Origin of the sequence: Streptomyces sp. NBC_01268 (assembly GCF_036240795.1) — a bacterium.
Taxonomy (GTDB): Bacteria; Actinomycetota; Actinomycetes; order Streptomycetales; family Streptomycetaceae; genus Streptomyces.
Genome location: NZ_CP108454.1, coordinates 7,324,922 through 7,380,031 on the forward strand (window position 1 = coordinate 7,324,922; position 55,110 = coordinate 7,380,031).

Sequence of the window (55,110 nt, forward strand, 5' to 3'; positions counted from 1 at the left end):
GGTGTGCCCGGACGGGAAGGACGCCGAGGTCGGCATCGGCACATGGCGGTCGACCGTCACCCTGGCCGCCTCCCGGTCGGGGCGCGGGCGGCGCACCAGCCGCTTGCCGAGCAGGTTCGCCGAGGCCGACGCCACCGCGATCGCGCCGACGCCGACGATCGCGGCCGAGCGGGCCCGGCCCCCGGCGAGGGCGAGCGCGGCGGCCACGGCGAAGGAGATCTTGGAGTTGTCGGCCGCGTGGGAGAGACGCCTGAGCCCCCGGTCCAGGGCCGGGGTGGGGGTCGCGGCCACCGCCGCGTACAGGGCGCCGTCCACCGCCCGCAGATCGGCGAGCACGGCCCGGGGGCCGGGGCCCGCGGCGGCGGCAAGGGTCTCGGCCAAGGGCTCGGCGGGCTCCTCCGCGGGCCCGGCGGGCGGCTCCGCCCGGGGCTCGGGGGACCGCTCGGCCGCGGCCTCCGTCCGGGCCTCGGCCTGGGCACCGACTGCGGCTTCGGCCGACGGCTCCGCCGCCGGTCCGGTCGGCTGCGCGTGCGGCGGCTCGTGGGGCTGCTCGTGGGACTGTCCGTCAGTGGGCTCGGGCATGGTGCTCTCCTCGGGGGCCGAAGGCCAGGACGACGATCCGGCTCCAGTTCAGCGGGGGGACGGGCGGTGCGGTCCCGGGGCGGTCGCGCGGGACGAGGACGCGCAGGGCGCGCGGCCGCAGGGTGCACAGGACGGGGGTCGGCAGGGTCAGCGCCTCGCCGTCGACGGCCACCGGGAGGGTGTCGTCCTCGGCGGTGACCTCGACCCGATGGGCGGTCAGGACGTTCAGCCCGGCGGCCTGCGTGCCGCGGACGGCGAGCTCGGCGGCCTGTGCCGCGCCCTCCACCCGGATGGCGATGACCCCCAGCTCGCCACGGTCCAGGCGGGGCCGCCGCCCGCCGCCGAGCGGGTCGGGCGAGACGTACGGGTTGTTGCTGATCAGCAGCGCCTGCTGGCCGCGGAGCGAGGTGTCGTCGGCCTCGGCGTCGAGCCGGCCGCCCTCGCCGCCGGCCAGCAGCTCGGGCATCGCGTTCAGCGCCGTGCCCGCCTTCGCGTCCCGGTACTCGGGGCGCTGCACGACATCCGCGTACACCCCGAAGGAGACCGTGTTCACGAAGGGGCGCCCCGCGACCTCGCCCAGGTCGACCCGCAGTTCCTCGCCGTCCGTCAGGGCGTCCAGGCAGCGGGTCGGGTCGGTGCGGTCCAGGCCGAGGTCCATGGCGAAGTGGTTGCGGGTGCCGGCGCTGATCACCAGGAAGGGCAGGTCGTGCTCGGCGGCGACCGCCGCCACCAGCGCCTGCGTGCCGTCGCCGCCCGCCACGCCGAGCAGGTCGGCGCCGTTGGCCACGGCCCGGCGGGCGAGCGCCTCCACGTCGGCCTGCTCGCCCGAATCCGAGGTCTCCAGGAGCACCACCCGTGCGCCGAGCCGCTCGGCCAGCTCGATCAGGCCGAAGCGCTCGACCTTGCCACCGCCCGACTTCGGGTTCATCAGCAGCACGGGCCGCCGCGGGCGCGCCGCGGGTGCCGCCGGACGGTGCGGGCGGGGCCGCGGCAGCGCCGCACGGGCGCAGAACAGCGCCACGCCCCACAGGCCGAGCGAGAGCAGGGCGGTGGGCCACAGGCCGCCCTGGATGTAGAGGACGAGCAGCCCGACGGGAGCCCCGGCCGCGAGGAGCGCGCCCAGGAACCGCACGGGCCCGCGGTGGGCCAGGAACCACCAGGTGCCGGCCGCGCACAGGACGAGACCCACCAGACCGCTGAAGACGATCAGCAGACCGCCGGCCCCGAACGGGACGAACAGCGCGACGACCGCGGCCACCGCCACCAGCAGCGCACAGCGTGCGAACAGGCGCTCCCGGGACCGGGCCCGCGCCCCCGTACCGGATTCACTCACCACTGCCTCCCCATGTCTCGACCCCAGCCTCGTACCCCGCAGGAGCCCGCACAGTACCCACAGGCCCGTTCGGGTGATGCCTCGGCAGGCCACCTCGGCGGGTCCGGCCGGATACCGATTGTGGTGGCGGCGGAGAGGCGAAAGGATCGCTGGGGTGCGTGAACAGATGCCTGCAGAGATGCCCGAGGCCGCCAAGCTGTCCGACGGAGTCGTCACCCTGCTGCCCTCGACCGACGCCGGGGCGCGGGCCGGGGACCGCGACCCGTTCCGTTCCTTCGGGATCCGGGCCGGGCGGTGCGTGGGAAGCGTCGGGCTGCGGTTCGCCGCCGTCGGACTCGCCCACGGCGACGTCGACGTGACCTACCGTCTGCACCCCGAGGCCCGTGGCCGCGGCTTCGCCACCCGCGCCGTCCTGCTGGCGTGCGCCCACGCCCGCTGCGAGGGCGCCCGCCGCGCGGTGATCCAGACCCCTGCCGACGATCCGGCCGCGGCGGCGGTCGCACGGCGCGCGGGGTTCCTGCGGCGCGGGCAGATCAGCCACCGGGACGGCACCGTCCTCGACTGGTACGTGCGGGAACTCGACCGAGGCTGAGGACCGCACGTGCGGCGGGCGGTCCCGTCACGCCAGGATGCCGCTGCCGTGCGGCGCGTACAGGTCGAGCAGCCTGACCCGCGTCACATGGAGGCGGTAGGCCAGGATCTCGCCGACCCAGTACACCACCGAGGCCCCGAACTCCGCGTCCGTGCGGCACATCGACCGCACGGCCAGGGCGTCGAACTCGTGGGCCCGCACCGGGGTCATCGCCTCCGCGCCCGACTGGCACAGGTGGGGCGGGAACAGCCAGGACAGGCCGACCAGCTCGCCGTGGCGCAGCGTGTCGATCACGGGCGAGCCGCGTCCGGGGACCTTGGCGTCGAGGGTGACCGCGCCCGTCTTGACGATCCAGAACCGGTCGGCGTGCTGCTGCTCCTCGAAGAGCCGGTGGCCGGACTCGAAGTACACGTCCTCGGCGAAGGCCATGAGCCGTTCCCGGTGCTCGGGCGGCAGGCTGCTGATCTTGGGTGCGGCACTTCTCATGGCGGACCTCCTCGGACCCGGCGACGGCGGTGCGTCCCGCCTCCAGTGTCCGTCGCCCGCGCGCGGTGCGCAGACGCCGCACGCGGCCCGTCACACGGACGCCGTACGGACGGGGTACGCAGGCCGTCCGGGGGTCGCGCGGAGGCGCGGTCCGGGCCCTCCGCGGCGGCGCCGCGGACGGCGCGCGGCACGGCGCGGGCGGCGCCGCGCGTACGGTCGGTGGCGACCCGGTCACCGTCCGCTTAGCGTGGGACTCCCGGGGGGACCCCCACCGAGAACGGTGCCGCTCATGGCAGACAAGCCCTCGATCGTCCTGGTCCACGGATTCTGGGGCGGAGCCGCCCACTGGTCGCGCGTCATCACCGAACTGCACCGGCGCGGCTTCGGCGACCTGCACGCCGTCGAGAACCCGCTGACCTCGCTCGCCGACGACGCCGAGCGCACCCGCAAGATGATCCGTCAGGCGGCCGGGCCGGTCGTGCTCGTCGGGCACTCCTACGGCGGCGCCGTCATCTCCGAGGCCGGGGACCTGCCGAACGTCTCCGCCCTGGTCTACATCGCCGCCTTCGCCCCGGACGCCGGCGAGAGCCCCGGACAGATCAGCCAGGAGTACCCGCCGGCCGCGTTCGACAACATCGTGCCGGACTCCGACGGCTACCTCTGGATCAAGCAGGACAGGTTCCACGAGAGCTTCTGCCAGGACCTGAGCGCCGACGAGGCCCTGGTCATGGCCGTCACGCAGAAGGCCCCGCTCGGCTCGACCTTCGGCGACAACGTGACGGCCCCGGCCTGGCGCGCCAAGCCCTGCTGGTACCAGGTCTCGACCGAGGACCGGATGATCCACCCGGACAACGAGCGGCGCATGGCCGCGCGGATGGACCCGGTCAAGACCGTCGAGCTCGACGCGAGCCACGCCTCGCTCGCCTCCCAGCCCGGCGCGATCGCCGAGCTCATCGAGGTCGCGGCCCGCGAGACCACCGGCTGACCCGCCCCCCGCCGGGCGCGGGGGCCCGGGCCGCCAGGCGGCCCCGGCCCCCGCGCGGGCTACTCCCCGCCCGTCCCGGCGTACTCGACGCGGACGGTCCGCTCCAGGCGCGCGTGGAACTCCGCGGCCTCGGCCGGGCTGTCGTGGCGCGACAGCACGAACGCCGGATAGCCGGTGAAGTCCGGGTACGGGCGCACCACGTCGCCCGGGAAGAGCATCTGCACCACGTGGTCGACCCGCGGATCGGCCCGCACCTCGTCCAGGCCGTGGACCGCGGTGATCCGGCCGTGCCCTCCGCACGGCACGATGTAGTTGGCCGCCGCGCCCACCGGGGCCGCGAGCCCGCCCGCCGCGGATGACGACGGTGCGCCGCCGACCGCGATCCGCAGCGCCTCGGCCGCCAGGTCGGTGCCGCTGACGTGCGAGGCCACGTAGTGCGAGGCGCCCGAGCCGCCGATCCGGGCGCCCATCTCCAGCAGGTACGGCGTGTGCCCGCCGCGCAGCCGCAGTTCGGTGTGGGTCGGCCCCTCGCCGATGCCGAGCGCCGCGTGGGCCGCCGTCACCTCGCGGACGACGGCCTCGCGGACGGCCGCCGGAAGGGTGTCGGGCGCCCGGTAGACGCTCTCCTCGAAGTACGGGCCGACCGGCTCGCCCTTGTAGCCCACCGACAGGACCCGCACCTCACCCCCGTACGCCAGGGACTCGACGGCGAACTCGGGCCCGTCCAGGTACTCCTCGACCACGAGCGCCGCCGCCGGGTCGTCCAGCTTCTCCGCGCACACCCGGCGCACCTCGGCGACCACGTCGCGCAGCGCGGCGGGGGAGTCGGCGCGGGTCACGCCGAGGCTGGAGTAGCCGTGGGCGGGCTTCACCACGACGGGGAAGCCGAGCCGCCCGGCCGCGGCCAGACCGGGCTCCGGGTCCGGGCCCTCGATCCGGACGAAGCCGGGGACGTTGAGGCCCGCCGCGGCCAGCCGCTCGCGCATCAGGCGCTTGTCCTGCGCGCCGAGCGCGGTGTCGTGCCCGATGCCCGGCAGGCCGAGGAGCTCGGCCGCCTCGGCGACGAACGGCACCATCGGGTCGTACAGCGTGGTGATCCCCTGGAAGGGGCGCGCCGCGTGCCGGGCCCGCAGCAGCTCCAGCGCCCCGGCCCGGTCGCCGTCCGGGTCGAGCGGCAGCAACTCCACCACCCCGGGCGGCAGTCGGTCGGCCCGGACCTCCTCGTCGGGGCGCGGCACGAGCACCAGGTCGATCCCGGCCCGCTCGGCGGCCTCGAAGACCCAGGGCAGACCGGCCCGCTGGAAGACGAGGACGAGGGTGGGGCGGGCGCCCGCCGGGCGGGCTTCCGAGTCGAGGGCCTCCGCGGTGAGGGCCTCCGCCGGGCGGGTGCCGGTCACGAGGCGGCCCCCTGCCGGGCGGGTTCGGTGAAGAGCGCGGGGCGGGCGCCGCGGGCGAAGCCCTCGCTGGCGACGACCGGGACGAGGAGGGGGAACGCGGCGGGGGCGCGCAGGGCGAAGAGGCAGTCGAGCCGGTCGCCCGACTCCGGGGTGCCGCCGGCGTCCCGGGCCGGTGCCAGCAGGAACACCGTCTCGCCCGCGGCGGGCCGGGCGACGGCGTCCGCGGAACGCCCGAAGACGGGCCGGGTGTCGAGTCCGGCCGCCAGCCAGCCGTCGACATCGGCCTCCAGGGCCTCCGCCTGGCCGTCCAGCGCGTGCCGCCGGCACCAGGCGGCGCCCTCCTCCCGGATCCGCAGCAGCAGCGCGCGGTCGGCGCCGTCGGGCCGGGGCACCGTACCGTCCTCGGCCTGCCGGGCCCGGAAGCGGTCCACCAGCGGGATCAGCGAGTCCGTGAGCACGGCGCCCTCGGCGCGCAGGTGCTCCGGGACGGGCGGGATGTCGTCCGGTCTCGTGTACGTCACCGTGGGTGAGCCTCTCCGTGGGCCTGCGGGGGCACCGGCCGGAGCCGTGTGTCCGCCCGGAACGGTCAAGATCCAAGCAATCCGGGCGGCCCGGGGCAAGGCCTTTCGCAGCCTGTCCCGCATGACGGGACACGCGGCGGGCCACCGGGGCGCGACCGTACGGGGTGCCGCGCGGCGCGACCGCGCGGCGCGCCGCAGGGCGCGACATCGCTCCGCGTGCGCCCGTCCGGCGGAGGGCGGAGCATGAACGTGAGGAGGGACGGCCGGCGGGGGAGGTGACGAGGAGGGTGCCATGCCCGTCCCGGACGGCGGTGACGCACTCGTCGTACTCAAAGACGTGGACAAGCACTTCGGGACCCTCCATGTGCTCCGCTCCATCGACCTCACCATCCGTCGCGGCGAGGTCGTGGTCGTGATCGGCCCCTCCGGGTCCGGCAAGTCCACGCTCTGCCGCGCGATCAACCGCCTGGAGACCATCGACTCGGGCGAGATCGCCGTCGACGGCAGACCGCTGCCGGCCGAGGGGCGGGAGCTGGCCGCGCTCCGCGCCGACGTCGGCATGGTCTTCCAGTCCTTCAACCTCTTCGCGCACAAGACGGTGCTCGACAACGTCACGCTCGGCCAGATCAAGGTCCGGAAGAAGGACCGCAAGAGCGCCGAGAAGCGGGCCCGCACCCTCCTTGAACGGGTCGGGGTCGCTACCCAGGCGGACAAGTACCCGGCGCAGCTCTCCGGTGGCCAGCAGCAGCGGGTCGCCATCGCCCGGGCGCTCGCGATGGACCCGAAGGTCATGCTCTTCGACGAGCCGACCTCGGCGCTCGACCCGGAGATGATCAACGAGGTCCTGGAGGTGATGCAGCAGCTGGCCCGGGACGGCATGACGATGGTGGTCGTCACCCACGAGATGGGGTTCGCCCGGTCGGCGGCCAACCGCGTGGTGTTCATGGCCGACGGCCGGATCGTCGAACAGGCCACGCCCGAGGAGTTCTTCGGCAACCCGCGCAGCGAGCGCGCCAAGGACTTCCTGTCGAAGATCCTCCACCACTGACCCGTACGCCATCCGCACCACCGTGGGGTGATGACCATGAATCCGCTCAGGACCCGAAGGCTCACCGTCGCCGCCGCCGCGGCGGTCGTCCTCTCCTTCACCGGGACCGCCTACGCCTCCGGTGGGGCGGCCGCGCACCGCGACGACGGGAAGATCACCGTCGGCATCAAGTTCGACCAGCCCGGCATCGGCCTGAAGACCCCGGACGGCACCTACACCGGCTTCGACGTCGACGTCGCCACCTACGTCGCCAAGCAGCTCGGCCACGACCCGAAGGACATCGTCTGGAAGGAGGCCAAGAGCGCCGACCGCGAGAGCCTGCTCCAGCGCGGCGACGTGGACTTCATCGCGGCCTCCTACTCGATCACCCCCAAGCGCGCCGAGAAGGTCGACTTCGCCGGGCCCTACCTGCTCGCCCACCAGGACGTGCTGATCCGCGCCGACGACGACTCGATCACCAAGCCCTCGGACCTGAACAACAAGAAGCTCTGCTCCGTGACCGGCTCCACCTCCGCGCAGAACGTCAAGACGAAGATCGCCCCGGACGCCCAGCTCCAGGAGTACGGCGGCTACTCCGAGTGCCTCACCGGTCTGGAGAACGGCGTCATCGACGCGATCACCACCGACGACTCGATCCTCGCCGGCTACGCCTCCCAGCCCGAGTTCAAGGGCAAGTTCAAGCTGGGCGGCTTCAAGCTGAGCAACGAGAACTACGGCATCGGCGTCCAGAAGGGCAGCGAGCTCAAGGCGGAGATCAACACGGCGCTGGAGAAGATGGTGGCCGACGGGTCCTGGGCCGCGGCCGTGCAGAAGAACTTCGGGCCCGCCGGATACCAGGCCGAGCCCGCACCGAAGATCGGCGTGGTCGTCCAGTGAGCGGGCCGCCGTGTTCGACTTCCTGGAAGGCTACGACCTGCTGGGAGCCTTCTGGACGACGGTCCGGCTGACCGTCTTCTCCGCGATCGGCTCCCTGGTCTGGGGGACGCTGCTGGCCGCCATGCGGGTCAGCCCCGTCCCCCTGATGCGGGGCTTCGGCACCGTCTACGTCAACATCGTCCGCAACATCCCCCTCACCGTCATCATCGTCTTCACCTCCCTGGGCCTCTTCCAGACCCTCGGGGTCAGCCTGGGCGCCGAGGACTTCACCGCCGTCAACTTCCGGCTCGCCGTCCTCGGCCTCACCGCCTACACCTCCGCCTTCGTCTGCGAGGCGCTGCGCTCCGGCATCAACACCGTGCCCCTCGGCCAGGTCGAGGCCGCCCGGGCCATCGGGCTGAACTTCTCGCAGACCCTGCGGTTGATCGTGCTGCCGCAGGCCTTCCGCTCGGTCGTTGGCCCCCTCGCCAACGTCCTGATCGCCCTCACCAAGAACACCACCGTCGCCGCCGCCATCGGCGTCGCCGAAGCAGCCCTGCTGATGCGCGAGATGATCGAGAACGAGGCCCAGCTGCTCCTCGTCTCCGCCGTCTTCGCCGTCGGCTTCCTCTGCCTCACCCTGCCCACCGGGCTGCTCCTCGGCTGGATCGCCAAGAAGGTCGCGGTGAAGCGATGAAGGGGACGAAGGGCGGGACGGGGGCCGGGACGGGGGCCGGGACGGGGGACGAGAAGGCGCCGAAGGGCCCCGAGGCGAAGGCGCCCAAGGGGCTGAAGGCGCCGAAGGAGCCGGGCGCCGTCCTCTACGACGTCCCCGGCCCCCGCGCCCGGCGGCGCAACCTCCTCCTCACCCTGCTCTTCGTCCTCGCCGTCGGCGGCGTCGTCTGGTGGGTGGTGGCGAGCCTCGCCGGCAAGGACCAGCTCGCCTGGGCCAAGTGGGCACCCTTCTTCACGGACCCCCGGGTCTGGCAGACCTACCTGCTGCCCGCCCTGAAGAACACCGTGACCGCCGCCGCCCTCGCCATGGGCATCGCCCTGCCGCTCGGCGCGTTCCTCGGCGTCGCCCGGCTCTCCGACCACCGCTGGGTGCGCGGCACGGCGGGCCCCCTGGTCGAGTTCTTCCGCGCCATCCCCGTGCTCATCCTGATGCTCTTCGCCAACGCCGCCTACGCCGAGTTCACCGACATCAGCCCGGAGAGCAGGCCGCTGTACGCCGTCGTCACCGGGCTCGTCCTCTACAACGCCTCCGTCCTCGCCGAGGTCGTCCGCGCCGGGATCCTCGCGCTGCCCGCCGGGCAGACCGACGCGGCCAAGGCCATCGGCATGCGCAAGGGCCAGACCATGGCGTACGTGCTGCTGCCGCAGTCGGTCACCGCGATGCTGCCCGCCCTGGTCAGCCAGCTCGTCGTCATCGTCAAGGACACGGCGCTCGGCGGCGCCATGCTCGGCTTCTCCGAACTCCTCGCCTCCGTGCGTCCGATGAGCGCCAACTACGGGGCGAACACGATCGCCTCGTTCACCGTGGTCGCCGTCATCTTCGTCGTCCTCAACTTCGCCCTCACGACCTTCGCCTCCTGGCTGGAACGGCGCCTGCGCCGCGGCAAGCGGTCCACGGGCGCGGTGGTCGGCGCCGACGCGGTGCAGGACCTGGCGGCGCCGGGGGAGCCGGGGCGCACGGGGCCGACCTGACCGGGGCGCCGCGGGCGGTGCTCAGCCCCCGGCGGCGGTCTGCCGAAACCCAGGGCATGACCTTCACGCCCGCACCGGCGCCGACCCGAGCGCCGGACCGCACCGACCGCCTCCTCGCCGCCCTCGGAGGGATCCTCGCCGGATGCGGCGGGCTCGCCGTCGCGGCGCTCCTCACGGTCGCCGTCCGACCCGAGGCGGCCCCCGTCGCGTCCGTCGGCGGCTTCGTCGTCGACCACACCCCGGCGGGCGTCAAGGAATGGGCCATCCGCACCTTCGGCGAGAGCGACAAGGACGTCCTCCAGACCGGCGTCCTGATCATCCTCGCGCTCCTCGCGGCCGGCCTCGGCGTGCTCGCCCTGCGCCACCGTGCCCTCGCCCTCGCCGGAGTGGGCGCGCTCGGTCTGGTGGGCGCCCTGGCGGCCGTGACCCGGCCCGACTCGGAGTCCTGGACCGACGCCCTGCCCTCGCTCGCCGGGGCCGCGACCGCCGCGGCGGTCCTGTTCCTGCTGGCCCGGAGGCTCGTCGGCCCGCCCGCGACCACGCCCGCGCGGGCCCGGCGGCGCTTCCTCGTGGCCGGGGCGGGCACCCTCGTCGGCGCCGTCGGGGCCGGCTTCCTCGCCCGGTCGGCCGGCGCGGACCGCTCCGCGAACGCCACCGCCTCCCGCAACGCCCTCCGGCTGCCCCGCCCCGCCTCGCCCGCCCCCGCGGTGCCGCCCGGCGCCCAGCTCCCGGTCGACGGGATCAGCCCCTTCGTCACGCCCAACCGCGACTTCTACCGGGTCGACACCGCCCTCGTGGTGCCCCGGATCGACGCCGACACCTGGACCCTGCGCATCCACGGCCAGGGCGTGGCCCGCGAGCTCACCGTCACCCTGCGGGACCTGTTCCGCCGGGAGGTCGTCGAGCGGGACCTCACCCTCAACTGCGTCTCCAACGAGGTCGGCGGCCCGTACGTCGGCAACGCCCGCTGGCTGGGTGTCCGCCTCGCCGACCTGCTGCGGGAGGCCGGGGTGCGCCCGCCGTCGGCCGGAGGCCCCGCCGACCAGCTCGTCGCGCGTTCCGTCGACGGCATGACCATCGGCAGCCCCGTGGAGACCGTCATGGACGGCCGGGACGCGCTGCTCGCCTTCGGGATGAACGGCGAGCCGCTGCCCTTCGCCCACGGCTTCCCCGTGCGCATGCTCGTCCCCGGCCTGTACGGCTACGTCTCCGCCTGCAAGTGGATCTCCTCGCTGGAACTGACCACCTTCGCCGCGTACGACGCCTACTGGGTGCCGCGCGGCTGGGCGGCCCAGGCGCCCGTGAAGACCCAGTCCCGGATCGACACCCCGAAGGCCTTCAGCGAGCCGCGGGCCGGCACGGTCGCCGTCGCCGGGGTCGCCTGGGCCCAGCACCGGGGCGTCTCCCGCGTCCAGGTACGGGTCGACGACGGCCCCTGGCAGGACGCCGAGCTGGGTGCCCAGGACAGCCGCGACACCTGGCGCGAGTGGGTGTACCGCTGGCCCGCGGAGCCCGGACACCACACCCTCACCGCCCGGGCGACCGACGGCACCGGGGCGGTGCAGACCGAGCAGCGGGCCGGGACCATGCCCGACGGGGCGACCGGACTGCACTCCGTCACGGTCACCGTCGGAGCAGCTCGGGGGGGAGCGCCGGGACGTGGTGCCCGGCCCGGCCCGTCGTCGACCGGGCGGCGGTGAGCGCCACCCCGGCCCGGCCGCGCGGCGGGACGGCCGTCACCCCGTGCGGACGTCCTCGCCCTCGATCAGGGTCACGTGGCCGACCTGGCCGACCTGGCCGACCTGGACGCCCGGCACCTCGGTGACCGCGTTCCAGGGACCCGGATCGCCGGTCAGTGGAACACCCAACTCCCCTACCCTCGGGCTCACTTCCGTCATGGGCGGCACCGCACGCCCGCCGTCGGGGTGCCGGTGGCGGACCGGCGGAGCACCATGAAGACATGAACGGCACCGACGGCGCGGCGCGCGGGCCCGGGATGGGCGAGGTCAGCGCCCCGGGCCGCGTCGCGGGCCCCGACGAGGGCATCGGCGCGGCCGAGCTGGCCCTCGCCGCCCGCAACCACGGACTGCCCCTCGAAGCGCTGCGCTACGACACCAGCCCGCCCGGCCTGCACTACGTCCTGGTCCACTACGACATCCCCGCCGCCGACCCGGAGGACTGGCGGTTCACCGTCGGCGGCCTGGTGCGCCGCCCGCTGGACCTCGACGTCGCGGGGCTGCGCGAGCGGCCGGCCGTCACCCACCGGGTCACCCTGGAGTGCGCGGGCAACGGCCGGGCCCGGCTCAGCCCCCGCCCGGTCAGCCAGCCCTGGATCGTCGAGGCCGTCGGCACCGCCGACTGGACCGGCGTCCCGCTGGCCGCCCTGCTCGCCGAGGCGGGCCCCCTCGACGGCGCCGTCGAGGCCGTCTTCACCGGCGCCGACCACGGGGTGGAGCGCGGCACCGAACAGGACTACCGGCGCAGCCTCCCGCTCCCGCTCGCCGCCGATCCGGAACGCGGCGTGCTCGTCGCGTACGCCATGAACGGCGCCCCGCTGCCGCCCCAGCACGGGCACCCGCTGCGCCTGGTCGTGCCCGGCTGGTACGGCATGGCCTCCGTGAAGTGGCTGACCGGCGTCACCGTCACCGACACCCCGTTCGCCGGCTTCCAGCAGGCCGTCGCCTACCGCTACCGGCAGGGCCCCGACGAGGCCGGCGCCCCCGTGGACGTCATCGCGCCCCGCGCCCTGATGATCCCGCCCGGCTTCCCCGACTTCATGTCCCGCACCCGTGTCGTCCGCCCCGGTCCCGTCCCGCTCGCCGGGCGCGCCTGGTCCGGACACGGGCCCGTGACCCGCGTGGAGCTCAGCGCCGACGGGGAGCGCACCTGGACCGACGCCGAGGTGACCGCCGACCCCGGGCGCCCCTGGGCCTGGGCCGCGTGGCGCACGGCCTGGACGGCGGCCCCGGGCCCGTACCTGCTCACCGTCCGCGCCACCGATGCCACCGGCCGCACCCAGCCGCTCACGGCCCCGTGGAACCGGGGCGGCTTCGGCAACAACCTGGTGCAGCGGGTGGAGGTGCTCTGCGTCACGTAGCCGGAGGGGCGGCCGCCGCCGGGCGCCGGGGCGGGCGACAGGCGCCGTGCGGGCCGCATAGAGTCGGAGCGGACGCCACCGCACACCACGCACCACCGAGGAGCATTCCGTGACCGACCCGGAGACCACCGCCCTGCAGCAGCGGATCGCCCGTGAGCTCGAGGTCGGCGAGACCTTCGACCCGCGCGCGGAGATCGAGCGCCGGGTGGCCTTCCTCGCCGAGCGCCTCACCTCCACCGGCCTGGGCTGCCTGGTCCTCGGCATCAGCGGCGGCGTCGACTCCACCACCGCCGGGCGGCTCTGCCAGCTCGCCGTCGAGCGCGCCCGCGCCGCCGGCCACCAGGCCACCTTCTACGCCATGCGGCTGCCCTACGGCGTCCAGGCCGACGAGCACGACGCCCGGCTCGCCCTCGACTTCATCCGCGCCGACGAGGTCCTCACCGTCGACATCAAGGCGGCCGGCGACGCCGCCCTGGACGCGACGCTCGCCGCCGGGACCGCCTTCCGCGACCCGCACCACCAGGACTTCGTGCACGGCAACATCAAGGCCCGGCAGCGCATGATCGCCCAGTACGCGGTCGCCGGCGCCCACAACGGCCTGGTGGTCGGCACCGACCACGCCGCCGAGGCCGTCTCCGGCTTCTTCACCAAGTACGGCGACGGCGCCGCCGACCTCGTCCCGCTCACCGGCCTCACCAAGCGCCGGGTGCGCGCCGTCGCCGCCGAGCTGGGCGCCCCGGCCGAGCTGGTCTGGAAGACCCCCACCGCCGACCTGGAGACCCTCGACCCGGGCAAGCCCGACGAGGACGCCCTCGGCGTGACCTACGACGAGATCGACGACTTCCTGGAGGGCAAGCCGGTCGGCGAGGCCGCCTTCGCCTCGATCGTCCGCCGCTACGAGCTGACCGAGCACAAGCGCCGGCTGCCGATCGCCCCCTGACCGCCCCACCCCCTCGCGCACCACCGCACGGCACGCACAGCACGAACAGGAACCACCTGGTGTCCACCTTCCGGCAGCCCGGACTCGTCCTCACCGACCACCGCTTCAGCGTCCCCCTCGACCACGACGCCCCCGACGGCGAACGGATCGAGATCCACGGACGGGAGGTCGTCGCGAGCGACCGGGCCGACCGGACCGGCCTGCCCTGGCTGCTCTACCTGGAGGGCGGGCCCGGCTTCGGGGCCCGCCGCTTCATCGGGCCGCAGGCCTGGCTCGGCCGGGCGGTGCGCGAGTTCCGGGTGCTCCTCCTCGACCAGCGCGGCACCGGCGCCTCCACCCCCGCCAACCGGCAGACCCTGCCGCTGCGCGGCACCCCGCGCGAACAGGCCGACTACCTCGCCCACTTCCGCGCCGACTCCATCGTCAAGGACTGCGAGCTGATCCGCCGGCAGCTGACCGGCGGCGCACCCTGGACCGTCCTCGGCCAGAGCTTCGGCGGCTTCTGCGCCACCCACTACCTCGGCGCCGCTCCCGAGGGCCTGGAGACCGTGCTCATCACGGGCGGGCTGCCCTCCCTCACGGCCACCGCCGACGAGGTCTACCGGGCCGCCTTCCCGCGCGTGCGGCGCAAGAACGAGGCCCACTACGCCCGCTACCCCGGCGATGTCGAGCGGGCCCGCCGGATCGCCGCCCACCTCGCCGCGCACGAGGTCGCGCTGCCCGGCGGCGGCGCGCTGACCCCCGAGGCCTTCCAGTCCCTCGGCATCCTGCTCGGCGGCGGCGACGGCACCCACCAGCTCCATCTGCTCCTGGAGGACGCCTTCGTCCCCACCCCGGCGGGCCCCGCCCTGTCCGACGCCTTCCTCGAAGGCGTCCAGGCCCACCTCTCCTTCGCCGGCCACCCGCTCTACGCCCTCCTGCACGAGGCCATCTACGCGCAGGGGCAGGGCCCGACCGACTGGGCGGCCGAACGCGTACGGGCCGGGCTCCCCGAGTTCGACGCGGCCGGGACCCTCGCGGGCGACGCCCCGCTGCTCTTCACCGGCGAGACGATCCACCCCTGGCACTTCGCCACCGACCCGGCCCTGCGCCCGCTGCGCGAGACCGCCGAACTCCTCGCCGCCCGCACCGACTGGGCCCCGCTCTACGACCCCGCGCGGCTCGCCGTCAACGAGGTCCCGGTGGCCGCCGCCGTCTACCACGACGACATGTACGTGGACACCGCCCACTCGCTGGGCACCGCGCGGGCCGTCCGGGGGCTGCGCACCTGGGTCACCGACGAGTTCGAGCACGACGGCGTACGGGCCGGCGGACCCCGCGTCCTCGACCGGCTGCTCGCCCTGGCCCGCGGCGAACTCTGAGCCCCGGCCCGCCCGGTGCGCGGGGATAGGATGCGCCGCGCGACCGGGCCGCACCCGGTCGCCCGCCGGCCGGCCCGCGGCCGGCGACCCGAGCACCAGGGGGCCCGGTGGCACACGGCGAGATCCCGGCGTCCGGACGCGAGCTGAAGTTCCGGGCCCTGACGGCCCAGTTGCGCCGGGGCCTGCTCGACGGCACCTGGCCGCCCGGCAGCAAGCTGCCCACCGAGCGGGCCCTCGCCGCCGAGACGGGGCTCTCGGTGACCACCGTCCGCCGGGCGTACGAGGACCTCGTCGCCCTCGGCCTGGTCCAACGGCGCCAGGGCGCGGGCACGTTCGCCGCCCACCGCGCCGAGCAGGAGCGGGCCGACCGCCGGGTCGTCGGCGTCCTCGTCCCCGACACCGCCTTCTACTACCCGCGGGTGCTCCAGGGCATCGAGCAGGAGCTCGCCGCGGCCGGGGCCCGGCTGGTCCTCGCCTGCTCCCACTACGACCAGGCCGAGGAGGACGCCGCCGTCGCCCGGCTGCTCGGCGCGGGAGTCCACGGGCTGCTGCTCGTCCCCTCGCTGCACACCGCCGCCGACCCCGGGCGGCGCGCCGAGGAGCTCCTCGCCCTGCCCGTGCCGGCCGTCCTGGTCGAACGCCGGCTCGCCGCGCACGGCCCCGGCGACCCCACCGAGCACGTGTGCACCGACCACGAGGGCGGCGCCTACGACGCCGTACGGCACCTGCGGGCCCTCGGACACCGGCGGTTCGGACTCGTCGTGCGTTCCGACGCGCCGACCACGGCGCCCATCGAGTCCGGCTTCGCCCGCGCCGTGGCCGACCTCGGGCTGCCCGAGGCACGCCGGGAGAGCGAGGCCATGGGGGAGTGGGACGCGGGCCGCGCCGACCGGGCCGTGGCCGCGCTGCGCGCCGCCGGGGTCACCGCCGCGCTCTGCTTCGGCGACCGCGAGGCCGCGCTGGTCCTCGGCGCCGCCCGCCGGGCCGGTCTGCGGGTCCCCGAGGACCTGGCCCTGATCAGCTACGACAACGAGTTCGCGGACGTGGCCGAGACCCCGCTGACGGCCGTCTCCCCGCCGAAGTTCCAGCTCGGCAGGCTCGCCGCGCAGATCCTGCTGCGCCGGCTCGCCGAGGGCGACGCGGCCCCGCTCCACCAGGTGCAGCTGCGCCCGCGCCTGGTCGTCCGGGCCTCGTGCGGGGCACCTCGTGGTGCGCGAGGGTGAGCGGCAGACCGGGTTTCCGCTCATGAAAGTCCAAGTCGTAGTCACCGTTTGCTCATTGTTCGCTATCGTCTCCCGGGGTAGAACACCGTTCGAGCCCCGGCGTCCGCCCCGGGACCTGGTCCCGAGAGGACGCACATGACCACCCACGTGGACATCGAGATCGCGAGCCAGCCGGACTGCTGGCGGCGCGCCGCCGAGATCGCCGCGGCACGGGCCGACCTGCTGCCCCGCTCCGGCGAGCGGGTGGCCGTCGTCGGCTGCGGCACCTCGTACTTCATCGCCCGCGCCTACGCCGCCCTCCGGGAGTCGCTCGGCGGCGGCGAGACCGACGCCTTCCCCGCCTCCGACCCGACCCCGCTCGGCCGGGGCTACGACCGGATCGTGGCGCTCACCCGCTCGGGCACCACCACCGAGGTCGCCGAGCTGCTCGCCCGGGCCGCCGGGCGCACCCCGACCCTCGTCCTCACCGGCGTGCCGGGCAGCCCGGCCGCGCGGCTCGCCGACGCCGTCCTCGACCTCCCCTTCGCCGACGAGCGCTCCGTGGTGCAGACCCGGTTCCCCACCACCGCGCTCCAGTTGCTCAGGGCAGGTCTCGGCGTCGACCTCGGCCCCTCGGTCGCCGACGCCGAACTCGCCCTGTACGAGCCGCTGCCCGCGAGCTGGACGCGGTACGGGCAGTTCACCTTCCTCGGCACCGGCTGGACCGTCGGCCTCGCCGACGAGGCGGCGCTCAAGCTGCGCGGGGCCGCCCGCGCCTGGACCGAGTCGTACCCGGCGATGGAGTACCGGCACGGCCCGATCGGCATCAGCGACCCGGGCAGCCTGGTGTGGTGCCTCGGCCCGGTCCCGCCCGGCCTGGCCGACGAAGTGGCCTCCACCGGGGCCCGGTTCGTCGCCGACGCCGTCGACCCCGTCGCCGCCCTGGTGCGCGCCCAGCGGCTGGCCGTCGCCCTCGCGGACCGCCGCGGCCTCAACCCCGACCGCCCCCGGCACCTCACGCGCTCGGTGATCCTCGCCGGGGCCCGCTGAACCGGTCCCGGAACGCCCCTGAAGCGCCCCGGCGCGCCGCCGGGCGGCCCCGGCACCGCACCGGAGCCGCCCGTGGGCCGGGCCCGCGACGTATCCTGCGCCCATGATCGACACCACCGGGCAGGCCCCGCCGCAACTGGAAGAGATGCCCTCCGACTGGCAGCGCGCCCTCGCCGTCGTCGCCCACCCCGACGACCTGGAGTACGGCTGCGCCGCGGCCGTCGCGGGCTGGACCGACGCGGGCAAGGAGGTCGTCTACGTCCTCGCCACCCGGGGCGAGGCGGGCATCGACGGCCTCGAACCGGCTGTGTGCGGCCCGCTGCGCGAGCGGGAGCAGCGGGACAGCGCGGCGGTCGTCGGAGTGCGGACCGTGGAGTTCCTGGACCACCGGGACGGCGTGATCGAGTACGGGCTCGGGCTGCGCCGCGACATCGCCGCCGCCATCCGCCACCACCGCCCCGAACTCGTCCTCACCCTCAACCACCGCGACACCTGGGGCCCGGAGCCCGGGGGTGCCTGGAACACCCCGGACCACCTGGCCGTGGGCCGCGCCGTCCTGGACGCGGCGGCCGACGCGGGCAACCGCTGGATCTTCCCCGAGCTGACCGAGCAGGGCCTCGCCCCCTGGAACGGGGTGCGCTGGGTCGCCGTCGCCGGTTCGAACCTCCCCACCCACGCGGTCGACGCCGGACCGGGCCTGGAGCGCGCCACCCGCTCGCTGCTCGCCCACCGCACCTACATCGAGGCGCTGACCGACCAGGACGCGGACGCGTACTGCCGTGAGTTCGTCGCCCTGTCGACGGGCCGCTCCTCGGAGCGCTTCGGAGGCCGCCCCGCGGTGGCGTTCGAGGTGTTCCCCCGGTAGGGGACGAGCGCTAGGCTCCACGCCCGGATGTGCCTGACGATCCGTCAGGCAGACCGGGGGCAGGGGGCGGTGCGGTGATCGACACGCTCGACCACACGGTCCCGGAGGGCGAGGAGCGGCTCACCCTCCGGGTCGAGGACGGCATCGGGGTGGTCACCCTGTGCCGCCCGGAGAAGCTCAACGGCTGGAGCTGGGAGGCCAGTCGGCAGCTCGGCCTCGTCGCGGACCGGATCCGCTTCGACGAACGGGTGCGGGCCGTGCTGCTGCGGGCCGAGGGGCGGGCCTTCTGTGCGGGGATCGACGTCACCGCACCCGGCGGGGCCATCACCGGACGCTCGGCGGCCGAGCGCACCGAGAACTACGCCGAGGGCATCCGCTGGGTCCACGAGCGCTTCGCCGCCTTCGCCCGGCTGCCCCAGCCGGTCGTGGCCGCCGTCCAGGGCTACTGCCTCGGCTTCGGCTTCGAGCTGGCCCTCATGGCCGACATCCGCCTCGCCGCCGACGACGCCGTCTTCGCCCTCCCCGAGACCGGCATCGGCGTCGCCGTGGACGCGGGCGGCGACCTGCGGATCGCCCGAGACGCGGGCGCCGGCTGGGCCAAGTACCTGGCGCTCACCGGCCGGCGGATCGACGCCGCCACCGCCGAACGCCTCGGCCTGGTCCAGCGCGTCACCGCTCCCGAGGAGCTCGCGGCGGCGGCGTACGAGACGGCCGGGGCCGTCGCGGCGGCCGCCCCGCTCGCGGTCCGGGCGGTGAAGCGCGCCGTCGACTCCTTCGCCGACCAGGGCCTCGCCGCCGCCCTCGACCGCACCGCGCTCGCCGCCGCGCTCACCCTCACCTCCGAGGACGCCCGCGAGGGTTACGCGGCGAAGGCGGCCCGCAGGCCGCCCCGCTTCGAGGGCCGCTGAACGCCGACCGGGCGCCGACCGGGCGCCGGCCGAACACCGGCCGGACGCCGTCCCGCGTGGTCCCGGGCCCGCCGCGTCACATGGTGGGGGAGGGCTTCAGCACGGCGAAGGGGGCGCCGAACGGGTCCGCCAGCCAGGCGATCCGGCCCACGTCAGGGACGTCGGCGGGCGGCATCAGGACCGAGCCGCCACTCTCCTGGACCGAGGCGGAGACCACGTCGGCGTCGGCCGTGGCGAAGTACGGGATCCAGCGCGCCTTGTCCGCGCCGGGCTGCAGCGGGGCCGCTCCGCCGAAGGAGGCGTCCTGCTGGTCCCCGGCGGCCGTGGAGATCACCCGGTACGTCATGCCGGGCGCCTCCATCTCCGCCCAGCGCCAGCCGAACAGGCCGCGGTAGAAGCCGAGCACCGCCTCCGGGTCGTCGACGTGCAGCTCCGCCCAGAGCAGGGTGTGGTTCTCCGAGGTGCGCTCCAGGCCCTTCACGGCGTTCGGCTGCCAGACGGCGAACTCGGCGCCGCCCGGGTCGGTGAGGGCCGCCGTCCGCCCGGCCTCCATCACGTCCGTGGGAGCCATCCGGACCGTGCCGCCGTTCTGCTCGGCCGCCCGGGCGGTGGCATCGGCGTCCGGGGTCTCGAAGTAGACCGTCCAGGCGCTGCTCGCGCCCTCCTGCGTGAGCGGGCCGAGCGCGGCGACCGTCTTGCCGTCCTGCTGGAAGAAGCCGTAGCCGCCGGTGTCGGGGCCGGCCGAGACGAAGTCCCAGCCGAAGACCCGGCCGTAGAAGGTGGCGGCGGCGGTGGTGTCGGGGCTGCCGAGGTCGAGCCAGTCGGGCGAGCCCGTGGTGAAGTCCGTACCGAGCATGGGATGTGTCCCGTCCTTCCGGGTGGGGAAGCCGTGCCGTGGCGGAGCGGGTGGCGGGGTTCCGGCCACCCTGGCCGATCCTCACCCCCTCCCGGGTCCCCCGTAGCGCTGCCACCCCGGATTCATCCGCACGGCCCAGCGCGGTTCAGCCCCCGTGTGCCCGCTCCGGGCCCTCCCATGTGAACGGGCCGCGCCCCAGCTGGGCCCGTACCGGCACCACCGGCTCGTTCACCAGCGAGCGCCGCTGCCAGTTGGCGCCGTCGACCACCAGGGTGTGCCCGCTGACGAACCGGGCGTACGGGGAGGCCAGGAAGGTCGCGGCCCAGCCCAGCTCGCGCGGACGCCCCACCGGCAGCGCGGGCTGCCGCAGCTCCGGGTGCCCGGCCCGGTCCAGGTTCGCCCGGACCGCCGGCACCATCTCCTCGTGCGGCATCAGCCCCGGCACCAGGCCGTTGACCTGGATCCCGTACGGCCCCCACTCCACCGCGAGGGTCTCCGTCAGGTTCTTCACCCCGGCCTTCGCCGCCGCCGAGTGGGCGTACCCGGGCCCGCCGGTCCAGGCGTACGAGGCGCCGACGTTGACGACCGAGCCGGGGGTCCCGGCGGCCAGGTGCCGCCGGGCGAACTCCCGGGTGGTGAACCAGGTCCCGGAGAGCGTGATGTCCACCACCGCCCGCCAGCCGTTGGGCGACAGCTCCTCCGCCGGTACGGGGAAGTTGGCCGCCGCGCAGTTCACCAGGACGTCCGGCCGGGCGCCCAGCGCCGCCTCGCAGGAGTCCAGGACCCCGGCGATCCGCTCCGGGTCCCGGATGTCGCACACCCCGGTCACCACCCGCGTCCCGGCGACCGCCGCCAGCTCCTCACGGGCCGCCGCGAGCCGTCCGGCCGTACGCCCGAGGATGGCCAGATCGGCGCCGAGCCGGGCGAACTCGGCGGCGATCGCCTTGCCGAGGCCGGAGCCCCCGCCGGTCACCAGGACCACCCGGCCCTCGAACGTGCCCGCCGGCAGGGCGCTCGCGCCGAGCGGCGGAGGGGCGGGCAGCCCGGGAGTGTCGTACGCCCCTTCACGCGGTGTCCCTCTCGTCTCCTCCATGGGGTATCGATAGCGCGCCCGCGCCGAGAACTGAAGCCCCGTCAGGCCGCGGGGCCCGCCGCCCCGCGGTCCAGGTCGGACAGGAGCAGGTCCCCGTTGACCGCGGCGGCGGCCCGGTAGCCGCCGCTCGCCGCGTTGACCACCTGCTCGTGCGCGCCGATCGCGTTCCCCGCCGCCCACACGCCCGGCACGCTGGTCCGCCCCGTCTCGTCCACGGCCACGAAGGCGCCGAACGGCGTCTCGCCGGTCTCCGCGCCGAGCGCCGTGAGCAGCCCGTCGCGGGGGACCGGCCGGGGGCCCACGAAGAGCACCTCGCGCGGCACGGTCCGCCCGTCGGCCATCCGTACGCCGGTCAGGCGGTCGTCCTCGACGACGAGGCCCGCCACCTCGCCCGTCACGACCGTCACACCGGCCGCCGCCAGGCGGGCGGCGTCCTGCGCGCCGGGGGCCGCGGCCGTGTGCAGGAAGAGGGTCACGTCGGCGGACCACTGGGAGACCATCAGCGCCTGGTGGGCGGGGAGTTCCGGGTGGGCCAGCACGCCGAAGGCCCGGTCGCGGACCTCCCAGCCGTGGCAGTACGGGCAGTGGAGCACGTCCCGGCCCCAGCGCCCGGTGAGCCCGTCGAGCTCCGGCAGCTCGTCCACGAGCCCGGTCGTGACGATCAGCCGGCGGGCCCGGACCCGGCGCCCGTCCGCCAGGGCGAGCGCGAAGCCCCCGGCCCCGTCCGGCGTCGCCGCGGTCACGACGCCCTCGGTGCGCTCCACCCCGTACCCGGCGATCTCCCGCCGTCCCGCCTCCAGGAACGCGGCCGGGCTCATGCCGTCCCGGGTGAGGTAGCCCTGCATGTGGGCGGCGGGCGCGTTGCGCGGCTCACCGGCGTCGACCACCAGGGTGCTGCGCCGGGCCCGGCCGAGGACCAGGGCCGCGCTCAGCCCCGCCGCGCCACCGCCGACGACCACGACGTCGTACGTGTCAGGGGTCTGCTCGTTGTCGTTCATGCCACGAGGGTCACGCGGAGCGTGCTCGCTTGACAAACGGAGTTGCCGTTTCTGCAATGGACGCATGACCACCGACGACGATCGCATCGACTCCGTGCTGAACGAGGTCGGCCCCCGGCTGCGCCGCATCCGGCGCGAGCGCGGGGCCACCCTCGCGGAGCTCTCCGCCACCACCGGCATCTCCGTGAGCACCCTCTCCCGGCTGGAGTCCGGGCAGCGCAAGCCCAGCCTGGAGCTGCTGCTGCCGATCGCCCGCGCCCACCAGGTGCCGCTCGACGAGCTGGTCGGCGCTCCTCCGGTCGGCGACCCCCGGGTCCGGGCGAAGCCGATCGTCCGGCACGGGCGCACCATGTACCCGCTCACCCGCCAGCCCGGCGGGCTCCAGGCGTACAAGGTCGTCCAGGAGCCCGGCGCGGAGGCGGGCGAGCCGCGCGTCCACGAGGGGTACGAGTGGCTGTACGTGCTCTCCGGAAGTCTGCGGCTCGTGCTGGGCGACCACGACGTGGTGCTCGGCTCCGGAGAGGCCGCCGAGTTCGACACCCGGGTGCCCCACTGGTTCGGGCCCGCCGGGGACCGGCCGGTGGAGTTCCTGAGCCTGTTCGGGCCGCAGGGGGAGCGGATGCACGTGAGGGCGCGACCCAAGAAGTCCTGAACCGGGGCCGGCCCGGAAAGTCCCGCCCGGCCCCGCCCCGCGGGCAGACGGCGCCACTTTCCGGGCGCGGCCTGGTTCCGCAAGCCCAAGCGACCGCTTAGTATGCCGTCGAACCGCGCAGGACCGACGACGGCTGCTGGAGGCCCCCGATGCAGGCATGGCGAGTGCACGAGAACGGCGAACCGGGCGAGGTGATGCAGCGCGACGACGTCGAGCCCCCGGTGCCCGGCGACGGCCAGGTCCTGCTCAAGGTCCGCGCCACCGGCATCAACTTCCCCGACGCGCTGCTCTGCCGGGGGCAGTACCAGGTGCGGCCGCCGCTGCCCTTCACGCCGGGCGTGGAGATCTGCGCCGAGACCGAGGACGGGCGCCGGGTGATCGCCACCCCCGTCCTGCCGCACGGTGGCCTCGCCGCCTACGCGGTGGCCGACGCCGCCGCCCTGCTGCCCGCCCCCGAGGCCCTGGACGACGCCGAGGCCGCCGCCCTCCACATCGGCTACCAGACCGGCTGGTTCGGCCTGCACCGCAGGGCCGCCCTCCAGGAGGGCGAGACGCTGCTGGTGCACGCCGCCGCGGGCGGCGTCGGCAGCGCCGCCGTCCAGCTCGGCAAGGCCGCGGGCGCCACCGTCATCGGCGTCGTCGGCGGCGCCGACAAGGCGGCCGCCGCCCGCGCGCTCGGCTGCGACACCGTCGTCGACCGGCACGCCGAGGACGTCGTCGCCGCCGTCAAGGAGGCCACCGGCGGCCGGGGCGCCGACGTGATCTACGACCCCGTCGGCGGCGGCGCCTACCAGCAGTCCGCCAAGCTGGTGGCCTTCGAGGGCCGGATCGTGGTCGTCGGCTTCGCCAGCGGCACCGTGCCCGCCCCCGCCCTCAACCACGCCCTGATCAAGAACTACTCGATCCTGGGCCTGCACTGGGGCCTCTACAACCTCAAGGACCCGGCCGCCGTCCTGCGCTGCCACGAGACCCTCACCGCCCTCGCCGCCAAGGGCCTGATCAAGCCGTACGTCAGCGAGCGGGTCCCCTTCGACGCCGCGGCCGACGCGGTGCAGCGGGTCTCGGAGGGCGTCACCACCGGCCGGCTCGTCGTCCTCCCGGAAGGAGTCCGCGCATGACCGGCACACCCCCCGGCGCCGACGCGCTCATCGAGCGCACCCGGCGGCTGCTCTCCGAGCACCCGCCCGCCACCACCGGCCGCGCCGCGTTCCTGGAGGCCCGCTTCGACGCCGGACTCGCCTGGGTGCACTACCCGGTCCGCCTCGGCGGACTCGACGCGCCGCGCTCCCTCCAGGCCGTCGTGGACGCCGAACTGGCCGCCGCCGGAGCCCCCGACAACGATCCGCGCCGGATCGGCATCGGCCTCGGCATGGCCGCCCCCACCCTCCTCGCGTACGGCTCGCAGGAGGTCAAGGAGCGCTTCCTGAAGCCGCTCTGGGTCGGCGAGGAGGTCTGGTGCCAGCTCTTCAGCGAGCCCGGCGCCGGCTCCGACCTCGCCGCGCTGGGCACCCGCGCCGTGCGGGACGGGGACGAGTGGGTGGTCAACGGGCAGAAGGTGTGGACCTCCAGCGCCCATGTGGCCCGCTGGGCCATCCTCATCGCCCGCACCGACCCGGAGCTGCCCAAGCACCGCGGCATCACCTACTTCGTCTGCGACATGACCGACCCGGGCGTCGAGGTGCGGCCGCTGCGGCAGATCACCGGCGAGGCCGAGTTCAACGAGGTCTTCCTCACCGACGTCCGGATCCCCGACGCCCACCGCCTGGGCGAGGTCGGGGACGGCTGGCGGGTCGCCCAGACCACCCTCATGAACGAGCGGGTCTCCATCGGCGGCGCCCGCATCCCCCGCGAGGGCGGCATGATCGGCAAGGCCGCCGGGACCTGGCGCGCCCGGCCCGAGCTGCGCACCCACGACCTGCACCGGCGGCTGCTCGACCTGTGGGTGGACGCCGAGGTCGCCCGGCTCACCGGCGAGCGCCTGCGCCAGCAGCTCGTCGCCGGCCAGCCGGGGCCCGAGGGCAGCGCGATGAAGCTGTTCTTCGCCGGTCTCAACCAGGCCATCAGCGGCCTGGAGGTGGAACTCCTCGGCGACGAGGGCCTGTCGTACGGGGACTGGACGATGGTCCGGCCCGAGCTCGTCGACTTCACCGGGCGCGACGCGGGCTACCGCTATCTCCGCTCGAAGGGCAACTCGATCGAGGGCGGTACGAGCGAGGTGCTGCTCAACATCGTCGCCGAGCGGGTCCTCGGCCTGCCCGCCGAGCCCCGCAACGACAAGGACGTCGCCTGGAAGGACCTCGCGCGATGAGCGACCTGCTGTACTCCGAGACCGAGGACGACCTGCGCGCGGCGGTCCGCGCCCTGCTCGCCGACCGGGCCGGCTCGCAGACCGTGCTCGACCGGATCGAATCACCGGACCCGTACCCGCCCGGCCTCTGGGACGCCCTCGCGGGCGGCATCGGCGCCGCCGGGCTCCTCGTGCCCGAGAAGCTGGGCGGCCAGGGCGCGAGCCACCGCGAGGCGGCCGTCGTCCTGGAGGAGCTGGGGCGGGCGGTGACCCCGGCCCCGTACCTGACGAGCGCCGTGGTGGCGACCACGACCCTGCTCGCCCTCGGCGCGGAGCAGGGCCCCGCCGCGGACCTGCTCCGCGCCCTGGCGAACGCCGAACGCGTCGCCGTCCTGGCCGTGCCCTTCTCCACGGCCCCGGACGGACGCCCGGCGGGCACGGGCTCCCACGGCTCCGCGGGACCGGCCGTCCCCGCCACACCCGTCCCCGCCGTGCCCGACGCCGTCGCGGCCGACGTCTTCCTCGTCCCGCGCGCCGACGGCCTGTACGCCGTCGACGCCTCGGACGCCGTCGTCACCCCGCTCTCCTCGCTCGACCTGACCCGGCCGCTCGCCACCGTCGACCCGGACGGCGCGGCGGGCACCCGCCTCGCCGACGCCGGCGCCGCGCGCGAGGCGGTGCGGCGCGGGCTGCTCGCGGGCGCCGGGCTGCTCGCCTCCGAGCAGCTCGGGCTCGCCGAGTGGTGCCTGGAGGAGACCGTGCGGCACACCCGGGAGCGGCACCAGTTCAACCGGCCGGTCGGCTCCTTCCAGGCGCTGAAGCACCGGATGGCCCAGCTCTGGCTGGAGCTGGTGGGCGCCAGGGCGGTGGCCCGGGCCGCCGCGGACGCGCTCGCGACCGGCGCCGGGGACGCCGCCCTGACGGTGGCCGTCGCCCAGGCGTACTGCTCGAAGGTGGCGGTGCGCGCGGCGGAGGAGTGCGTGCAGTTGCACGGCGGCATCGGGATGACCTGGGAGCACCCGGCCCACCTGGCGCTGAAGCGGGCCAAGTCCGATGCCATCGGCCTGGGTTCGGCGGGCCGCCACCAGGACGCGGTCGCGTCCCTGGCGGACCTGCCGGCTCCCGCCTAGGGGCCGGTAAGGGGCCCTCGTTGTCCGCACCCCTTTACCTACTGTTTAATTGCAAGCTGTTCGCAATAACAGTTGATCTTCAAGAGGGGTGTGGACACCATGACCGCCCGATCCCTACGCGGCGCGGCCGCCGCGACGCTGGCCGGAACACTGGCCCTCACCGCGGCGGCCTGCTCGACCCCCGGCGGGGCCGCCGCGGGCTCCGGCGGCCCGAAGGACGCGGCGGTCGTCGGCATCGCCTACGAACCCGAGTCGCTCAGCCCGCTCCTCGGCTACGGCAAGGACGGCAACTCGAAGATCTTCGACGGACTGCTCGCCCTCGACGCCGACATGCGGCTGCGGCCCGCCCTCGCCGCCGCGCTGCCCGCGGTCAGCGCCGACGGCCTCACGTACACGTACCGCCTGCGCAAGGGCGTGAAGTTCAGCGACGGGCAGCCGTTCACCGCGAAGGACGTCGTCTTCACGTACCGCACGGTGCTCGACCCGAAGACCAACAACGCCTCCCGGACCGAGCTCGACGCCCTCAAGGACGTCCGCGCCGTCGGCGACGACAGCGTCGTGTTCACCCTCAAGTACCCCTACGCGCCCTTCGCCCAGCGCACCGTCCTCGCCATCGCCCCCGAGCACGTCGCGGGCCGCCAGGACGTCAACACCGGCCCGTTCACCACGCGGCCGGTCGGCACCGGGCCGTACGTCCTCACCGGCTGGTCCAAGGGCGAGAAGCTCACCTTCAAGGCCAACCCCGGCTACTGGGGCGGCGAGCCCGCCGTGAAGAAGTTCACCATGGCGGTCATCAAGGACGACGACGTCCGCGCCACCCGGCTGCGCGCCGGCGACCTCGACGCCGCCATCCTGCCGCCCGCCCTCGCCGCCGGATTCGCGCAGGACAAGGGCAGGAAGACCTACGCGGCCAAGACCTACGACTACCGCACGGTCACCCTGCCCACCCACCACCAGGTCACCGGCGACACCGCCGTCCGCCGCGCCCTCGACATCGCCGTCGACCGCCGGGCCATGGTCGACAAGATCCTCGAAGGCGCCGGGAAGCCCGCCTACGGACCCGTCCCCACCGACAGCCCCTGGTTCGCCAAGGGCACCGAGCGCCGCCACGACCTCGCCGCCGCCGGGAAGATCCTCGACGAGGCCGGGTGGAAGCCCGGCCCCGACGGCGTCCGCGTCCGCGACGGCGTCCGCGCCTCCTTCCCGCTCTGGTACCTCTCCGGCGACAAGCTGCGCCAGGACCACGCCCTCGCCTACGCCTCCGACGCCAAGAAGGCCGGCATCGAGATCAAGGCCCAGGCCGGCACCTGGGAGGTCATCGAACCCCGCATGAAGACCGACGCCGTCCTCGCCGGCGGCGGCTCGCCCGGCGACCCCGACTTCGACCAGTACCTGCTGCTCACGTCCTCCCTCGCCGGCGACGGCTTCAACAACATGGCCTGGTACGACAACAAGACCGTCGACCGGGCCCTGCAGGACGGCCGCCGGAGCAACGACCCGGCCGCGCGCCGCGCCGCCTACGACACCGTCCAGCGCGAACTCGTGAAGAACCCCGGCTACACCTTCCTCACCCACATCGACCACCTGTACGTGGTGAACGACCGCTGGGACACCGCCACCGGCGGCCTCACCACCCAGGTCGAGCCGCACGACCACGGCCTCGCCTCCGGCCCCTGGTGGAACGTCGAGAGCTGGAAGCCGAAGCAGTGAGCCGCCGCCTCCCCTGGGGGGCCATGGCCCGCATGACGGGACGGCGCGCCCTGGCCGCCGTCCCGGTCCTGCTCGGCGTCACCCTCGCGGTCTTCGCCGTCGCCGAGGCCTCCCCGTTCGACCCCGTCAAGGCCTACGCCGGCACCGCCGGACTCACCGCCTCCCAGGAGAACCTGGACCAGCTGCGCGCCAACCTCGGCGTCGACCGGCCCCTGATCACCCGCTGGTGGGAGTGGCTCGGCGACGCCGTCACCGGCGACCTCGGCCGGTCCGGCGTGATGCGCCAGCCCGTCGCCGACGTCATCGCCGAACGCGTCGGCTGGTCCGTGCTGCTGGCCGCCACCGCCTTCCTCGTCGCCGTCACCCTCGGCACGGCCCTCGGCGTCCTCGCCGGCCGCCGCCGCGGCGGCCTCCTCGACCGGGCGGTGAGCTCCGCCGCGTACACCCTGGAAGCCGCCCCCGCCTTCTGGCTCGGCCTGCTCGCCATCTGGTTCTTCGCCCTCCGCCTCGGCGTGCTCCCCGCCGGCGGACTCACCGACACCGGCAGCGACACCGTCACCGCGGGGCAGGTCGCCACCCACCTCGTGCTGCCCGCCCTCGTCCTCGGCGTCTCCCAACTGCCCTGGTTCTTCCTGTACGTGCGCCAGGGCGTCGGCGACGCGCTGGAGGAGGACCCGGTGCGCGGCGCCCGCGCCCGGGGCCTCTCCGAGCGGACCGTCCTCACCGGCCACGCCCTGCGCTCCGGCATGCTGCCCATGCTCACCCTGATCGGCTCCCGGGTCCCCGAACTCATCACCGGCGCCCTCCTCGTGGAGACCGTCTTCAGCTGGCCCGGCATCGCCGCCGCCACCGTGCAGGCCGCGGTCTCCGTCGACTTCCCGCTGCTCGCCGCGCTCACCGTGCTCGCCACCGCGGCCGTACTGCTCGGCAACCTGCTCTCCGACCTGCTGTACGGGCTCGCCGACCCCCGGGTGGGATTCGATGGCTGACACCGACCTCGCGCCCCGCACGCCGTCCGGGCCCGCCACGGCGCGCCCCCGCAGGAGCGCACCCGCCGACCGCACCCGGCGGGTGCGGCTGTGGAGCTCCGCGCTCGTCACCGGCGCCGTCGTCCTCGCCGTCCTCCTCGTCCCGCCCCTCGTCCAGCTCGACGAACAGGCCGTCGACCTCGGCAGCAAGCTCCTGCCGCCGTCCTGGGAGCACCCCTTCGGCACCGACGACCTCGGCCGGGACCTGCTCCTGCGCTGCGTCTACGGCCTGCGGATCTCGCTCCTCGTCGGCCTGGTCGCCGCCCTCGTCGCCACCGTCATCGGGACGGCCGTCGGCGCCGCCGCGGGCGCGCTCGGCGGCCGTTTCGACCGGCTCGTGATGCGGATCGTCGACGCCTTCTCGTCCGTGCCGCACCTGCTCCTCGGCATCTTCGTCGTGGCCATGTTCCGGCCCGGGGTCTGGCCCGTGATCGTCTCCGTGGCGCTCACCCACTGGCTCTCCACCGCCCGGATCGTGCGCTCCGAGGTCCTGTCGCTGCGCGGGCGGCCCTTCGTGGACGCCGCGATCTCCGGCGGCGCCTCCCGGTGGCGCGTCGGCGTCCGGCACCTGCTGCCCGCCGTCCTGCCGCAGGCCGGTCTCGCCGCCGTCCTCATGGTGCCGCACGCCATGTGGCACGAGTCGGCGCTCTCCTTCCTCGGCCTCGGCCTCCCCAGCCACCAGGCCAGCCTCGGCAACCTCGTCCAGACCGCACGCTCCTCGCTGCTCGCCGGCGCCTGGTGGCCGACGCTCTTCCCCGGCCTGCTGCTGATCGTGCCGACCCTGGCCGTCGCCGGCCTCGCCGGGATCTGGCGCGACCGGCTCAACCCGCGCCGCCGATCGGAGCTGACGCTGTGACCGGGAACCCCGTGAACCCGCAGATCGCGCGGGCCCTCGCCGCCGTCACCGCCGAGCGGGCCGAGGACGCCGTGCTGAGCGTCCGGGGCCTGACCGTGCGCTTCCGGCTGCGCGGCGGACGCGGCGTCGCCGCGGTCACCGACGCCGACTTCGACCTGGCGGCGGGGGAGTGCCTCGCCCTCGTCGGCGAGAGCGGCTGCGGCAAGTCCGTCCTCGCCTCCGCCCTCCTCGGCCTCCTCCCCGGCAACGCCGAGACCGCGGGCAGCGCCCTCCTCGACGGCACCGACCTGCTCGCCGCCGACGAACGCACCCTCGCCCGCACCGTACGCGGACGGCGCGTCGGTCTCGTCCCGCAGAGCCCCGCCGCCCACCTCACCCCGGTGCGCACCGTACGGGCCCACCTGGAGGAGACCGTCCGCGCCCTCACCGGCACCCCGCGGCGCGGCCGCAGGGGTGCGGCCGAGGCCGCCGCCGAACGGGCCGCGTTCCCCGCCGGACACCTCGACCGGTACCCGCACGAACTCTCCGGCGGCCTCGCCCAGCGCGCGGCCACCGCCCTCGCCCTCATCGGCGACGCGCCCCTGCTCCTCGCCGACGAGCCCACCACCGGACTTGACCGGGAACTCGTCGACCGCACCGCCGACGAGCTGCGCCGCCACGCCGACGAGGGCAAGGCCCTGCTGCTCATCACCCACGACCTGGCCGCGGCCCGGCGGGTCGCCGACCGGGTCGCCGTCATGTACGCCGGGCGGATCGTCGAACTCACCTCCGCCGCCCGCTTCTTCGGCGACCCGGGCCCCCGCCACCCCTACGCCCGCGGCCTGCTGGACGCCCTCCCGGAACGGGAGTTCACCCCGATCCCCGGGCTCCCGCCCGAGCTGTCCGACCTGCCCGACGGCTGCGCCTTCGCCCCCCGCTGCGCCCGGGCCACCTCGGCCTGCGCCGTCCGGCCGGAACTCCTGGCGGGCACCGCCTGCCACCACCCGTGGGGAGCCGACGATGCTCGAACTCCATGACGTCACCGCCGGATACGAGCGCCGCGCGCCGGTCCTCCGGGCCGCCTCGCTCACCGTCGCCCCCGGCGAGTCCGTCGGCCTGCTCGGCCCCAGCGGCTGCGGCAAGTCCACCCTGGCCCGGGTAGCCGCCCTCCTGCACCGCCCCGACGCGGGCCGGGTCCGCGTGGACGGCACCGAGGTACGGGCCTGGCGCCACCGCGCCCCCCGCGCGCTGCGCACCTCGATCGGGGTCGTCTTCCAGCAGCCCCGGCTCTCCGCCGACCCGCGACTGCGCCTCGCCGACCTGATCGCCGAACCGCTGCGCGCCACCGGCCGGCGGGGCGAGGTCACCGAACGCCTCGCCGCCCTCACTCCCGTCGTCGGGCTCACCGGCGACCTGCTGGGCCGCCGCCCCCACGAGGTCAGCGACGGGCAGCTGCAGCGCGCCTGTCTGGCCCGCGCCCTGGTGCTGCGGCCCCGCTGGCTCATCTGCGACGAGATGACCGCGATGCTCGACGCCTCGACGACCGCCGCCCTGGTCGGCGCGGTGGAGGCCTACCGCGCGGAGACCGGCGCGGGCCTGCTCGCGGTCGGACACGACCGGGTGCTCCTGGAGCGCTGGTGCGACCGCACGGTGGAGTGGGCCGACTGCCTGGCCGCCGGGGCCCCGGGAGAGAATGCGGCATGACCAGCCCCTGGACCCCGCTGCCCGACGCCCATCCCCTCGGCGGGATGCGCCCCGTCCTGGAGGCGGCGGACGCGGTCCTCGGGCACGAACCGAAGGACGGGTACGAGGACCGCTGCTGGGTCCTGCACACCGTGCACGACGGGGTGCGGCGGCTGCGCTGGCGCGAGATCCTCGCGGGCGCGGGCCGGCGGCCCCTGGCGGAGTGGCCGAAGACCCCCTCGTACCTCCTCTTCGAGGGCATCGAGGGGCGGGGCGACTGGGAGGGGCCGTCGGACGGGGAGATCGACCGTGCCTGCCTGGAGCGGCTCGTCGCGCTGCTCGCCCGGCACGGCGCCGACGGGCCGGACACGCCGTGCCACGCGGCCCAGGCGCCGATCGAGGACCTCGGCGTGCCCGCCCCGGCCCGTGCGGGGCGGCTCGCCGACGCGCCCGCGCACCACGACCACTGCTCGGGACGGAGCGGCGAGGCCTGGCTGCAGTTCCCCGCCAACTGGTGGGCGGTCGACGGGTCCTGGTTCGTGCTGACCGACTGGGACCTGTGCGCCACCGAGGTCTTCGGCAGCGCCGAGCTGATCGCCGCGCTCCTGGCCGACGAGGAGCTGGAGGCCGTACGCCACCCGAGCATCGCCGAGACCTGGGCGCGGGGCTGACCCACGCCGAACGCCCTGAGGAGCACCGACGAACGCCGACGAACGCCGACGAACGCCGACGAGCTCCGAGGGACGCCGACGAACGCCGACGAACGCCGACGAGCTCCGAGGGGCGGCGAGGGGTGCCGCCGAGCGCCGGGGAACGGCCGGTGCGGGCGCCGAGGAACGGTCTGCTCCGCAACGTCACCCGGATGGGCGCGCCGCCATACCGCCGTCCGGATCGTCCGGTCCGCCACACTGTCGGCCGAACGCCGCAATCCGGTGCGGCGCGAGGAGGGTTGCGCGATGGCCGTTTCCGTATCCGTACTGCTGCTCCTGCTGGTGCTTGCCGTGATCTTCCTGCGCAGCGGCGGCCTGAAGCTCTCCCACGCGCTGGTCTGCGCGCTGCTCGGCTTCTTCCTGGCCAGCACGAGCATGGCGCCCACCATCCAGAACGGGGTCGCCGCCACCGCCAACGTGGTGTCCAGCCTGAGGCCCTGACCGGCGTCCGCCGGATCGTTTCCCGACCGTGAAGTGCGCGTGAAACGGAGCGCGTTCCCATGTACATCTCCAGCACCCGGGCCTAGCGTCGCCGCGGCGCGACCTTGTACGCACGCACCCGAGGAGCCGCATTGACCACCCGACCCCCCGGTCGGCGAGCCCGCGCGCTCGCGCTGATCGCCGCCGTGAGCGCGACCGCGCTCGCCCTCGCCACGCCCGCCCTCGCCGACGGGATACCGCTCGCCCCCGGGCACCGGCTCGTCGAGCACTACGAGGGGGCGCCCGCCACCGCCCGGCCCGTCCCGGCCGAGGCCCCGCCCCAGCACCCGTACCTCGCCCCCAACGGGCGCAGCGGCATGCACGCCGACGCCGCCGGCAGCGGCACCCACCCGTTCTCCGGGCCGCTCGGCCGCGACCCGCGGGTCGACAGCGAGAAGATCGCCGCGCTGGGCGGCGAATGCGCCACCGTCACCTTCGACGCCGGCGGCCGGCTCGTCACCGTCTGCGGCACCTTCAACGGCTTCCTGCTGAAGCTGCTCGACCCGCGCAGCCTGGACACCCTCGCCGAGTACAAGCTGCCGCAGCGCTCCTCCACCGTCGAGGCCCTCACCCGCCTCGACTTCGAGAAGATCTTCAAGGACACCTCCGGCGGCGCCTACTTCTACCTCGACGACCGCGACCGGGTCGTCCTGGCCGACTCGCGCCAGCACGTCCTGCGGCTGTCGCACCGTCAGAAGACGGACGGCGTCTGGGAGTTCGTCGTCGAGGACGACTGGGACCTGACCTCCCTCGTCCCGCACGACTGCGTCAGCTGGACCCGTCTCTTCCCCAGCGGCGTCTGCGACCCGGTGACCTCCGTGATGCCCGACTGGGACGGGCGGATCTGGTGGGTGACCCGGCTCGGCCGCGTCGGCACCGTCGACCCCGGCACCGGCGCCCTGCGCGCGATCCGGCTCGACGGCGAGGAGATCCAGAACTCCTTCTCCGTCGCCGAGGACGGTGTCTCCATCGTCTCCGACCACGCCCTCTACAGCTTCCGCGCCGAACCCGACGGCACGCCGCGCGTCCAGTGGCGCCAGACCTACGACCGGGGCACCGGCACCAAGCCGGGCTCCGTGAACCAGGGCTCGGGCACCACCCCCGACCTCTTCGGCCAGAACGGCGCGCGGTACGTCGCCATCACCGACAACGCCGACGACCGGATGAACGTCCTGGTCTACCGGCGCGGCACCGACGTGGCCGAGGCGGACCGGCTCGTCTGCCGGGTCCCGGTCTTCGGCTCCGGGGCCTCCACCACCGACAACTCGCTGATCAGCTGGGGCGACAGCCTCGTCGTCGAGAACAACTACGGCTACGAGAACCCCGGCACGCTGACCTTCGGGCGCAGCGTCGTCGGCGGCGCGACCCGCGTCGACGTGCGCGCCGACGGCAGCGGCTGCGACACGGTGTGGGAGAGCGACGTCCGCTCGCCCTCCACGGTGCCCAAGCTGTCCACCGCCAACGGCCTGCTCTACTTCTACGAGAAGCGGCCCCACGCCCTCGGCATCGACGCCTGGTACCTGACGGCCGTCGACTTCCGCACCGGCGGGCGGGCCTGGTCCCGGCTGACCGGCACCGGCCCCGCCTACGACAACAACTGGGCGCCGATCACCATCGGCCCCGACGGCACCGCGTACGTCGGCGTCTTCAACGGCATCGTCGCCGTCCGCGACGGCGCCTGACGGCCGCCGCGGGCGCGCCCGGGACCCCTGAGGGGACCCGGGCGCGCCCGCTGAGCAGGGGGCTCAGACCATCTCGGGCATCTTGCCGACCGTGGTCTTGACGTCGATCACCGCGAACGCGGCGCCCTGCGGGTCCAGGATGGCCGCGAACCGTCCGAAGGGGCTGTCCATCGGCCCGAACACCTTCCGCCCGCCGGCCCGCTCGGCCGCCTCGACGGCCTTGTCACAGTTGTCGACGGCGAAGTAGATCTGGATGTACGCGGGGACCTCGGCCGGGAAGTCGTCCGGGCTCATCACCATCCGGCCCAGGACGGGGCCGGCACCCAGGTCGAAGACCCGGTAGTCCATGTGCTCGTCCTTGATCTTCTTCGAGCCGAAGTCGAAGACCGCGGTGAAGAAGTCGTCGGACTTGCCCGGCTCGCGGGTGAAGACCTCCGCCCACACGTAGCTGCCCGTCTCGCCCTCGAGCTCGAAGCCCTCGTGGGCTCCGGCCTGCCAGACGCCGAACACCACGCCGGTCGGGTCCTGCGCCAGGCACATGGAACCGAAGTCGCCGACCTTCATCGGCTCCATCAGCAGGGTGCCGCCGGCGGCCTTGATCTTCTCCGCGGTGGTCTCCGCGTCGGGCGAGGCGAAGTACAGACACCAGGCCGACTGCGGCTCGCCGTCCTGTCCGGGCATCGGCGGGACGACCGCCGCGACCGCCTTGCCGTTCTTGTAGGCCTGGGTGTAGTTCCCGAACTCCGAGGCGGACTCGCCGAAGGTCCAGCCGAGGACGTCGGCGTAGAACGACTTCGCCCCCTCGATGTCCGTGAACATCGCGTCGGTCCAGACCGGCGTGCCTTCCGTGCGTGAGGCCATGACGGGACTCTCTTCCGAATCGATGACGTGTCTACGGCCACGCTAACCAGCTCCGCTCCGGCCCGCCTGGTGACGCACCGTGACGATCTCCGCCCCGCGTCCCGCCACCCGTCCCCCCATCCGTCCCGGCACGCGGCCCGGCACGTCACCGACGGTGTTCGCGGACGGTCGGCGACAGCTCCTTGAGCAGCGCCCAGAAGACCGGGAAGTCGGGGATCTCCTTCGACTCCCGGGCCCACCGGCCGCCGCCTGCGGTCCGCACCACGACCAGGCCGTCCCCGCGCAGCTCGCACCGTCGCACCCGCTCCCACGGGGACGAGCCCGACGGCAGCGTGATGCCCCGCCCGTCCAGCGCCACCTCGCCGAAGGCCACGCTGCCGCCCTCCTCCAGGGCGGACACCGCCGTCGGCAGGGCACGGCGGACCGTCTCGTCCAGGACGATCTGGGCCAGCTCGCGGATCTGCGAGTCGGTCGGCTTCGGCACGGTCTCCTCGTTGACGAACCCGCCCACCGACACCACCCGCCGTCCGCCGGTGGACAGGCGGTACGCGTAGCGCGTCCCCGCGTAGCCCCCGTGGACGTAGGTGCGGGTGACGTCCTGGTGCATCGCCGTCACCGAGGCCCAGGGCAGCGCCCGCGCGCCGCCGTCCGCGCCCGGACAGAGCAGCCCCCGCTCGTACAGGTACACGTACTCGTCGGGCCGTAAGGACGCGGCCGGCACCCTGCCGTACCGCCACACCTGCCGCCCGAGCAGCCCGAACGGCAGCACGAGGAGCGAGATGCCCGCCCAGGCCCCGACCAGCCGGGTGACGAGCACCGGGACCCACAGTCCCGCGACGGCGAGGAGCAGCAGCGCGGCGGGCGGCACGCCGCGGCGCCGTTCGCCCTCGGAGTGGTGCGCCCGAAATCCCCGTAAGTACACCCCGAGCCCGGCCTCACGCGCCGCACGCGTGGCCTCCTCGCCCGGCGGTGGCACCGTCACCCGGTCGCACGTCGTCACAGCGCACCCCCCTCCCCCTCCTCGGCATGATGTCAGGGGCGTCCCGGGGGTGCCAGACGCCGGACGGCGTAGCGGTGGAACGGGGCGTCGTCGATGGGGAGTTCGGGCCGCCACAGCTTCAGGACCTGGGCCGAGGGGAGGAAGAGCGCGGTGGGCAGCCGGCCGGGGTCGGTCCACTCCCAGCGCTCGATCTTGTCGGGTTCGGCGACGGCCGGGGTGCCGGTGTGGGCGCGGACGATCGTCGCGGCGGTCATCCGGGTCAGCTCCGCGGAGGTCCGGGTGTCGAGGATGAGTCCGACGACCTGGGCGTCGGCCTCGTCCGCCACGAGCGTGGTCTCCTCGGCCAGTTCGCGCACCGCCGCCTGTTCGATCGACTCGCCGGGGTCGACCTTGCCGCCCGGGAGCTCCCAGACACCGGAGCGGTGCAGACCGAGCAGGACGCGGCCGGCGGCGTCGGTGACCACCACGCCCGCGCCGAGGGAGGCCTGCGCGGGTGGCGGCTGGGTGTTGCGGTGGGCGGCGGTCATGGACTCTCCTCGGGCCGGGGCTCGTTGTGCTCCCCAGCCAACACCATGGCACCGACAGGGCTCAGAGCACCGCGATGCCCAGGGGCCGCGAGCCGGCCGTCAGACGGTGGGTGGTGCCGTCGGCGAGGTCGACGACCGTCAGGCCGTCCCAGTAGCCCTCGCGGGTGAAGCCGCCCGTGACGTAGGCGGTGCGCCCGTCCTTCGAGACGGCGACGTCCTCGTGCGGGCCGTCCAGGGGGTAGACGCGCTCGGCGCCGCCGGGCGAGCGGACCGTGAGGGACGGGCCCCGGTCGGTGGCGGCGTCGATGGGGCCGGTGCCGACGGTCAGGAGGGTGCCGTCGGGGGTGACCGTGACGCCGTGCTGGTGCGTGTTCGCCGTCATCGGCTGGATCTCGGAGCGGCCGGTGCGCGGGTCGAGGACGACGAGCCGCTCGCCCTCGAAGGGCAGCAGCAGCCGCCCGTCGGACGGGCGCACCGCCGCGTAGTGCGGCTTCAGCCAGGAGCCGAGCCCGCCCTCCGTCCCGTACGGGGCCACCTCGATCCGGCGCGGGCGCAGGGTGTCGGCGCGGACCACGGTCACGTCGAAGGAGTCGTGGTCCGTCGCGTACACCTCCGCGCCGTCGCGCGCGACGTCCACGTCGAAGGGGCGCCTCCCGACCGGCACGGTGTCCGTGACCTTCAGGGCCGCCGTGTCGATCACCTCCAGGGTGCCGTGCCTCCCGGGGACGTTGACGCCCACGTACGCCCGGCGCCCGTCGGGCGACAGGGCGATGCCCATGCCGCCGCCCCGGTACTCGCCGGTGGTGACGGGGCCCGTCGCCGTCCGGTACGGGACGAGGGCCAGCCGCGTGCGGGTGTCGGTGTCCACGACGGCGACGCCCTCGGCGGTGGCCACCCAGGCCCGGCCGTCGGAGCCGACCGCCAGCCCGTACGGCGCGGTGCCGACCCGCACGGAGGAGACCGGGCCGCGCTTCGGGTCGACGAAGGTGACCGTGTCCGAGCCGAAGTCGGTGACGAGCAGCGTGCCCGCGGGGGTGGGCGTGGCGGGGGACGCGGACACGGGCGTGGACGGGGACGCCGGAGCGGGTGTGGGCGTGCCGGGGGAGGGGGTCGCCGGGGACGGCGGTGCGGAGGCCCGGGCGGTCTCCGTGCCGCCCTGGGCGCAGCCCGCGAGCAGGGCGACGGCGGCGGCCAGTCCGGCGAGGGCGCGGTGACGGTACATCGGCGGGACTCCTGAGGCGGGGCGGGCAGGGCGCGGGGCGGGCGGGCCGCGGGGCGAGGTGGGACGGACGGCGGGACGGCGGGACGGCGGGACGGACGGCGGACGGACGGACGGCGGGACGGACTGACGGACGGGACTGACCGGACGGATCGGTGCGACTCGGCGCGTGCCGTCGGCGCGTGCCGTCGGGGCGTCGGGGTGTCGGCGCCCTCCGTCGCGGGACGACGGACACCGTCACCGGGTCGACGTGCGCCGGGGCGGCGGGCACCGCCCGTATCCCATGCTCCGGCCACCCAGGGGCCCGGCGGGTCATCCGATCGGCTGACCCGCCGGTGGCCGAAGGTCCCGCACCCCGCCGCTGGTCACCGCCCGCACCGCCAGGCCCGCCCGGTCCAGCAGGCCCGCCGCGACCGTCGCCCGTCGGCCGCTCCCGCAGACCGTCCAGATCTCCCGGTCGCGCGGCAACTCGACGACCCTTCGGGGCAGTTCGCTCAGCGGGACGTGCAGGGTGCCCGGGATGCCGCCCTCCGGGCGCTCCGGACGCACGTCGAGCGCCCGCACCTCGGGGAGCCTGGCGGCCAGCTCGGAGGCGTCCGCCGTCGGGAAGGAGCGCAGCGCCCGCCCGGCGGCCCGCCACGCGTCGACGCCGCCCGCGAGCACGCCTGCCACCTCCTCGTACCCGATCCGCAGCAGCTGGACCACCGCCTCCCGGGCGGCCTCGTCCGCCGGCTCGGGCAGGACGAGCACCAGGCGGGTGCCGAACGGCACCACCTCCGCGACCAGGCTCGCGAAGCGCTCGTCCAGTTCCTCTCCGAGCGCGCCCGGCAGGTGGCCCGCGGCGAAGGTCCGTCGGTCGCGGGCGTCCAGGACCTGGGCGCCGTCCCCCACCAGGCCGGCCACCGTCGAGGGGGCGAGCGGGCGGGGCACCGGCGGTCCGCCGAGGACGGTGGGGCCCGAGCGGTTGATCGGCGCCATGTAGCGGTAGTACGCGGGGTACGGCGGCAGGCCCGTGGCCCGCTCGGTGACGTACCGGTCCGCGTCGCGCGGCGCGAGCGCAGGGTTGCCGCGCCGCTCGGCCCCGACCGTCGTCGTACGGTCCCGGCCGCCCGGCACGGGGCCCGCGGCGCAGGAGCTGCCCGCGCCGTGCGTCGGCAGCACCCGGGTGGCGTCCGGCAGCCGCGCGAGCCGCCGCAGCGAGCGGTACTGGGCGCGGGCCAGCTCCTCGGTGTGCGCGGCGCCCGACAGGTCGGTGCGGCCCGCGCCGCCGACGAGCAGGCTGCCGCCGGTGAAGACGGCGGCCGGCGGCTCCCCCGCCTCGTCGAGGACGAGGTACGCGGTGTGCTCGACGGTGTGCCCGGGGGTCTCCATCGCCCGCACGGTGACGTCGCCGACCGTGATCTCGTCGTCCTCGGCGAGCGGCAGATGGGCGAAGGCGTACGGGGCGCGGGCCGGCCCCGCCACGGTGGCCCCGGTCGCCGCGCGCACCTCCAGGGCCCCGGAGAGGTAGTCGTTGTGGACGTGGGTCTCCAGGACGTAGCGGATCCGGACGCCCCGCGCGGCGCAGGACTCCAGCAGCGCCCAGCTGTCGCGCTGCGGGTCCACGAGCGCGGCCTCGTCGCCGCTGACCAGGAGGTAGCTGCTGTCGCCGAGCGAGGCGGCGGTCATGATCTCGATGGCGTGCACGGTGCCTCCGTCAGACGACGACCACGTCGACCGCCGCCACCGGATTGCAGCCGTAGCCGCGGGCGTTCCAGTGGGCCCGCTCCGGCTGGACCGAGCCGTCCGCGTCGGTCGCCCGCGCGAGCACCCGGTAGCGGCCGGGGGAGTCCGGCGTCCACGGGCAGGACCAGCCCGTCCACGCGTACGGCCCCGAGGGCTCCGTCAGTTCGGCGTCCCGCCACCCCGCCGACGGGTCCGCCGGGGCGTCCTCGTGCACGGCCCGCACCTCGACCCGCCGCACCGGCACCCCGTCGCCCGACCAGGCCCGGCCCCGCACCAGCGTCTCCCGGCCCCGCCGCAGGTCCTCGTCCGGCTCGGGAGAGGTGATCAGCGACTTGACCCGCAGCCCCGCGACCGGGCCCGCTGCGCCGCCGTCCGCGTCGACGTACACGTACTCCTCGCTCTGGAACACCCCGGCGAAGGGCTCCGTGACCGCCTGCGCCCCCACCAGCCACTTCACGTCCGCCACCGCGTACCGGCCGGGGACCACGAGCCGCACCGGCGCGCCGTGTTCGGGGGTGAGCGGCGCGCCGTCCAGACGGGTGGCGAGGAGGGTGCCGGGGTGGAGGGCGACGTCGAGCGGCAGGCTGCGGGCGAAGGGCGTGCGGCGCCCGCGCACGGTTCCCGCGTCGGCCCCGGTGAAGACGAACTCGACGGCCTCCGGGCCGATCCCGGCGCGCTCCGCGAGGAGCCGGAACGGTACGCCCGCGAACCGCGCGCAGCCGACCGCCCGCTGCCCCCAGGGCAGTCCGGGCGGCCGGGGCGTCATCAGGGCACGGCCGTTGCCCGCGCACTCCAGGACCACGTCGAGTTCGGTGTGCGGGAGGGCGAGCAGTTCCGCGTACCCGAGACCGAAGGGCGCGCGCACCGCCCCGTCGATCCGCAGCCGCCACCCGGCGGGCGGGAGGGCCGGCACGCCGAAGTGGTCGCGGACGAAGAGGGCGCCGGCGGGGGTGACCGGTTCGGTCAGGGCGGCCGACGGCGTCTCGGCGTTGTACGGGTCGGTGGTCACCGTCTCCGGCGCCCATGCGGTGGCTCCCGGCCCGCGCGGGATCACGGAGGGGCACATGGTCCTTCCAGGCTACGCCCGGACCCTCCTGGGCCACCCGCCGGGCGCTGGGTCATACTGACCCTCCTCGATCAACAGATTGTTTAAGGAGGACTCTTGGGCGCCAGCTTCAAGACGGTCGTCGAGGTGGGCCCCGGCCACCTCGCCCAGGCGCAGGCCCTCGGCCACGCCTTCCAGGAGGCCATCGCCCCCGCCACCGTCAACTACGACTTCGACCACATCCGCGACGCGGCCGCGGCGATCCCCGACAGCACCATCGTGCGGATGGTGCGCGGCTGGGTCCTCCAGGAGCACGCCCCCGTCCTGGTCATGGTCCTCTCCCTCAAGGAGGCCGTCCGCCAGGCCCTGCCGCCCGAGTCGGCGCAGGCGTCCTTCTGGGACACCGTCGAGCGCGAACTCGTCGACGCCTTCACGGGCCTCGCCGCCCAGGAGGGCCTGCCGGGCCTCGCGTACTACGAGGAGGGCGTCGACCGCACCCGCTACTACCGGGACCTGTTCTTCGCCCTCCAGGACGAGGAGACGGGTGCGCACATGTACGCCATCGCCTTCTGCATCGACGTCACCATCGGCCTCGGCAAGGAGGCCGTCGGCGCCCTGGAGATGACCGACGCCGTCCCCTTCGCGATCCGCCTGAACGCGATCGTGCTGCGCCAGGAGCTCGGCCGGGCCCTCGCCGCCTGACCCTCCGCACCACGTCACGGCCCGCCGTCCCGGGCCATGGCCTTCCGCGGGTACCGGGCGGTAGCGTCGCCGCACAGCGGAGACCGGCGGAAGGACGAGACGCGCGATGACCCAGCGGTTCGGCGACTACCAGAACGAGATCTACCTGGCCGGGCTCTTCGGGACCCTGCCCAGCCTTCCCATGACCTTCGCCGAGCTGGAGGACCGGGCCCGCGCCGCGCTCCCGCCGTCCGTCTGGTCGTACGTCGCCGGAGGCGCGGGCGACGAACACACCCAGCGCGCCAACGTCGAGGCCTTCCGCAACTGGGGCCTGGTGCCCCGGATGATGGTCGGCGCCGCGCAGCGCGACCTCACCGTGGACCTCTTCGGACTGCGGCTGCCCACCCCGCTGCTCATGGCCCCGGTCGGCGTCATCGGCCTGTGCGCCCAGGACGGACACGGCGACCTCGCCACCGCCCGCGCCGCGGCCCGCACCGGCGTCCCGATGATCGCCTCCACCCTGAGCGTCGACCCGCTGGAGACGGTCGCCGCCGAACTCGGCGACACCCCGGGCCTCTTCCAGCTGTACACCCCGACCGACCGCGCCCTCGCCGAGAGCCTGGTGCACCGCGCCGAGGCGGCCGGCTTCAAGGCCATCGTCGTCACCCTCGACACCTGGGTCACCGGCTGGCGCCCCCGCGACCTCGCCACCGGCAACTTCCCCCAACTGCGCGGCCACGCGCTCGCCAACTACACCTCCGACCCCGTCTTCCGCGCCCGCCTCGCCAAGCCGCCGGAGGAGGACCCGCAGGCCGCCGTCCTGGAGTGGACCGGCATCTTCGGAAACCCGCTCACCTGGGACGACCTTCCCTGGCTGCGTTCCCTCACCACGCTCCCCCTCGTCCTCAAGGGCCTCTGCCACCCCGAGGACGTCCGCCGCGCCAGGGACGGTGGCGTGGACGGCGTCTACTGCTCCAACCACGGCGGACGGCAGGCCAACGGCGGGCTGCCCGCCCTCGATGCCCTGCCGGACGTGGTGGCGGCCGCCGACGGCCTGCCCGTGCTCTTCGACTCGGGCGTCCGCACCGGCGCCGACGCCGTCAAGGCCCTGGCCCTCGGCGCCACCGCCGTCGCCGTCGGCCGACCGTACGCCTACGGCCTCGCCCTCGACGGCGCCGACGGCATCGTCCACGTCCTGCGCTCGCTGCTCGCCGAGGCCGACCTCGTCATGGCCGTCGACGGCTACCCGACCCTCGCCGACCTGCGGGCGGAGGGCGCGCTGCGCCGGGTGTGACGGGACGCGCCCCCTCACACCCGGCGCAGCGCCGTCCTCAGCGCCGTCCTCAGCGCCGTCCTCAGCGCCGTCCTCAGCGCCGTCCGAGGACCTCCGCGAGGCGGGAGAAGCCGTCCGCGCCGTGCCCGAGCGCGACCGTCCGGCGGGCCAGGCCTTCGGCGGCGCGCATCACGCCGGCCTCGATGCCGTGGTCCTCGGAGCTGTGCACGATGTGCGCCATCGACGACACCGCCGAGGTCAGCGGATTGCCCTCGCCCGAGTACGAGCCGCTCTCCACGTCGTCGGCCCACTCCCGGAAGAGCGGCGGCAGGATCGCCCCGATCCCCTCGGCGAACGGGGCCAGTTCGCGCGGCGAGACGCCCTCCGCGGCCGCCAGCGCCAGCGCGTGGGTGTACCCCGCCATCGCGGTCCAGAAGATGTCGAGCAGCGCGATGTCGTACGCGGCGGCCCGCCCCACGTCCTCGCCGAGGTGGGTGTGGGTGCCGCCCAGGACGTCGAGCACCGGCCGGTGCTCATGGTGCAGCTCCTCCGGGCCGCTGAACAGGAACACCGCCTGGGGCGTGCCGATGGTCGGGGTCGGCGTCATGATGGCGCCGTCGAGGTAGCGGATGCCGTGCTCCTCGGCCCACCGGCCGGTGTCCCGGGCCCGTCCGGGGGTGTCGGCGGTCAGGTTGAGCAGGGTGCGCCCCTTGAGCGCGGCGGTCACGGGCCCGCGCCGCAGCACGGCGTCCGAGGCGTCGTAGTCGACCACGCAGACGACCGTCAGCGGGCTCGCCGCGACCGCCTCCTCCGCGGTCGCCGCACCGAGCGCGCCCCGGGCGACCAGCTCGCCGTCCCGGCCGGGAGTGCGGTTCCACACGGTGGTGCGCACCCCGGCGGCGACGAAGGCCCCGGCGAGGGCGCGCCCCATGGGGCCGAGCCCGATCACCGTGACGGCACGGGGCGCGGGGGAGGAGGGGGACGTCGGGCGGGCGGGGGAAGAAGACATGACGGAACTCCCTTGTACATGAGGTAGGTAAGAAGGAAAGAGACGCCGATACGCCGGAGGACGACGCCGATGACGCGCAGCCGCGCCCTGGACACCGACGTGTGCGGAGTGACCGCCGCGATCGCCGTGATCGACGGCAAGTGGAAGACCCTGTTGCTGTGGCTGCTGGAGTCCGGCCCGCACCGGCCCGGCGAACTGCGCCGGAAGGTCCCGGCGATCAGCGAGAAGGTGCTGACCCAGGCCCTGCGGGAGATGGAGACGGACGGTCTCGTCCACCGTGAGGTGCACGACGTGGTGCCGCCGAAGACCGTCTACTCGCTGACCGGTTTCGGCCACGAGCTCGCCCGGGCGCTGGCCCCGCTCTCCGACTGGGGCCACCGCAGGCTGGACCGGCTCGCCGAGGAGCGCGCCGCGTCCTGATCCCTCGTCGTCCTCCTTTCGCGCGGCGTGCTCCGGGGCGTTCCCCCCGGGCTCGATCAGGTTCTCCCGGGGCGTGGGTGGCGACAAGTACCCACAAAAAAGTGGGTGTCGGCGAACCCCGTTGAAAGTACGACGGTCATCGAACTATGGTGATCATCCGCGTTCGGAACGACGAGGGGGAGGCGTGATGGGCACCAGGACGGTGCGGTTCCACGAGTACGGCGGACCCGGGGTGCTGCGGATCGAGGACGAGACCGTGGGGGAGCCGGGCCCCGGCGAACTGCGCGTACGGATCGACGCGATCGGCCTCAACCGGGCCGAGGCGCTCTACCGGGCCGGCACCTACATCGAGGACGTCGAGGAGTTCCCGGCCCGCCTCGGCGCCGAGGCCTCGGGTGTCGTCGAGGCGGCCGGTCCCGGTGTCGCCGGGTTCGTGCCCGGTGACCCGGTCAGCGTGGTGCCCGCCTTCTCGATGAACGCGTACGGCGTCTACGCGGAGCGCGCCATCGTGCCCGCCTCCGCCGTGTTGCGCCGCCCCGAGGGCGTCGGCGCGGTCGAGGGCGCCGCCGTCTGGATGCCGTACCTCACGGCGTACGGGGCGCTGGTCCAGGTCGGCGGCATGGGCGCGGGCGACACGGTCGTCATCACCGCGGCCTCCAGCAGCGTCGGCCTCGCCGCGATCGCCATCGCCCGCCGGGTGGGCGCCCTGCCGATCGCCACCACCCGCACCGGCGCGAAGAAGGACGCGCTGCTCGCGGCCGGGGCCGCCGAGGTGATCGTCACCGAGGAGGAGGATCTGGTGGCACGGGTCCGCGAGGTCACCGGCGGGCGCGGCGCCGAGTTCGTCTTCGACGCCGTAGCGGGGCCCGGGGTGCTCGACCTCGGCCGGGTCGTGGCGCCCGGCGGCACGCTGTTCGTGTACGGCGCGCTGAGCGGGCTGACCACTCCTTTCCCGGGCTTCGACCTCGGGATGCCGGCCCTGAACATGCGCACGTTCACCCTCTTCGAGACCACCCACGACCCGGAACGGCTGCGGCGCGCCGCGGCGTTCGTCTCCTCGGGACTGCGGACCGGGGCCTTCCGGCCGGTCGTCGACCGCACCTTCCCGCTGGAGGAGATCGCCGAGGCGCACCGCTACCTGGAGGCGGGTGCCCAGGTGGGCAAGATCGTCGTCACCGTCGACCACGGCCCGCGTCCGGCCGGCACCTGAGTCCTGCGTCGGGGTGTCCTGCCGTCCGGGCCGGGCTCGGCAGGACGCCCGCTAGGCCGTGTTTTAGAAGTGGGCTTCGCCGTTCGCCCTGCGCCGTGATGATCGCGGTGTGGGGCGAGGGGATCTTTCTGACGAGCAGTGGGCCGTGCTCGAGCCGATGCTGCCGGTCGCGATGCGGGGCAGGCCGGCGGTGGGGCGGAGGAGGCTGATCGATGGGATCCGGTGGCGGGTTCGTACCGGTGCTCCGTGGCGGGATCTGCCGTCGGAGTACGGGCCGTGGCAAACGGTCTACGGACTCTTCCGCCGCTGGCAACGTGATGGCACCTGGCCCGAATTGCTGACCGGACTGCAGGCCCGGGCGGACGCGGGCGGGCTGATCACGTGGGAGGTCAACGTCGACTCCACGATCTGCCGGGCCCATCAGCACGCTGCAGGCGCCCGCCGCGACGGACAGGCCCAGAAGGAACCGCCGGGCGGCACCCGCAGCGAACCCGACGACCACGGCCTGGGCCGGTCCCGGGGAGGCTTCACCACCAAGATCCACCTGGCCTGCGAGCAAGGCCAGCGGCCGCTGTCTCTACTGGTCACCGCAGGTCAGAGTGGTGACAGTCCTCAGTTCGCCGCCGTCCTGGAAGGCATCCGGGTCCCCCGCACCGGACCGGGCCGTCCCCGTGTCCGTCCCCTGCGAGTGCGGGGCGACAAGGCGTATTCGTCCCAGGCCAACCGGGCCTACCTGCGAAAGCGGGGAATCCGGTGCACGATCCCCGAGCCTGCCGACCAGGTGGCCAACCGCAAGCGGCGGGGGAAGGCCGGCGGGCGGCCTCCGGCGTTCGACCGCGAGGACTACAAGGCCCGGCACGCGGTCGAGTGCGGGATCAACCGGCTCAAGCGCAACCGTGCGGTCGCCACCAGGTTCGACAAACTCGCCGTCCGCTTCGAAGCCACCGTCCTGATCGCCGCGATCGGCGAATGGTTATGACCGGTCTGAGCTGTCGGTTCCTCATGCAATGCTGACCGCGACCAGGATCGACAGGGTGAGGGAGAGACAGCGATGGGGGCTCAGTACTACGGCGCCGACAGCGAGAACGGCGACCGCATCGACGACCCCTCCGAGGACGCGCTGTTCATGATGATCAGCGACCTCAACAACTCCGACAACACCTTCGTCGTCGTCCAGCCCGACGAGGACGACCCCGTCTGGTTCGCCTCCGTGGCCGTCCTCGATGAAGGCGGTTACGAGATCGTCCGCCGTGACACCTCCCGCGACGAGCACGAGGTCACCACGGCGACCAGCATCAGCAACATCGCCCGCGACCTCACCATCTGGATGGCCGCCCGCGACTTCCCCGGACGGCCAACCAAGCAGGTCAGCGAGTTCTAAAACACGACCTAGCCGGCCTTCGGGGCCGCCGTACGGCCGCTCCGGCTCCACCACCGCCGGCGCCGGGGCCGGTCGGGCAGCCAGCCGAAGGCCAGCGAACTGCCGACGAGGCCCAGCAGCATGCCGATGAAGAAGCCGCCGAGGTTGGACGTGACCCAGGTCGCCAGCGAGGCGAGCACGCCGATCACCGAATAGAACAGCCGCTGGCGGGGGTTGAGCACGATGAGCAGCCCGCACACCACCATCAGGATCGGCAGCACGTAACCGGCCAGGCTGTCCGCGCCCGCCGCGAGCACCACGGCGACGCTCGCCCGCTGGGTCACCAGGATCTCCACGCCGCCCAGCGCCACGGCCACGCCCGCGCCGAACGGCCTGCGGTGCCGCCAGCGCCGGAAGGCCCGCCACGGATGGCGGCGGTGTGCCGCCGCCACCGGTGCCGGGGCGACGGCCTGGTCGGTGCTCTGCGGGGCGTCCGGCGCCACGCTCAGCAGCCCTTCGAGCTGAAGCCCATGTGAAGGTCGGGCAGGGTGAACCGGGTCGCGGTGGTGGCGTAGTTGTTCTGCCGCACCTTGGTGATGTTGACCTTGTCGGCCTGCTGGCCGAAGGAGCCCAGCGGGCCCTTGATCGGCGGCTTGTCGTAGGTGCTGGCGTCGCCGCCGATCTCGATGTTCTCGAACTCGGCCAGCTTCGCGGCCATGTCGACCGAGTCGGTGGTCAGCCCCGAGGCCTTGACCGGGGTGCCCTTGTTGCCCGCGGTGATCAGCAGGTGGGTGCCGCCGAGCTCCACGCTCTGGCACAGGTTGGTGAGCTTGGCCTCGCGGAACGCGGTCACGATCACCAGCACCTGGCCGCCGGTGTCGCCCTCGTTGGGGCTGCCCTCGGCCATGGTGTCGAGCGCCCCGAACTGCCCGAAGCCCGAGCCCTCCAGGGAGTCGGCGGTCACGACGAACGGCATTCCGGAGATGGCGAACTGGGCGGCGAGCGCGCCGGAGGCGGTCAGTCCGACCAGGGCGCCGGCGATGAGGAACGCGGGTACCCCCATGTACGCGGCGCGGCGGTAGCGCACGCCGCCGCGTCTGTCCGTGTCGGGAGGGGAGTCGGGTCCGTTGGTGTCTTCGGACAGGGCCATGCGGTGCTCCTGACATGAGTGAGGAAACGGAGCGCGGCGACGTCCTGGCGCGGACGGTTCCCCCACCCGCCTGGGTCTTCCGGACTCGTGCGGAGGCAGTCGTGCCGCAGGGAACCGATCGGACCGTACGCCCGGGGATACACGCAGTCAACTCCCCGGTAACAAAAGGCTGTTGAGGATCAAGGAGTGGGAGATGCAGCCGGTCCGACCGGGCCGGCGAAGGGGGAGACGACCACGTGCACCAGCGCGTCGAGCAGGTCCACGAGCCCCGCGAAGCGGCCCTCGTCGACCGCCTGGTGCACGGCCGCGTGGACGGCGCCGACCACCGTGTCCACCAGTTCGGCCCGGCCGACCCCCGGCGGCCCCGGCGGGGCGTCCGTGAAGAACCGTCGAAAACTGGCCAGAAGTTCGGACCGTGCGCGGCGCCCCGCGGGCCCCACCGACTCGATCTCGACCACCATCGTGGCGAAGGCCGGGGTGTCGGCGAGCAGGGTGAGCAGCACCCGCAGCCCGGCCCGTACGGCGGTGGGCCAGGAGGCGGCGCCGCCGGCCTCCTCGTACGCCCGTTCCATGGCCCGCACCACCGTCTGCGTGCCACCCCGGAAGGCGGCCACCATCGCGTCCTCCTTGCCGGAGAACAGCTCGTAGAAGACCGGGCGGGTCACCCCGGCGGCCCGGCAGATGTCGCTGATCCGGGCGCCCGCGTAGCCGTTCGCCGCCACCGTGCGGGCCATGCCGTCGAGGAGCCGCTCGCGCTGGCGCGAGGCCACCTGCTCGGGACTGAGCCGGCGCGGACCCGGCCGCAGCGAGCGCTCGGGCTCACGGCCCGTGCGGGCTCCCGGCAGGACCAGTTCCTCCTCGACACCGCGCGTGCTCGTCATCGGCCACTTCCTCCGGTGGTTGTTGACGCCACATGCCCGACAGGATTACAACCCTCGTGGGTTTTCCTCTCGGTGTTCCGGGCGCATCGGTGGAGCCGCACCCCCGTGGGACGGGATGCGTCGCCGCCGCGGACCGCACACCGAGTATTACGCTCCACCCCGTATCGCGACACCGCTGTCGGAGATCCGTGGCGCCGGATCCCTCCGGCGGCGTCCGTCGCCCTCGTGTCGCCGCCGTGTCACCGCGTCCCCGTGAGCTCCGGCGTGCCGTTCCCGACGGCCGTCCCCGGTACGCGATCCCCGCACGGCGCGACCCCTCGTGCGTTCCCGTGAGCCCGCACGTCCTTCTGTGCGTGCCCACCCACGCCGACGTTCGCGTTCTTCCACCCTCCGCCATCGTGCGAAAGGAACCCCCATGGACAAGCGTGCCCTCACCGCGGCCTTAGGCGCCGCCGTCGCCGCCGTGCTCGCGATCACCGGCTCCGCCGCCGCGACCGCCTCCGCCGGAGAAGTCCTCACCACCGGCAGCCCGACCGGCCCCGCCGTCGCCTCCGGCGACGTCCTGTCCGCCTCGCTCTCCTCCGGGACCACGGCGAGAATCGCCACCACCCTGGGCGGCAGCACCGGCATCACCTGCAACACCTCGGCGTTCACCGCCACGGCGAACACCAACCCGACGGCGCCCGGCACCGCGACCGAGACGGTCACGGCCCACACGCTCAGCACCTGTACCACCAACATCATCGGTGCCACCGGCGTGCAGAGCATCACCGTCAACAACCTGCCGTTCGCGGCTTCCGTCACCTCCGGCGGCTCGCTCACCGTCTCGGCGGGCGCCGCGGGGCCGATCCAGACCACGCTGAAGATCAACACGATCCTCGGCGTGACCACCTGCGTCTACCGGGCGGGCAGCCTGACCGCCACGCCGTCCAACACGGACAACTCGCTCAGCTTCAAGGACCAGCTGTTCACCAAGTTCAGCGGCCCCGGCACCTGCCCGGCCAACGGCTACTTCACCGCCAAGTACGGGCCGGTGCGCGACACCACCCAGGCCGGCAGCCCGGTCGTCTTCGTCAACTGACCCTCCGGCTCCCGCCGTCACCTCCTGGCCGCCGCACCGTGGCGGCCAGGAGGTCCTCGCGCGCGCCGGCGCCCGGCCCCGGACCGCGCGGGTACCGTGCATCGCCGGGGCCACTGCGCCCGCGCCGCCCGGCATACCGGGGGCCCTGCTCAGGGAGGACGGCGAGACCGGGGGTGCGGCTGCCCCAGGGGTGCGCGATCCGGTCCACCGACGCTTCCCTCACCCCTCCGCGGGCCGGGCCGTCACGACGGCCCTTCCTCGGGCGCCACGTCCGCCGTGGACGGGAGGTAACGGAACAGGTCCTCGGCCCGGGTGAGCTCCAGCAGCCGGATCATCTGGTGGCCGGGCGACGCCAGGACGAGCCGGTGGCCCTCCTCCAGGGCCTTCGTCCTGGCGGTCAGCAGGGTGCTGAGCCCGGCCGAGTCGCAGAAGGAGGAGTTCCACAGGTCGACGACGATGTCCGAGCCCGCCGGCGCCTGCGCGAGCGCCTCCGCGAAGGAGGCGCGCAGTCGCTCCTTGTGTCCGAGGTCCATGTCGCCGCGTACCCGGACCACGTACGGGACGGGCTCGGGGCCGGTGTCAGGGCTGCTTGCCTGCGCCTTGCCGGTGGCCATGGTGTTCGCACCTCCTGGGGGCATCGTGCTTCTGCCCCGTGCGGGCCGGCGCATGCCCGCGCCGCACCCGTCGGTGGACCCGGTGCCGGGCGCGCCCCTCTCCCTCAGCCGACGGACGTCGCCGTGTCCAGATGCCCGAGCACCGCGCGCGTCGCGCGGACCACGGCGGCGCGGGTGTCCTCCGTGTGGTCGAGGGTCTCGAAGCCGTGGTGGCCGAGCGGGGCGTCGACCACGTCCACGGCGGCGCCGGCCTTCGCGGCGGCGGTCAGGAACTCCTCCACCGCCGCCGCGAACACCTCGTGCTCCAGCCCCGCCCGGATCAGCACCAACGGCGGGCTCGCCGCCGCCACCGTCCCGGCCGGCCTGAAGCGCGGGTGCACCGCGCGCCAGCTGGGCGGTGGAGCGAGGACGGGGTAGCTCAGGGCCACCGTCCGGAGCCAGGGCGGCGGTGCCGCGAGCCAGTCGGCCGAGAGCAGACCGCCGGCCGACAGGAACCACAGCGCGATCCGGTCCCCGTCCACGCGCGGATCGGCACGGACGAGCTCCACCGCCTCGGCCAGGTCCTCGGCCGCGCGCGGATAGTCCCCCAGGTCGTGCAGGCGGTGGTCCAGGGTCGCCCCCACCACGCCCAGGCCGGCCACGTAGCGGGCGTAGCCGAGCAGGGTCGTCGAGTCCCGGGGCGTCGGCCGCGCGTCGGGCGACACCGGCCCGCCGTGCACGAACAGCACCGCCGGGCGCGGCCCCTCGGCCTCCGGCAGGTGCAGATCGACCCGCCCCTCGCGCTCCCGGGGCCGCTCGGCGACGTCCAGGAGGAAGGTGCCCGCGTGCGCCGGACGCGTCGGCTCCGGCGCCGCCACCCGGTGCCCCTCGTCGGCGGCGGCCCGCAGCAGCGCCCCGGCCAGTTCGCCGGGAGCGGAGAGCATCGGCCAGTGCCCGGTGCCCAGTTCGAGGAAGCCGACCCGCGGATCGGCGAGCACCCGGAACGCCGGCGGGCCCGTCGCGACCAGCAGCTCGACCATCGCGATCCCGGAGCCGTTCGCCGTGCACAGCACCCCGGTCGTCGGCCGGTCGAAGGGACTGCCGGCCAGCCGCAGCGGCTGGGTCAGCGTCCGCGCCGGCTGCGGCACGGAGAGCCGGTCCAGCCGGGCCAGCGCCTCCGCCGGGATCCCGTCCAGACTGCCCCAGCGCCGCCACCCCTCGCCCGACGGCGGCGCCACGAACCCGTCCCGCTCCACGGTCCCCTCGGGGGCGAGCGCGAGCGCCGCGTCGCCGTCCCCCGGCATCCCCGCGTCCAGGTACACCACCCGCGCCACCCGCCCGGGCCGCCGGTCGGCGGCGCCCAGCACGGGGTGGATGCCGTAGTCGTGCCCGACGAGCACCACCTCGGACGCGCCGCAGGCGTCGATCGCCCGCACCACGTCCGCGACATGCGTCTCCAGATCCGTCTCCGGCCCCCCGGGCGGCCCGTCCACCATCCCCGTCAGCCCCACCGGAAGCGCCTCGGCCCCCGCGTCCCGCAGCCGGTCCGCGACCTCCCCCCACACCCAGCCCCCGGTGAAGGGCCCCGACACCAATACGAATGCGGTCATCGTCTCGTCTCCTCGCGTTCCTCGTGACGGGGGGACGGTAGGAACTCCCCCTGGGGGAGGTTCAAGCGGGACGCGGAGGGGCTGCACCGTCGAGTACCGGTCTCCGGTCTTCTCGCGGGCGTGCCAGGGGCGCCCCTTCCTGCGACGGGAGTCGTGACCCTTCCTGGCCGCCGCCTGGCCACCGACCGGCCGCCGCCCGGCCGCCGTCCCGGCCGGAGACTCCGGGGCGCCGCGCGGTGCCCGATCGGCCACCGGCCGCGGAGGATAGCCTGGTGGCTCTCGGCGGGGGAGGGGTCGCGGCGTGTCGCCAGAGGAGCTGTGGAGCATCGGGGAGCTCGCCGAACGCGCGGGCGTCACCGTCAAGACCGTCCGCTTCTACTCCGACCGGGGACTGCTGCCCGAGGCCGGGCGCAGCGGCGGCGGCCATCGGCGGTACGGGCCCGAGGCCCTGGACCGGATCCGACTGATCCGCTCGCTGCGCACGCTCGACCTGCCCGTCGCGGACGTCGGACGGGTGCTCGACCGCGACGACGACCTGGAGGACGTGGTCGCACAGCGGCTGCGGGAGGTCGGCGGCCGGCTCGCCGCCCTGCGCTGGCAGGAGGCCTCCCTCCGGCTCCTCCAGGACTGCACCCCCGAGGAGCGCGTCGAGCGGCTCCGGCTCCTCGGGACCGTGCCCGTACCGCCCGACACGACGGCCCTGGCACGCTTCTGGCGCCGCACGCTGCCCGTACGGCTGCCGTCCGGGCTCGCCGCCGCGGTCGTCGGCGTCGCCGTGCCCGACCCGCCCGAGGACCCGACCCCCGCCCAGGTGCTGGCCTTCGCCCGCCTGCACGAGCTCGTCGCCCGCGCGCCCGCCCCCGTCGTGCACCTCGCCGGCCTCGACCACCGGCCCGCCGTGCTGTACGAGGGCCTCGGCGAGGCGTACGCCCTCGCGGCGGCGCACCTGCGGGCGGGCCGCCAGCCCGCCGGGGGCGAGGCGCTCGACTGCTTCGTCGCCGCCTACGCCGCCGCGCTCGGCGTGCCCGACACCCGCGCCTTCCGGCGGCGTCTCGCCGGGCTGATGATCCAGGGCGCCGACCCGCTGATCGCCCGCTACTGGGAGCTGGCGGCGGAGGCGGCGGCGCCGGCCGCCGGCCGCGCGGAACCGACGGCGGGCGCGTCCCACCACTGGCTCTGCGTGGCCCTGAAGACCGGCCCCGGGACGCGCCCGTTCCCGACCGGTCAGGAGAAGGAGCGGCCGAAGAACTCCAGCTCGGCGACGGCCACCTGACGCGTCGGGTCCGCCCGCCACGCCGTGCGCACCACCAGCCGCACCGACACGGCGTCCCGCACCCGCAGCTCGATCTTCTGGGTGCCGCCGTCGTTGATCCGGTGCTGGGAGACGTGCGTCTCGCCCGCCGAGTCCGTGACCACCAGGTCGAAGGTGCGCGGCGTCGCCTGCCCGTCGGCCCGGGTGGTGTTCTTCCCGCTGCCGGGCGTGATCAGGACCGCCAGCAGATCGGTCGGCTCGCCGAACAGCGCCTCCAGGTACTGGCCCGCCGAGTCGCCCGCGTACCCGGTGCCCCACCAGGTGTTGGAGTAGCCGTCGCCCGCCATCGCCGCGCCCTGCTTCGGGGCGGAGTGCGAGGCGCGCCAGGCCGCCGGATGGACCGGGGCCCGGTCGGCGAAGTGGTCCTGCACCGCGCGGGCGGCCGGCGGCCCGCCGAAGATGCCGCCCACGACCACGGCCACCACGGCGGTCGTCGCCAGGGCCCGCACGATCCAGCGCCCCCGGTCCCGGGCGAGCCGGGGCCGCTGGCCCGCGTACGGGCCTTCGGCCTCGGTCAGCGGCCGCGCGACCAGCGGCGTCGCGCAGAGCCGGCAGAAGTGCCGCCCGGGGGTGTTGGCGGTCCCGCAGGCGGGGCACGGCGTGCCGCCCCGCGCCACCACGGGCGCCTCGGCCGTCCGTACCGTCGGCCGGGGCGCGTCCGGGCGGCCCGGCAGCACGGCGGCCGGGACGGACGGGTCGCTCTCCGGGACGGGGACGAGGAGGGCGCGCGCGACGGTGTCGGACGGGCCGGTGGCGCGAGCGGGCGCGGGAGTGGGGGTGGGGGTGGGAACGGGGGCGGGGGCGGGTGTCGTCGGAATCTCGGGCGCGGCGGGGGCGCCGGACGTTTCCGACGCTCCGGACGCCTCCGCCGCCCCGGACGCCTCGACCGGGGAGGCGGTGGCCCGCTGGGCCGGGACCTCCGCGGCGGGCGCCGCCGCGGAACCGGCCCCGCTCCCCGCCCCGTTCGCGGCCCCGGCCCCGGCCCCGGACCCGTTCCCGGCAGGCGCCGCCGGTGCCCCGCCGTCCCCGCCGCCGTCCCCGGCGTCCCGTACCGCGGGCAGCGGCTCCGTGACGGCCTCGGACGCCGTGGCGCCCGTGCCCGTACCGCCGGTGCCCGTGGAGCCCGCCGCTCCGGCCGGGGTCGGCGAGCCGCCGTCCCGGGCGCCGTCCCCGTCGCCGGACCCGGACGCCGCCGGGCGCGCCGACGGCGTGTCCCAGCGGAGGAACGCGCCGCACGCGTCGCAGAAGGACTGGTCCGCCGCCCGGACCGGACGGGCGCAGTCCGGGCAGGGGCGGGGCTGGACGGTGTCACTCATGGGGTGGAGGCTCCTTCGGGTGCGGAAGCGGCGGTCACCGTGGTGGTGAACGGAAGATGGGCCGGGCGCGCGGCGGCCACGACCGCGCGCAGCCGGTACGTGTCCACGGCGCCCGGGTCGGCGACCCGGAGGGTGACGTGGAGTCCGGGCACGGGCGTGCCGGGGAACGGGCCGAGCGGACGCACCGACCAGTGCGCCCCGCCGCTCTCGACGACCTCCGGGGCGGTGCCGAAGGCGAGCCGTACCGCCGCCACGAGCCCGCGCCGGGTGCCGCGCACCCGGTGCAGCGCGACGGCCGCCGCGACGGCGCGGCGGCGGGTCTCCAGCGGCTCGGAGCCGTCGAGTTCGGCGCCGACCCAGGTCGCCAGGTAGTCGACGAAGTCGGCGGGGGCCAGCGCGGGCGAGAAGTACGCCTCCAGCGAGTCCAGCACGTTGAACAGGGGCGCGAGGACCACGTCCAGGCCCGACACGAACCGGCGGCCGAAGTCGTCCTCCGCGTACACGGCGGGCAGCGCGTCGCCCAGCGGGCAGGGCGTCGCCAGGCCCGGCACCGTGCCGCGCGCGGAACCGGCCGGTGCGCCGTGCCGCAGCCCGTTCACCGGGCCTCGATCACGCGGACGTGGTGGTCGAACGGGAACAGCAGCGCGGACGGGGCCAGTTCGATGCGGTCCGTCGCCTCGCCCCGGCGGCCGGTCAGCGGGTCGGCCGGGTGGAGCAGCACCTCGTCGACGAGCTCCACGCCCGGCACCCGCTGGAGGGCCGCG

General features: G+C 75.0%; 58 protein-coding genes (2 of these 58 only partly in view). 34 read left to right on the top strand and 24 right to left on the bottom strand.

Annotation, left to right across the window (positions count from 1 at the left end; translation table 11 throughout):
* Together OG309_RS32990 and OG309_RS32995 are read right to left on the bottom strand one after the other, a co-directional pair.
* A protein-coding gene (locus OG309_RS32990; protein ID WP_329428660.1) for a phosphatase PAP2 family protein crosses the window boundary here: on the bottom strand, window positions 1-381 show its 5' portion. Its footprint begins 216 nt before the window's first position; the window shows 381 of its 597 coding nt (coding positions 1-381); the start codon lies at window positions 379-381; its stop codon lies off the left edge, out of view.
* 184 nt (window positions 382-565) lie between these two features.
* Window positions 566-1,915 carry a diacylglycerol/lipid kinase family protein gene (locus OG309_RS32995; protein ID WP_329426535.1) on the bottom strand — a complete coding sequence of 450 codons (1,350 nt, stop codon included), beginning with the start codon at window positions 1,913-1,915 and terminating at the stop codon, window positions 566-568.
* 166 nt (window positions 1,916-2,081) lie between these two features.
* On the opposite strand from OG309_RS32995, the gene OG309_RS33000 reads away from it, so the two are divergent.
* Complete coding sequence (locus OG309_RS33000) at window positions 2,082-2,507, top strand: GNAT family N-acetyltransferase (protein ID WP_329426537.1); 426 nt, start codon at window positions 2,082-2,084, stop codon at window positions 2,505-2,507.
* Window positions 2,508-2,534: 27 nt separating this feature from the next.
* On the opposite strand, the gene OG309_RS33005 is transcribed toward OG309_RS33000, so the two are convergent.
* Window positions 2,535-2,993, bottom strand: coding sequence for a cyclic nucleotide-binding domain-containing protein (locus tag OG309_RS33005; RefSeq protein WP_329426539.1), 459 nt, complete (start codon window positions 2,991-2,993; stop codon window positions 2,535-2,537).
* A gap of 289 nt (window positions 2,994-3,282) precedes the next feature.
* Here OG309_RS33005 and OG309_RS33010 point away from each other — a divergent pair, with 289 nt between their 5' ends.
* Window positions 3,283-3,978, top strand: coding sequence for an alpha/beta hydrolase (locus OG309_RS33010; RefSeq protein ID WP_329426540.1), 696 nt, complete (start codon window positions 3,283-3,285; stop codon window positions 3,976-3,978).
* A 59-nt stretch (window positions 3,979-4,037) separates the two neighbouring features.
* Here the strand turns inward: OG309_RS33010 and OG309_RS33015 are convergent, their stop codons facing one another.
* The gene (locus OG309_RS33015) at window positions 4,038-5,375 is read right to left on the bottom strand and encodes an ATP-grasp domain-containing protein (RefSeq protein WP_329426542.1); all 1,338 of its coding nucleotides are present in this window, start codon (window positions 5,373-5,375) and stop codon (window positions 4,038-4,040) included.
* Window positions 5,372-5,896, bottom strand: coding sequence for a hypothetical protein (locus OG309_RS33020; RefSeq protein ID WP_329426544.1), 525 nt, complete (start codon window positions 5,894-5,896; stop codon window positions 5,372-5,374). Before OG309_RS33020 ends, OG309_RS33015 begins: the two co-directional genes overlap by 4 nt.
* Before the next feature lie 292 nt (window positions 5,897-6,188).
* Here OG309_RS33020 and OG309_RS33025 point away from each other — a divergent pair, with 292 nt between their 5' ends.
* From OG309_RS33025 to OG309_RS33045, 5 genes are read left to right on the top strand one after another with little or no spacing between them, the layout of a single operon-like run.
* The gene (locus OG309_RS33025; RefSeq protein WP_329426545.1) at window positions 6,189-6,944 is read left to right on the top strand and encodes an amino acid ABC transporter ATP-binding protein; all 756 of its coding nucleotides are present in this window, start codon (window positions 6,189-6,191) and stop codon (window positions 6,942-6,944) included.
* A gap of 30 nt (window positions 6,945-6,974) precedes the next feature.
* Window positions 6,975-7,820, top strand: a complete 846-nt coding sequence (locus tag OG309_RS33030; protein ID WP_329426547.1) for a glutamate ABC transporter substrate-binding protein — start codon at window positions 6,975-6,977, stop codon at window positions 7,818-7,820.
* Between the two features lie 10 nt (window positions 7,821-7,830).
* Complete coding sequence (locus tag OG309_RS33035; protein ID WP_329426549.1) at window positions 7,831-8,496, top strand: amino acid ABC transporter permease; 666 nt, start codon at window positions 7,831-7,833, stop codon at window positions 8,494-8,496.
* Complete coding sequence (locus tag OG309_RS33040) at window positions 8,493-9,506, top strand: amino acid ABC transporter permease (protein WP_329426551.1); 1,014 nt, start codon at window positions 8,493-8,495, stop codon at window positions 9,504-9,506. The genes OG309_RS33035 and OG309_RS33040 overlap by 4 nt, the downstream gene beginning before the upstream one ends.
* A gap of 56 nt (window positions 9,507-9,562) precedes the next feature.
* Window positions 9,563-11,206, top strand: a complete 1,644-nt coding sequence (locus OG309_RS33045; RefSeq protein ID WP_329426553.1) for a molybdopterin-dependent oxidoreductase — start codon at window positions 9,563-9,565, stop codon at window positions 11,204-11,206.
* Between the two features lie 36 nt (window positions 11,207-11,242).
* Here the strand turns inward: OG309_RS33045 and OG309_RS33050 are convergent, their stop codons facing one another.
* A complete protein-coding gene (locus tag OG309_RS33050) occupies window positions 11,243-11,374 on the bottom strand; it encodes a hypothetical protein (RefSeq protein ID WP_329426554.1) in 132 nt (43 codons plus the stop codon).
* Window positions 11,375-11,466: 92 nt separating this feature from the next.
* Here OG309_RS33050 and OG309_RS33055 point away from each other — a divergent pair, with 92 nt between their 5' ends.
* The 7 genes from OG309_RS33055 (at window position 11,467) to OG309_RS33085 (ending at window position 18,929) form a co-directional block, all read left to right on the top strand.
* Window positions 11,467-12,603 (top strand): sulfite oxidase, encoded by a 1,137-nt coding sequence (locus OG309_RS33055; protein WP_329426556.1) that lies wholly within the window; start codon window positions 11,467-11,469, stop codon window positions 12,601-12,603.
* Between the two features lie 109 nt (window positions 12,604-12,712).
* Window positions 12,713-13,543 (top strand): ammonia-dependent NAD(+) synthetase, encoded by an 831-nt coding sequence (nadE, locus tag OG309_RS33060; protein WP_329426557.1) that lies wholly within the window; start codon window positions 12,713-12,715, stop codon window positions 13,541-13,543.
* 56 nt (window positions 13,544-13,599) lie between these two features.
* Window positions 13,600-14,904, top strand: coding sequence for an alpha/beta fold hydrolase (locus tag OG309_RS33065; RefSeq protein ID WP_329428662.1), 1,305 nt, complete (start codon window positions 13,600-13,602; stop codon window positions 14,902-14,904).
* 107 nt (window positions 14,905-15,011) lie between these two features.
* A complete protein-coding gene (locus OG309_RS33070; protein WP_329426559.1) occupies window positions 15,012-16,127 on the top strand; it encodes a GntR family transcriptional regulator in 1,116 nt (371 codons plus the stop codon).
* 135 nt (window positions 16,128-16,262) lie between these two features.
* Window positions 16,263-17,156, top strand: coding sequence for an SIS domain-containing protein (locus OG309_RS33075; RefSeq protein WP_329426560.1), 894 nt, complete (start codon window positions 16,263-16,265; stop codon window positions 17,154-17,156).
* A 103-nt stretch (window positions 17,157-17,259) separates the two neighbouring features.
* A complete protein-coding gene (locus tag OG309_RS33080; protein ID WP_329426561.1) occupies window positions 17,260-18,021 on the top strand; it encodes a PIG-L deacetylase family protein in 762 nt (253 codons plus the stop codon).
* Between the two features lie 74 nt (window positions 18,022-18,095).
* Window positions 18,096-18,929 carry an enoyl-CoA hydratase/isomerase family protein gene (locus OG309_RS33085; protein WP_329426563.1) on the top strand — a complete coding sequence of 278 codons (834 nt, stop codon included), beginning with the start codon at window positions 18,096-18,098 and terminating at the stop codon, window positions 18,927-18,929.
* 76 nt (window positions 18,930-19,005) lie between these two features.
* On the opposite strand, the gene OG309_RS33090 is transcribed toward OG309_RS33085, so the two are convergent.
* From OG309_RS33090 to OG309_RS33100, 3 genes are all read right to left on the bottom strand, one after another.
* Window positions 19,006-19,785: a VOC family protein gene (locus tag OG309_RS33090; RefSeq protein ID WP_329426565.1), complete on the bottom strand. Its 780-nt coding sequence runs from the start codon at window positions 19,783-19,785 to the stop codon at window positions 19,006-19,008.
* Between the two features lie 145 nt (window positions 19,786-19,930).
* Window positions 19,931-20,878: an SDR family oxidoreductase gene (locus tag OG309_RS33095; protein ID WP_329426567.1), complete on the bottom strand. Its 948-nt coding sequence runs from the start codon at window positions 20,876-20,878 to the stop codon at window positions 19,931-19,933.
* A gap of 41 nt (window positions 20,879-20,919) precedes the next feature.
* Entirely contained in the window at window positions 20,920-21,876 is a 957-nt protein-coding gene (locus OG309_RS33100) for an NAD(P)/FAD-dependent oxidoreductase (protein WP_329426569.1), read from the bottom strand.
* Window positions 21,877-21,940: 64 nt separating this feature from the next.
* Between OG309_RS33100 and OG309_RS33105 the strand changes: the two genes are divergently transcribed.
* The 12 genes from OG309_RS33105 (at window position 21,941) to OG309_RS33160 (ending at window position 34,073) form a co-directional block, all read left to right on the top strand.
* A complete protein-coding gene (locus tag OG309_RS33105; protein ID WP_329426570.1) occupies window positions 21,941-22,528 on the top strand; it encodes a helix-turn-helix domain-containing protein in 588 nt (195 codons plus the stop codon).
* Window positions 22,529-22,677: 149 nt separating this feature from the next.
* The gene (locus OG309_RS33110) at window positions 22,678-23,646 is read left to right on the top strand and encodes an NADPH:quinone oxidoreductase family protein (protein WP_329426571.1); all 969 of its coding nucleotides are present in this window, start codon (window positions 22,678-22,680) and stop codon (window positions 23,644-23,646) included.
* Window positions 23,643-24,836 (top strand): acyl-CoA dehydrogenase family protein, encoded by a 1,194-nt coding sequence (locus OG309_RS33115; protein ID WP_329426572.1) that lies wholly within the window; start codon window positions 23,643-23,645, stop codon window positions 24,834-24,836. Before OG309_RS33110 ends, OG309_RS33115 begins: the two co-directional genes overlap by 4 nt.
* Window positions 24,833-25,945, top strand: a complete 1,113-nt coding sequence (locus OG309_RS33120; protein ID WP_329426573.1) for an acyl-CoA dehydrogenase family protein — start codon at window positions 24,833-24,835, stop codon at window positions 25,943-25,945. The genes OG309_RS33115 and OG309_RS33120 overlap by 4 nt, the downstream gene beginning before the upstream one ends.
* A gap of 99 nt (window positions 25,946-26,044) precedes the next feature.
* Window positions 26,045-27,655 carry an ABC transporter substrate-binding protein gene (locus OG309_RS33125; RefSeq protein WP_329426574.1) on the top strand — a complete coding sequence of 537 codons (1,611 nt, stop codon included), beginning with the start codon at window positions 26,045-26,047 and terminating at the stop codon, window positions 27,653-27,655.
* Complete coding sequence (locus OG309_RS33130; protein ID WP_329426575.1) at window positions 27,652-28,644, top strand: ABC transporter permease; 993 nt, start codon at window positions 27,652-27,654, stop codon at window positions 28,642-28,644. The genes OG309_RS33125 and OG309_RS33130 overlap by 4 nt, the downstream gene beginning before the upstream one ends.
* Window positions 28,637-29,539: an ABC transporter permease gene (locus tag OG309_RS33135; RefSeq protein WP_329426576.1), complete on the top strand. Its 903-nt coding sequence runs from the start codon at window positions 28,637-28,639 to the stop codon at window positions 29,537-29,539. Before OG309_RS33130 ends, OG309_RS33135 begins: the two co-directional genes overlap by 8 nt.
* Window positions 29,540-29,550: 11 nt before the next feature.
* Entirely contained in the window at window positions 29,551-30,555 is a 1,005-nt protein-coding gene (locus tag OG309_RS33140; protein ID WP_329428664.1) for an ABC transporter ATP-binding protein, read from the top strand.
* Window positions 30,539-31,222 (top strand): ABC transporter ATP-binding protein, encoded by a 684-nt coding sequence (locus OG309_RS33145; RefSeq protein WP_329426578.1) that lies wholly within the window; start codon window positions 30,539-30,541, stop codon window positions 31,220-31,222. The genes OG309_RS33140 and OG309_RS33145 overlap by 17 nt, the downstream gene beginning before the upstream one ends.
* Window positions 31,219-31,872, top strand: a complete 654-nt coding sequence (locus tag OG309_RS33150) for a hypothetical protein (RefSeq protein WP_329426579.1) — start codon at window positions 31,219-31,221, stop codon at window positions 31,870-31,872. Before OG309_RS33145 ends, OG309_RS33150 begins: the two co-directional genes overlap by 4 nt.
* 285 nt (window positions 31,873-32,157) lie before the next feature.
* Window positions 32,158-32,352, top strand: a complete 195-nt coding sequence (locus OG309_RS33155; protein ID WP_329426581.1) for a hypothetical protein — start codon at window positions 32,158-32,160, stop codon at window positions 32,350-32,352.
* Window positions 32,353-32,483: 131 nt separating this feature from the next.
* Window positions 32,484-34,073: a hypothetical protein gene (locus OG309_RS33160; protein ID WP_329426582.1), complete on the top strand. Its 1,590-nt coding sequence runs from the start codon at window positions 32,484-32,486 to the stop codon at window positions 34,071-34,073.
* Window positions 34,074-34,136: 63 nt separating this feature from the next.
* Here OG309_RS33160 and OG309_RS33165 read toward each other — a convergent pair whose 3' ends face one another.
* From OG309_RS33165 to OG309_RS33190, 6 genes are all read right to left on the bottom strand, one after another.
* Entirely contained in the window at window positions 34,137-34,934 is a 798-nt protein-coding gene (locus OG309_RS33165) for a VOC family protein (RefSeq protein ID WP_329426584.1), read from the bottom strand.
* 145 nt (window positions 34,935-35,079) lie between these two features.
* The gene (locus tag OG309_RS33170; protein WP_329426585.1) at window positions 35,080-35,934 is read right to left on the bottom strand and encodes a DUF6585 family protein; all 855 of its coding nucleotides are present in this window, start codon (window positions 35,932-35,934) and stop codon (window positions 35,080-35,082) included.
* A 32-nt stretch (window positions 35,935-35,966) separates the two neighbouring features.
* Window positions 35,967-36,461, bottom strand: a complete 495-nt coding sequence (locus OG309_RS33175; RefSeq protein ID WP_329426587.1) for a nucleotide triphosphate diphosphatase NUDT15 — start codon at window positions 36,459-36,461, stop codon at window positions 35,967-35,969.
* 61 nt (window positions 36,462-36,522) lie between these two features.
* Window positions 36,523-37,683: a YncE family protein gene (locus OG309_RS33180; protein ID WP_329426589.1), complete on the bottom strand. Its 1,161-nt coding sequence runs from the start codon at window positions 37,681-37,683 to the stop codon at window positions 36,523-36,525.
* 309 nt (window positions 37,684-37,992) lie between these two features.
* Window positions 37,993-39,366, bottom strand: coding sequence for an MBL fold metallo-hydrolase (locus OG309_RS33185; protein WP_329426591.1), 1,374 nt, complete (start codon window positions 39,364-39,366; stop codon window positions 37,993-37,995).
* Window positions 39,367-39,376: 10 nt separating this feature from the next.
* Window positions 39,377-40,471: a sulfite oxidase gene (locus OG309_RS33190; protein WP_329426593.1), complete on the bottom strand. Its 1,095-nt coding sequence runs from the start codon at window positions 40,469-40,471 to the stop codon at window positions 39,377-39,379.
* 96 nt (window positions 40,472-40,567) lie between these two features.
* Here OG309_RS33190 and OG309_RS33195 point away from each other — a divergent pair, with 96 nt between their 5' ends.
* Together OG309_RS33195 and OG309_RS33200 are read left to right on the top strand one after the other, a co-directional pair.
* On the top strand, window positions 40,568-41,152 hold the full coding sequence (locus OG309_RS33195; protein ID WP_329426595.1) for a Type-2Aa cytolytic delta-endotoxin: 585 nt from the start codon (window positions 40,568-40,570) through the stop codon (window positions 41,150-41,152).
* A gap of 106 nt (window positions 41,153-41,258) precedes the next feature.
* Window positions 41,259-42,425 carry an alpha-hydroxy-acid oxidizing protein gene (locus OG309_RS33200; protein ID WP_329426597.1) on the top strand — a complete coding sequence of 389 codons (1,167 nt, stop codon included), beginning with the start codon at window positions 41,259-41,261 and terminating at the stop codon, window positions 42,423-42,425.
* 73 nt (window positions 42,426-42,498) lie between these two features.
* Here OG309_RS33200 and OG309_RS33205 read toward each other — a convergent pair whose 3' ends face one another.
* Window positions 42,499-43,413 (bottom strand): NAD(P)-dependent oxidoreductase, encoded by a 915-nt coding sequence (locus OG309_RS33205; protein ID WP_329426598.1) that lies wholly within the window; start codon window positions 43,411-43,413, stop codon window positions 42,499-42,501.
* Window positions 43,414-43,482: 69 nt separating this feature from the next.
* On the opposite strand from OG309_RS33205, the gene OG309_RS33210 reads away from it, so the two are divergent.
* The 4 genes from OG309_RS33210 to OG309_RS33225 all read left to right on the top strand — a co-directional run bounded on the left by OG309_RS33210 (window position 43,483) and on the right by OG309_RS33225 (window position 46,424).
* On the top strand, window positions 43,483-43,833 hold the full coding sequence (locus tag OG309_RS33210; protein ID WP_329426599.1) for a winged helix-turn-helix transcriptional regulator: 351 nt from the start codon (window positions 43,483-43,485) through the stop codon (window positions 43,831-43,833).
* 187 nt (window positions 43,834-44,020) lie between these two features.
* Entirely contained in the window at window positions 44,021-45,043 is a 1,023-nt protein-coding gene (locus tag OG309_RS33215) for a zinc-dependent alcohol dehydrogenase family protein (RefSeq protein WP_329426601.1), read from the top strand.
* Between the two features lie 157 nt (window positions 45,044-45,200).
* Complete coding sequence (locus tag OG309_RS33220; RefSeq protein WP_443067645.1) at window positions 45,201-46,022, top strand: IS5 family transposase; 822 nt, start codon at window positions 45,201-45,203, stop codon at window positions 46,020-46,022.
* 72 nt (window positions 46,023-46,094) lie between these two features.
* Window positions 46,095-46,424, top strand: coding sequence for a hypothetical protein (locus OG309_RS33225; RefSeq protein WP_329425335.1), 330 nt, complete (start codon window positions 46,095-46,097; stop codon window positions 46,422-46,424).
* Between the two features lie 8 nt (window positions 46,425-46,432).
* On the opposite strand, the gene OG309_RS33230 is transcribed toward OG309_RS33225, so the two are convergent.
* From OG309_RS33230 to OG309_RS33240, 3 genes are all read right to left on the bottom strand, one after another.
* The gene (locus OG309_RS33230) at window positions 46,433-46,855 is read right to left on the bottom strand and encodes a DUF6114 domain-containing protein (RefSeq protein ID WP_329428665.1); all 423 of its coding nucleotides are present in this window, start codon (window positions 46,853-46,855) and stop codon (window positions 46,433-46,435) included.
* 53 nt (window positions 46,856-46,908) lie between these two features.
* A complete protein-coding gene (locus OG309_RS33235; RefSeq protein WP_329426602.1) occupies window positions 46,909-47,553 on the bottom strand; it encodes a DUF6230 family protein in 645 nt (214 codons plus the stop codon).
* 179 nt (window positions 47,554-47,732) lie between these two features.
* Entirely contained in the window at window positions 47,733-48,434 is a 702-nt protein-coding gene (locus OG309_RS33240) for a TetR/AcrR family transcriptional regulator (RefSeq protein ID WP_329426604.1), read from the bottom strand.
* A gap of 415 nt (window positions 48,435-48,849) precedes the next feature.
* Between OG309_RS33240 and OG309_RS33245 the strand changes: the two genes are divergently transcribed.
* On the top strand, window positions 48,850-49,515 hold the full coding sequence (locus tag OG309_RS33245) for a Tat pathway signal sequence domain protein (protein WP_329426606.1): 666 nt from the start codon (window positions 48,850-48,852) through the stop codon (window positions 49,513-49,515).
* A gap of 242 nt (window positions 49,516-49,757) precedes the next feature.
* Here the strand turns inward: OG309_RS33245 and OG309_RS33250 are convergent, their stop codons facing one another.
* Window positions 49,758-50,129, bottom strand: a complete 372-nt coding sequence (locus tag OG309_RS33250; RefSeq protein ID WP_329426608.1) for an STAS domain-containing protein — start codon at window positions 50,127-50,129, stop codon at window positions 49,758-49,760.
* Window positions 50,130-50,233: 104 nt separating this feature from the next.
* Window positions 50,234-51,718 (bottom strand): alpha/beta hydrolase, encoded by a 1,485-nt coding sequence (locus tag OG309_RS33255; protein ID WP_329426610.1) that lies wholly within the window; start codon window positions 51,716-51,718, stop codon window positions 50,234-50,236.
* Window positions 51,719-52,019: 301 nt separating this feature from the next.
* Between OG309_RS33255 and OG309_RS33260 the strand changes: the two genes are divergently transcribed.
* Complete coding sequence (locus tag OG309_RS33260; protein WP_329426611.1) at window positions 52,020-52,991, top strand: helix-turn-helix domain-containing protein; 972 nt, start codon at window positions 52,020-52,022, stop codon at window positions 52,989-52,991.
* Here the strand turns inward: OG309_RS33260 and OG309_RS33265 are convergent.
* The 3 genes in view from OG309_RS33265 to OG309_RS33275 are tightly spaced (each overlapping or abutting the next) and all read right to left on the bottom strand, a layout consistent with a single transcriptional unit that may run on beyond the window.
* A complete protein-coding gene (locus OG309_RS33265) occupies window positions 52,943-54,346 on the bottom strand; it encodes an NADase-type glycan-binding domain-containing protein (protein ID WP_329426612.1) in 1,404 nt (467 codons plus the stop codon). The genes OG309_RS33260 and OG309_RS33265 overlap by 49 nt on opposite strands.
* Window positions 54,343-54,945 (bottom strand): phage tail protein, encoded by a 603-nt coding sequence (locus tag OG309_RS33270; RefSeq protein WP_329426614.1) that lies wholly within the window; start codon window positions 54,943-54,945, stop codon window positions 54,343-54,345. Before OG309_RS33270 ends, OG309_RS33265 begins: the two co-directional genes overlap by 4 nt.
* A protein-coding gene (locus tag OG309_RS33275; protein ID WP_329426615.1) for a putative baseplate assembly protein crosses the window boundary here: on the bottom strand, window positions 54,942-55,110 show its final stretch. Its footprint extends 1,865 nt past the window's final position; 169 of the gene's 2,034 nt are visible here — the last part of the coding sequence; the start codon falls outside the window, past its right edge — the gene reads right to left on this strand; it ends in the stop codon at window positions 54,942-54,944. The genes OG309_RS33270 and OG309_RS33275 overlap by 4 nt, the downstream gene beginning before the upstream one ends.

Excerpts from the sequence above, each read along its gene's own strand:
- OG309_RS33000 (WP_329426537.1), top strand. The coding sequence starts at position 2,082 with ATGCCTGCAGAGATGCCCGAGGCCGCCAAGCTGTCCGACGGAGTCGTC.
- OG309_RS33005 (WP_329426539.1), bottom strand. The coding sequence starts at position 2,993 with ATGAGAAGTGCCGCACCCAAGATCAGCAGCCTGCCGCCCGAGCACCGG.
- OG309_RS33010 (WP_329426540.1), top strand. The coding sequence starts at position 3,283 with ATGGCAGACAAGCCCTCGATCGTCCTGGTCCACGGATTCTGGGGCGGA.
- OG309_RS33025 (WP_329426545.1), top strand. The coding sequence starts at position 6,189 with ATGCCCGTCCCGGACGGCGGTGACGCACTCGTCGTACTCAAAGACGTG.
- OG309_RS33030 (WP_329426547.1), top strand. The coding sequence starts at position 6,975 with ATGACCATGAATCCGCTCAGGACCCGAAGGCTCACCGTCGCCGCCGCC.
- OG309_RS33040 (WP_329426551.1), top strand. The coding sequence starts at position 8,493 with ATGAAGGGGACGAAGGGCGGGACGGGGGCCGGGACGGGGGCCGGGACG.
- OG309_RS33045 (WP_329426553.1), top strand. The coding sequence starts at position 9,563 with ATGACCTTCACGCCCGCACCGGCGCCGACCCGAGCGCCGGACCGCACC.
- OG309_RS33055 (WP_329426556.1), top strand. The coding sequence starts at position 11,467 with ATGAACGGCACCGACGGCGCGGCGCGCGGGCCCGGGATGGGCGAGGTC.
- OG309_RS33075 (WP_329426560.1), top strand. The coding sequence starts at position 16,263 with ATGACCACCCACGTGGACATCGAGATCGCGAGCCAGCCGGACTGCTGG.
- OG309_RS33080 (WP_329426561.1), top strand. The coding sequence starts at position 17,260 with ATGATCGACACCACCGGGCAGGCCCCGCCGCAACTGGAAGAGATGCCC.
- OG309_RS33090 (WP_329426565.1), bottom strand. The coding sequence starts at position 19,785 with ATGCTCGGTACGGACTTCACCACGGGCTCGCCCGACTGGCTCGACCTC.
- OG309_RS33095 (WP_329426567.1), bottom strand. The coding sequence starts at position 20,878 with ATGGAGGAGACGAGAGGGACACCGCGTGAAGGGGCGTACGACACTCCC.
- OG309_RS33100 (WP_329426569.1), bottom strand. The coding sequence starts at position 21,876 with ATGAACGACAACGAGCAGACCCCTGACACGTACGACGTCGTGGTCGTC.
- OG309_RS33105 (WP_329426570.1), top strand. The coding sequence starts at position 21,941 with ATGACCACCGACGACGATCGCATCGACTCCGTGCTGAACGAGGTCGGC.
- OG309_RS33110 (WP_329426571.1), top strand. The coding sequence starts at position 22,678 with ATGCAGGCATGGCGAGTGCACGAGAACGGCGAACCGGGCGAGGTGATG.
- OG309_RS33115 (WP_329426572.1), top strand. The coding sequence starts at position 23,643 with ATGACCGGCACACCCCCCGGCGCCGACGCGCTCATCGAGCGCACCCGG.
- OG309_RS33120 (WP_329426573.1), top strand. The coding sequence starts at position 24,833 with ATGAGCGACCTGCTGTACTCCGAGACCGAGGACGACCTGCGCGCGGCG.
- OG309_RS33125 (WP_329426574.1), top strand. The coding sequence starts at position 26,045 with ATGACCGCCCGATCCCTACGCGGCGCGGCCGCCGCGACGCTGGCCGGA.
- OG309_RS33135 (WP_329426576.1), top strand. The coding sequence starts at position 28,637 with ATGGCTGACACCGACCTCGCGCCCCGCACGCCGTCCGGGCCCGCCACG.
- OG309_RS33145 (WP_329426578.1), top strand. The coding sequence starts at position 30,539 with ATGCTCGAACTCCATGACGTCACCGCCGGATACGAGCGCCGCGCGCCG.
- OG309_RS33150 (WP_329426579.1), top strand. The coding sequence starts at position 31,219 with ATGACCAGCCCCTGGACCCCGCTGCCCGACGCCCATCCCCTCGGCGGG.
- OG309_RS33155 (WP_329426581.1), top strand. The coding sequence starts at position 32,158 with ATGGCCGTTTCCGTATCCGTACTGCTGCTCCTGCTGGTGCTTGCCGTG.
- OG309_RS33165 (WP_329426584.1), bottom strand. The coding sequence starts at position 34,934 with ATGGCCTCACGCACGGAAGGCACGCCGGTCTGGACCGACGCGATGTTC.
- OG309_RS33175 (WP_329426587.1), bottom strand. The coding sequence starts at position 36,461 with ATGACCGCCGCCCACCGCAACACCCAGCCGCCACCCGCGCAGGCCTCC.
- OG309_RS33180 (WP_329426589.1), bottom strand. The coding sequence starts at position 37,683 with ATGTACCGTCACCGCGCCCTCGCCGGACTGGCCGCCGCCGTCGCCCTG.
- OG309_RS33190 (WP_329426593.1), bottom strand. The coding sequence starts at position 40,471 with ATGTGCCCCTCCGTGATCCCGCGCGGGCCGGGAGCCACCGCATGGGCG.
- OG309_RS33200 (WP_329426597.1), top strand. The coding sequence starts at position 41,259 with ATGACCCAGCGGTTCGGCGACTACCAGAACGAGATCTACCTGGCCGGG.
- OG309_RS33205 (WP_329426598.1), bottom strand. The coding sequence starts at position 43,413 with ATGTCTTCTTCCCCCGCCCGCCCGACGTCCCCCTCCTCCCCCGCGCCC.
- OG309_RS33210 (WP_329426599.1), top strand. The coding sequence starts at position 43,483 with ATGACGCGCAGCCGCGCCCTGGACACCGACGTGTGCGGAGTGACCGCC.
- OG309_RS33215 (WP_329426601.1), top strand. The coding sequence starts at position 44,021 with ATGGGCACCAGGACGGTGCGGTTCCACGAGTACGGCGGACCCGGGGTG.
- OG309_RS33220 (WP_443067645.1), top strand. The coding sequence starts at position 45,201 with ATGCTGCCGGTCGCGATGCGGGGCAGGCCGGCGGTGGGGCGGAGGAGG.
- OG309_RS33225 (WP_329425335.1), top strand. The coding sequence starts at position 46,095 with ATGGGGGCTCAGTACTACGGCGCCGACAGCGAGAACGGCGACCGCATC.
- OG309_RS33235 (WP_329426602.1), bottom strand. The coding sequence starts at position 47,553 with ATGGCCCTGTCCGAAGACACCAACGGACCCGACTCCCCTCCCGACACG.
- OG309_RS33240 (WP_329426604.1), bottom strand. The coding sequence starts at position 48,434 with ATGACGAGCACGCGCGGTGTCGAGGAGGAACTGGTCCTGCCGGGAGCC.
- OG309_RS33245 (WP_329426606.1), top strand. The coding sequence starts at position 48,850 with ATGGACAAGCGTGCCCTCACCGCGGCCTTAGGCGCCGCCGTCGCCGCC.
- OG309_RS33250 (WP_329426608.1), bottom strand. The coding sequence starts at position 50,129 with ATGGCCACCGGCAAGGCGCAGGCAAGCAGCCCTGACACCGGCCCCGAG.
- OG309_RS33255 (WP_329426610.1), bottom strand. The coding sequence starts at position 51,718 with ATGACCGCATTCGTATTGGTGTCGGGGCCCTTCACCGGGGGCTGGGTG.
- OG309_RS33265 (WP_329426612.1), bottom strand. The coding sequence starts at position 54,346 with ATGAGTGACACCGTCCAGCCCCGCCCCTGCCCGGACTGCGCCCGTCCG.